The sequence below is a fragment of the Streptomyces sp. NPDC029152 genome, from assembly GCF_055564355.1.
In genome coordinates, this window is record NZ_JBVHWR010000028.1 from 20,945 (window position 1) to 61,687 (window position 40,743).

Sequence of the window (40,743 nt, forward strand, 5' to 3'; positions counted from 1 at the left end):
CAGGTTCCGGACGTCGAGCAGACTCAACGGGACACCCCCAGCCTGGGGTTGAGGACGGACTCGACCGCACGCCCGCACAGCGTGAACGCCAGCGCCAGCGTGGACTTGCCGCAGCCGGACTCGCCCGCGATGCCGAGCTTCTCGCCCGCGGCCAGGCTCAGGTCGACCCCGCGCACGGCGGCCGCGCCGCCCGGGTAGGTCACTTCCAGGTTCCGGACGTCGAGCAGACTCAACGGGACACCCCCAGCCTGGGGTTGAGGACGGACTCGACCGCACGCCCGCACAGCGTGAACGCCAGCGCGACGACCGCGATCGCGACGCCCGGCGGCACCAGGTACCACCAGTCGCCGGAGCTGACCGCACCCGCCTCCCGGGCGTCCTGCAACAGCCCGCCCCACGACACGACCGAGGGGTCCCCGAGCCCCAGGAACGCCAGGGTGGCCTCGGCGAGGATCGCGGAGGAGATGATCAGGGTGGTCTGGGCGAGGATCAGCGGCATCACGTTCGGCAGCACGTGCCGGGACATGATGTGCCCGTGCCCGCCGCCGAGCGCCTTCGCGCGTTCGATGTACGGCCGCGACTCCACGGCCAGCGTCTGGGCCCGCACCAGCCGCGCGGTCGTCGGCCAGGTGGTGACGCCGATGGCCAGGACGATCGTGCCCAGCGAACGGGACATGACGGTCGCCAGCACGATGGCGAGCACCAGCGTCGGCATCACCAGGAACCAGTCCGTGACGCGCATGATCACCGTGGCGTACCAGCCGCGGAAGTGCCCGGCGGTGATGCCGATCAGCGCCCCGATGGCCACCGACAGCACCGCGGCGAGCAGCCCGACCAGCAGCGAGACGCGCGCACCCCAGATCAGCAGTCCCAGCAGGTTGCGCCCGAACTGGTCGGTGCCCAGCGGGAACCGGCCGCTGGGACCCTCCAGCGGCTGCCCGGGAGCGTCGGTCACGCTCTGCACGTCCGACCCGACGGTCAGCGGCGCGGTCAGCGCCAGCAGCCCGAACAGCACCAGCGCGGCGAGCCCGAACAGGCCCGCGCGGTGCCGTCGGTACTCCTTCCAGAAGCGTGCGGCGGAGGCCCGGCGGCGCTGCCACGCGAGCGTGCGCGGGCCGAGCGGCGGAGCGGTCTCGGCGGTCATCGGCCCACCCTCGGGTCGAGCAGCGGATACAGGAGGTCGGCCAGGGTGTTCATCAGGATCACCGCTGAGGCGAAGACGAAGAACAGACCCTGCACCAGCGGCAGGTCGGGCACGCTCAGCGCCTGGTAGAACAGCCCGCCGAGCCCCGGCCAGGAGAAGACCGTCTCGACGAGGATGACACCGGCGACGGTCCGGCCGAGGTTGACGAAGATCAGCGTCACGGTCGGCAGCAGCGCGTTCGGCACGGCGTGCCGGCGCCGCACGAGGTCGTCCCGCAGGCCCTTGGCGCGCGCCGTGGTCAGGTAGTCGCCGCCCATCTCGTCGAGCAGCGCCGAGCGGGTGACCAGCAGCGTCTGCCCGTACTCCACCGCGACCAGCGTCACCACCGGCAGGACGAGGTGGTGGGCGACGTCGACGACGTACGCGAAGCCCTGCTCGCCGCCGGACTCCATGCCCCCGGTCGGGAACATCCCGGGGATCGGGCCCACGCCGACCGACAGCACGATGATGAGCAGCAGTCCCAGCCAGAAGGAGGGGATGGAGTAGAGCGTCAGCGCCAGCCCGGTGTTGACCCGGTCGCCGAGCCGGCCGTGCCGCCACGCGGAGCGGGTGCCGAGGAAGATGCCCAGGGTCGTGTACAGAACGAAGGCCGTGCCGGTGAGCAGCAGCGTGTTCGGCAGCGCCTCGGTGATCTTGTCGACGACGGGGCCGTGGAACTGGTACGAGGTCCCCAGGTCTCCCGTCAGCGCCTTGCCGCAGTACTGCGTGAACTGCTGCCACACCGGCAGGTCGAGACCGAACTCCCGGCGGTAGGAGGCGATCTGCTCCGCGGACACCGGGCGGCCGCCGGTCATGAACTTCACCGGGTCGCCCGGGATCAGCCGGAAGAGGAAGAAGCTGGTGACGAGCACGGCGAACAGCGAGACGGCGGCACCGGCCAGCCTGCCGGCCACGTACCGCAGGTACGCGGCCCTGGCGCCGGCCCGTGACGCGCGCCCCGCCCCGGCCGGCCCGGACGTCACCGGACCGGCCGCGGCCGCTTTCCCGAGCGGGGAGGATGTCGCTTCCGCGGTCATGGGCGGGCCCGCCTACTCACGCTCTTCCGCCGTGGACCGGCGGCGCACCGCGACCAGCACGCCGAGACCGACGAGGACGACGACGCCCGCGACGATCCCGGTCACCACGCCGGTCGACGAGGAACCGTCCGAGGAGTCGCCGGAGCCGGCGGGGACGGCGGACCACCAGCTCCAGTAGCCGTCCTGGCCGTAGATGTTGCCCGCCTCGGACGGCATCGTGGTGATCGACTCGATCTGGTCCGTGCGGTAGGCCTCGACGGCGTTCGGATAGGCCATGACGTTCATGTAGCCCAGGTCGTACAGCCGCGACTGCATCTGCTTGACGATCTCCGCCCGCTCGGCCGGGTCGTACTCGGCGAGCTGCCGGGCGTAGAGGTCGTCGTACGTCTTGTCGCAGATGAAGTTGTCCGTGGCACCGGTGTCCTTGGGGGTCTGCGGACGGGCGGCACAGGTGTGGATGGAGAGCACGAAGTCGGGGTCCGGGTTGACGGACCAGCCGTCGAAGGCCAGGTCGTACTTGCCCGCGAGCCACGGGTCGGTCACGTTGTCCAGGCAGTTGAGGGTGGTCTCGATGCCGAGCTCGCCCCACCACTCCTGGAGGTACTTGCCGACCGCCTTGTCGTTGGGGTCGGTGGCGTGGCACAGGACGCGGTAGTTCAGCGGTTCGCCGTCCTTGCCGACGCGCTTGCCGTCGGCGTTCTTCCTGTAGCCCGCCTCGTCGAGCAGCCGTCCGGCCGCCTCGGGGTCGTACGCCAGCTCCTGCTCGGCCGAGGGCTTCCAGAAGTACGAGGAGAAGCGCGGCGGTATGTAGCCCTCGCCCTGGACCGCGTGACCCTGGAAGACCTTGTCGACGATCGTCTTGCGGTCCACCGCCATGAACAGCGCGTTCCGCACCCGCTGGTCGAGCAGCGACGGGTGGCCGTCACCGAACTTCGTGCCGTCCTTGGACTGCGCGCCCGGGTTGGTGGCGAGGGCGTAGAAGCGACGGCCGGGCGCGTCGTTGACGTGGATGTTCTTGTCGCCCTTGAGCGAGGCGGCCTGGGCGGGGGTCAGCGACGGGGACCCGGCGACGAAGGAGACCTCGCCCTTGCGCAGGGCGGCGACGGCGGCGTCCTGGTCCTTGTAGTACCGGAAGACCAGCTCGTCGAACTTCGGCGCGCCCCGCCAGTAGTCCTTGTTGGCCTTCAGCCGCACGTAGCTGTCCGGCTTGTAGTCGGTCAGGACGAACGGTCCGTCGCCGACGAGCGGGAAGCTCTTGTCGTTGTTGAACTCGGAGAAGTCGTCGACCTTCTCCCACACGTGCTTGGGCACGATCGGCACGTCGAGCGCGGTCATCGTGGCCTGCGGCGTCTTCAGCTCGATCACCAGCTGGGTGGGACCGGTCGCGGTGACCTTCTCGAAGTTGGTGACGAAGCTGCCGTTGGCGGTGGCGGCGCCGTCGTCGGTCATCATCGTGTTGAACGTCCACGCCGCGTCCTCGGCGGTGACCCGCTGCCCGTCCGACCACTTCGCGTCGGAGCGGATCGTGTACGTCCACGTCAGCTTGTCGGGAGAGGACTTCCACGCGGTGGCCAGCCCCGGTATGACGTGGTTGTCCTTGGGGTCGTAGGCGGTCAGGTACTCGTACGTCAGCCGGTGGATGCTCGTGCTGACCAGCCGCACCGCGAGGAACGGGCTGAGCGAGTCGACGCTCTGCGCGACCGCGACGGTGAGGACCCTGCCGCCCTGCTCGCCCTCCCCGGCCCGTACCGGGCCGCTCCGCGGTCCGGCCGAGGCGGACGGGGCGACGGCACCGGACGCGAGGACGAGGGCGGCGGCGCCGGCGGCGGCCAGGAGCCGCGTCCTCCTCGGGCGGGAGCCGATACGTCCTCTGCCGTGCTGATCTTGTGTGTTCATGGTTCGGAGACCTCGCGTCATCACTCGCGCGGGACGCCCGCTCGACGTTCCGCACGGGGCGGGCTTGAACAGGTGCGAACAGACTTGAACGGATGTGAGCAGCCTTGCATGGAGCTTGATCGGTTGGCGCCGACGGAATGAAGTGTGTGTCTATCAGCGGCAGTCTGCGCGCGTCAACGGTGTGTCAAACCCCATGTGGCCTGCGGAAACGGCGAGTTCACCGCCGGGTCGCCCCCATTGGTGGAGACCATTGACGCCTCGCTGGTGAGAGTGTGGCGGTGCGTTCCCGCCGGTTCTGACCGCGAACGCGCGAAGGCCCGCGCCGTCGGGTGACGGCGCGGGCCCGGGAGAGCGCGGGGCTACTGCTGAGGCGGGGGCGGGGTCTGGCCCTGCGGGTGCTGGGGGTGACCGGGCTGCTGCGGATACGGCTGCCCGGGCTGCTGGGGGTACGGCTGTCCCGGCTGCTGCGCGGGCTGCCCGTACGGCTGCGGCTGCCCCGGCTGGGGGTACCCGGGCTGAGGGTGCCCCGGCTGGGGGTACCCGGGCTGAGGGTGCCCCGGCTGGGGCGCGTACTGCCCCGCGCCCGGCTGCCCCGGGTGATGCGGGCCCGGCTGCCCCGGGTAGGGCGGCTGTCCGGGTACGCCCTGCCCCGGTACGGGCCCGCCGGGCATCCCCTGGCCCGTGAAGTCGTGGCCCGGCATGGGCGGCGCGGCGACCGGCGGCGGATTGCCGTCGGACGTCCACAGGCCGTGGGACTGCTGGTGGCGGACGAAGTCCTCGGCGACCATCGCCGCGAGGTTGAAGTACGCCTCCCGCACCTTCGGCCGCATCATGTCGAGGTCGACCTCGGCGCCGGCCGCCAGGTGCTCGTCGAACGGCACCACCACGACGCCCCGGCACCGCGTCTGGAAGTGGCCGACGATGTCCTCCACCTTGATCATCTTGCCGGTCTCGCGGACCCCCGAGATGACGGTGATGGACCGGGAGACCAGATCGGCGTACCCGTGCGCGGACAGCCAGTCCAGCGTCGTGCTGGCGCTGCTCGCACCGTCCACGGACGGCGTCGAGATGATGATGAGCTGGTCGGCGAGGTCGAGCACCCCGCGCATGGCGCTGTAGAGCAGACCGGTGCCGGAGTCGGTCAGGATGACCGGGTACTGCCTGCCCAGGACGTCGATCGCGCGCCGGTAGTCCTCGTCGTTGAAGGTCGTGGACACGGCCGGGTCGACGTCGTTGGCGATGATCTCGAGCCCGGACGGCGCCTGGGACGTGAACCGCCGGATGTCCATGTACGAGTTGAGGTACGGGATCGCCTGGACGAGGTCGCGGATGGTGGCCCCGGTCTCGCGGCGCACCCGGCGGCCGAGCGTACCGGCGTCCGGGTTGGCGTCGATGGCGAGGATCTTGTCCTGTCGCTCGGTGGCGAGCGTGGAGCCCAGTGCGGTGGTCGTGGTCGTCTTGCCGACGCCGCCCTTGAGGCTGATGACGGCGATGCGGTAGCAGGAGAGCACCGGGGTGCGGATCAGCTCCAGCTTCCGCTGCCGCTCGGCCTCCTCCCTCTTCCCGCCCAGCTTGAACCGCGAACCGCCGGACGCGGGGCGGCTGCTCTTCGCCTTCTGCTTCTTGTTGTTGAGCAGCCGGTCCGACGACAGCTCCACGGCCGCCGTGTAACCGAGCGGCGCCGCACCCGGGTTGGTGGGCTGCCGCTGGTCGTGCTGTATGGGCTGCGGCCAGGCGGTGCCGAGCCGGGGGTCGGCCGGCTGCTGGGGATAGGGCTGTGGCTGTGCCTGGGCCTGGTGGGGCGGCTGCTGGTGCTGCGGCATCTGACCGGGGTGCGCCTGCGGGTGCGCCGGCGGCTGGGCCTGGTGCGGCACACCGGGGGCCGGCTGCCCCTGGGGGGCGGGCGGCTGGGGGAAGCCGTAACCGCCCTGCGGGACGGAAGCGCCGGGCTGCGGAGCGACGGCGCCGGGCTGGGGCTGGGGGAAGCCGTAACCGGCGGCGGGAGCACCACCCGGCTGCGGTCCCGGAGCCGGGGGCGCGGCCGGGGGAGTGGCACCCTGCGGCGGGAAGCCGTAACCGGCCTGGGCGGAAGCCTGGTCCGGCGTCACCGGTGAGCCGGCCTGCGCGGCCCACGCGGCGGGAGCCGGCTGAGGAGCCTGGGGCTGGAAGGGCGGCTGGTGCGCCGGAACGCCCGGCTGCCCCGGCACACCGGGTGCCGGCTGCGGCCCGGCGGGCCACTGACTCGCCGGCGCGGGCGCGGCGGGAGGGTACGAGGGAGGCAGCGGCGGCACCGGGCCCTGGGCGGCGGGGGGCGCGTCGGCGGACGGGACGTCCTGAGGCCCGGCGGCGGCCGGACCGGGCTCGGCGGCGGGTGCCGGACCGGGTTCGGCGGGTGCCGGCTCGGAGCTGGGTGCCGGCTCGCCGTCGTCGGCGGCCTCCGGGGCATCGGCGGGAGAGACCTCGCCGACTGCCGTCGGCTCCTCGCCGCCCTCGCCGCTCCCGGGTTCGGCGACGGCACCATCCGCGTCGCCGTCCGCACCGCCGCTCTCCGCCGTGGTGCCGTCCGCGGCGTCGGCGTCGGTAGCTCCGTGGGCCTCGGCCTCGTCGGTGCCGCCCTCCGCCCCGGCGGAGTCCCCGGCCTCGTCGGCAGCGGACTCCGGCCGTTCCTCCGGCGCCTCCCCCTGCCGCGCCCCGGCGGCGGCGAGTTCCGCGAACTCCCGCTTCAGGGCGGCGGCCGAGAAGCGCATGGTGGCGCCGCTCTCGAGGTCACCGTTGCCGCCCTCGGGCTCGACGCGCGGCTCCGGGGGCACCGTCGGCTGCTCGGGCTCCGCCCCGGGCCGGGGCTCTGCCGCCGCCGGAGGACGCTGAGGCTCGAAGCCGCTTCCCACGGGCAGACCGGGCACCCCGGGGCCCGGAGACGTGGACGGGGCGGGAGGAGCGTACGGCGAACTCGTCATCGACGGCGGCGGCGGCGTGTAGGGCGCCGCGGGAGCCGGAGGCCGAGGAGCGGAAGGAGCGTCGCTCGACGGACCGGCGCCCTGCCCGGAATCACCGGACGCGTTCTGCGTGTACCAGGCGGGCGGCGCGTAGTCGATGGTGAACTCGCCCGTCGTCTCGATTGCGGACTCCGCGTCGGGCTGGTCATCGCCGGGCGTCGCCCAGCCCCCGCGGTTCCCGTCCCGATCGCTGCTCACAATTCCTCCTGGTGTGGTCGAGCACCCTCATGCCGTGCTGGGGCGACCGATTCCGTCCGACGTTGTCCGAGAGTGACGAGGGTGGGACGAGGCGTCGATCCCCGCCCTTTCCGAAGGACGCCGACGCCCACTCCACGGGTTCTGGCGTGGCGCCCGGGACCAGCCTAATCACGAGTGACCGGACCTCGTCAGGTCCCGCCCCCCTGTCCGCTCCGGCGTCCGAAGCCGCAAAACACCCAAAGGGGAAGTACTTTCACGGCCGTGCCCGCCACGATCGGGTGATCCGGTCGACGCGGGCCCGCTCAGTCCATCCGGCGCGGCGTCCCCAGGAGGCCGATCTCCGCGTCGGTCGGCTGCGTCATCACGTACTGCCGGTCACGATCGGAACACCAGAGGGTGACACCGTCGGCGAGGGTCGGCAGCGCGTCCACGTCACTCCTCGGCAGCGCCATCGCACGGCCCAGTTCCCCGGCCTCGGCGGGTGAGATCCGCTGCACTCCCACGAGCCGTGCCTGCCGGACGAGCCGGGGCGCGACGGGGCTGAGATAGGGCAGGAGCGTCAGCACCGACCTCCAGGGGCCGGAGACCACACGGCCGCGCGGCGGCCGCATGCCGCAGTCCCGCACCACCAGCACCGGCGTGCCGGCCGAGGCCCCCAACGGAGGCACCCGGCCCACGTCGTAGACCGCGAGTCCGTTCTGGCCGCCGCCCATGGCGTGGACCATCTGCGTCCACGCCTGCGCGCGCCCGGTCTCCACAGCCACCCGCGCGCCGGTCGCGGCGGCCCGCAGCGCGAACACCTGAGCCGTCCACAGACCGCCGATGAGCACCACCTCGTAGGGCGTCGGCCGGTTCAGTCCCAGCACCGCGGACTGCCCCTCGGCGTCCACCCCGATGACCACGCCGTCGTCCCCGATGGGCAACGACAACGTGTCCAGGTCCTCCGGGGACAGGGTGTGGCGCCCGTGGCGCGGGCCGATCAGGCCGAAGCCGGCGTGCAGCAGGTCGCGTGCCCGCCGGCCGGCCGACGGCCGGTCACCTTCCGGCGCGCCCTGCACGTCCGGTCCGTCGGCGGCCCCCGTCGTCGTGGCGGTCACCGGACACCTCCGAGGGGCAGAGTGGCGAGGACACCCGGCAGTTGCTCGCGGTCGAGCCGCATGAGCGCGGCCCCCGCCTCCCGCGCGGAACTCTCCAGCGCGCGCCGCGCCTCGGTCAGTTCCTCGGCGCTGCGCCCGGTGACCCGCAGATGGCCGCGCAGGGACATCTCCTGCCGGTCCGCGCGCGACAGGGTGAGACTGACCGTCGTGGCGAGCGCGGGAACCGCGGTGACCCGCGCGACGAACTGGGGCAGCGACGTCCCGCGGTCGCCGCCCAGCTCGGGCCACTTGCGGATCCAGTACGTGGTGTGCCGGCGGTTGTCGCAGCGCCAGCTCCGGTTGGACTCCTCGGTGCGCCGCTCGTGCCGGGTCGCCCGTCCCGCCTCGGCCGTCACCAGCGGATTGGCGCAGGCCGACGTGGCGATCGCCGACGTCAGCTCCTCCTCGTCGAGGACCGTGGCACGGAACCCGGCCCCGCTCAGCCGGCTGGCGAGATGGTCGGCGACGCGCACGACGCACTTCTGCGCGCCGAGCAGGCCCCCGCCGCGAGCCGCGACGGCCTCGGGACACAGCTCGGGGGCGACCTTCAGGGCGATCCAGGTGATCCGTACCGCCGGAGCGCCGGTCTGCTCCTGCAACGGCGCGTAATTGCTGACGGCCACCGACTGCCGCGGCAGGTGCAGCGCGGGCGCGGGCTGCGTGTGCAGCACGATCTGTGCCGACTCCAGGCGGATCCCGTCCACTTCGAGGGCGTCCCGCACCAGCGCCAGCGGCAGGGGCCGCCGGCTCCGCTCGGCGCGCAGGGCGGTGGCGTCGGCCTCCACCTGCACCACGGCGGTGACGAACGTGCCGTCACCGACGATGCCCACGGGCCGCCGCTCCCGCCCGCCGTAGGCGTACGTGCGCAGGCTCGGATCGCACTCCACGGCCGGGGCCAGCGCCGGCTCGGTGCCCGCCGGGATCACCAGGTCCGCGGCGCGCTTCTGCCGGGCGCGCAGGGCCCGTGCCGTGGCCAGCCACTCCGGCAGGGAGCGGCCCCTGCGGCGCACGAGGGCCAGCAGGACGAGGACGACCGCGAGGACGGCGGCGGGCACCAGGGCCAGGGTGCCGATCGCCCATCCCGTGAGGAGGAGGGCGGCCGCGAGCTCCAGAAGCACGATCCGTTGCAGCCGGAACGAACCCGGCCGGCCCGTACGCACCTTGAGATGGAGGCCGCCTCGCGCGGACGGCTGTCGCGCGCCTCGCGGCCCCGGCTGGACGGAACCGCGTGCCCGGGTCCGGTCACGCCCCGAGGTGCGCGTCCCGGAAGCCATCACTCCATCCCCCCAATTCACTCACAACTCGCTGGAATCCCCGCCACCGTGCCCACTCCCGAAGGGCCCACGCACCCTACCCGCTCCACAGGCCACCCCTCACACCAGGCATAGTAGGGGCGGCGTCCGAGGCCGGCGGGCGGGGGACGACGCTCCCCGGCGCCGGCCGGGCGGAACTCGGGTGAGTACGGCGGGACACGGGGAGAGAAACGCACCAATGGCATCTCGGCGGGATCAGCTCAACGCCTACACCTTCGCGAAGCGCCGCCTGCTCGCGGCCTTCGTCCAGTCGTTCCCGCACGGCTCGGAGGAGGGTGCGCCGCGCCCCCTGCGGGGCGTCGTGCCCGGACTCGTCATCGGTGTGATCGTCATGGCCGTGTTCGGCGCCTGGGGGATGTTCAAGCCCACCGCGCCCAAGGGCTGGGACACCCCGAACGAGAAGGTGATCATCGCCAGCAAGTCGACCACCCGGTACGTCGTCCTGAAGACCGGCGACGAGGTCCAGCTCCACCCGGTGCTCAACATGGCGTCGGCGAAACTCCTCCTCGCCCCCAACAAGGGCGACGTCGTCACCGTCAGCGAGTCGCTCCTCGACAGCGGCAGGATCCGGCACGGTGTCACCGTCGGCATTCCGTACGCCCCCGACCGGCTGCCCTCCGCCGAGGAGGCCGGCGCCGCCAAGCGGTGGGTCGTCTGCGAACGCCCCAGCGCGGGCGGCCGGTCCATCCAGAAGGCCGCGCTGGTCCTCGCCGACCGGGAGAAGAAGCTGACCGAGGGCAAGCAGAAGCTGTCCGGCGGCGAACTCCTCTACGTCGTGGACCCCGACGGCAAGCGCTTCATCGTGGACGCGGGCGGAACCGCGTACCAGGTCGACAAGCAGGACACCGGCTCCGACCTCGAACTGCTGCTGCGCACCGTCGTCGGCTCCGGTCGTCTGCCCCAACGGGTGTCCCGCGAGTGGCTGGCCACCCTCCACCAGGGCGACCCGGTCACCTTCCCGAAGATCAAGGGCACCCCCGGGGCCCCCGCGAACGCCCCCGGCCAGCTCGACGCGTCGGCCGACAAGGTCGGCACCGTGCTCAAGGCCTTCGACAACAACGAGGAGCAGTACTACGTCGTACTGCCCGGCCGGGTCGCGCCGGTATCCGCCTTCGTCGCCCAACTGCTGCTGTACAGCAAGGACCTGGCGCAGGTCGGGCAGGCCGGCCAGGCCCTGGAGGTGAGCCCCGGAGCGATCGTCCCGGGCAAGCCCTTCGGCACCGAGTACAAGTGGCCGAGCGGCACTCCCCGGGCGGTCAACGAGACGTCCGACGCCAAGGGCGGACGCAACACGGTCTGCAACGTGCTGCGCGACGTCGACGGCAAGGGCGCCACCACCCTCGGCACCTGGGCCGGCGCCGACTTCCCGGCCGACCTCCCCACCGGTTCCTCCAGCGCCTACGTCACGCCGGGCTCCGGCCAGCTCTACCGCCAGTTCAAGGGCACGGAGACGAAGGCGGGCCCCGTCTTCCTGGTCACCGACACCGGCCTGCGCTACGTCCTGCAGTCCAACGCGGACAGCGCCACCGACGACGCGGGCATCGGCATGTCGGCGGAGGAGCGGAAGCAGTTGGAGCAGGAGGCCCAGCAGGCCCAGACGCGCCTGGGCTACGCCGACGTGGACCCCGCGCCGATCCCCGCCGCCTGGTCCGCCTTCCTCCCCACAGGCCCTCGCCTGTCCACGGCCGCGGCACGCCAGCCGCAGGGTTCCTAGCGGAGGGACGTCACCACCATGCGACCCCTGTGCCTGCGCCTCCTTCCGACGGCAGCCGCCACGGTCCTGCTGACGGCGGGACCCCTGGCCCTCGCGCCCACCGCCGCCGCGGAGGAGCCCTTCTCCGACCAGTGTGAATACCCCAACGACGTCTATCCGGGCCGCCCTTGGTCCCTCCAGCGCGTCCAGCTCGACGAACTCTGGAGCGAGTCCAAGGGCAAGGGCGTACGGGTGGCCGTCATCGACACCGGCGTCGACGTGAAGAACCCGCAGCTGAAGAACGCGGTGGACGTCAGGAGCGGCCGCAACTTCCTGCCCAGGAACCTCAAGGACGAGAACGGCGACCCCATCGACCGGGGCAACGAGAACGGCACCACCGACACCGTCGGTCACGGGACCAAGGTCGCCGGCATCATCGCCGCCCGGCCCGACGGCAAGACCGGCTTCGTGGGCCTGGCACCCGAGGCGACGATCATCCCGATCCAGCAGAACGACGCGGAGGGCAACGGCGACACCGACACCCTCGCCGCGTCGATCCGCTACGCCGTCACGGCCGGCGCGGACGTCATCAACATCTCCCAGGACACCGCGGGCGCCGCCGAACCCGACCCGGAACTGGAAGCGGCCGTCAACGACGCCTTGGCCAAGGACATCGTCGTCGTCGCCTCCGCGGGCAACGACGGGCTCGGCGGCAACGTCAAGAAGACCTACCCCGCCTCCTACGAGGGCGTCCTCGCCGTCGCGGCGTCCGACCGCAACAACGAACGGGCGTCCTTCTCCCAGTCCGGCGACTTCGTCGACGTCGCGGCACCGGGCGTCGACATGATCTCCACCGTGCCCAGCGGCGGCCACTGCTCCGACAACGGCACGAGCTTCTCCGCCCCGTACGTCGCGGGCATCGCCGCACTCCTCAAGGCCAAGCACGGCGACTGGAGCGGGCGTCAGATCACCGCCCAGATCGAACAGACCGCGGAACGCACCATCGCCGGTCACGACCGCCTCGTCGGCTGGGGAGTGGTGGACCCGGTCCGCGCCCTCACGGAGGACGAGCACCCGGTCGAGTCCCCCCGCCCCCAGGAGGGGCTGTCCAGGGCCGAGGCGCCGGTCGCGGCCGAGCTCCCGCTCGGCGAAACGGCCGACGAGAGGAACGCCCGCCTCGCGACCTACGTCGCGGTCGGTGCGGTGGTCCTGGTGATGGGCCTCGGCGGAGCGGCGGTGGCGGTCCGGGACGCGGGCGGACGGGGCCGGGCCAAGGGACTCCGGTGACGCCGAGGGGCGTCGGCGTCCTGGTGGGAACTGTGTCGAGCGAGTGAAGACGGCGGGAGCGGGCGCCAGTTGCAGCAGGCCTGTTGCACAAGGTGGTTGGGGCTGTCGGTGTCTGTTACTAGAGTGGTCCCGTGGCGTTCGTGATCGCTCCGGCGCCGAGGTCCGTTCGGCACCTCGAGCCGGGCGGGCCGCAGTACGGGGAAACGGGGAGGGATAGCACAGTGGTTGCTGCAGAGATGGGCGGAGCCGCAGACGTCCGTCGCGGCGTGATGGCGCTGTCGGCGTTCAAGAAGCGCGTGGACGATCTGCTCAAGGCCTTCGAGGAGTCGGCGGGCGGTCCGTCCAAGGTCGGGTCCCACAGCCTGCCGGAGTCCGCTTTCGGCAGCGGCGCCTTCCCCGAGGGCAAGCAACTCCACCTCGAGTACGAGCGCGTCCACGAGCGGATCACCGCACTCTCCAAGTCGCTGGGGCTCCAGCTGGAGGCCATGCAGATCGCCGTGCACGGCGTGGACGTCACCTTCGACAACCTCGAGGAAGAGCAGCGCTACCGGTTCCATCAGATCCGGACCGAGGTCAACCAGACGCGCGAAGAGATGCTGGACGAACGTCTCAAGCGGCAGAATCACCCCGACAAGACCGACGCGGGATGGTCATGAGCGACAAGAACAAGCCGGGGCCGCACCTGGAAGAGCAGAAGGACGCCCAGGCGCAGATCGGTGCGCTCGACGCGGTCATGACGGTGACCAAGTTCGTGCCCTTCGGCCCGTCCAGGGGCGTCCATTTCGGCTCCACGAACTTCGAGGGCTACGGCCTCAACCAGATCCTCGACATCGTCGAGTCCGCCAACCCGGAGCTCCTGGAGACCGCGGGCACCGCCCTCGTCGACGCCCGGGACGCCATCAAGAAGGCGGCGGACGAACTCAAGGGCAACCTCGGGAAGATCGATTGGCAGGGCGAGGCGCACAAGACCTTCTCCGACTGGGGCGACGGCCTGATCAAGAGCGCTCAGGGCATCGCCGACTACGCCGACACCATCGGCACCCAGGTGCTGGCCGCCGGCTCGGGCCTCGCCTCGGTCAAGAAGGCCATGCCCCACCGTGACACCCGCACCGACCCCAAACCGCCGAAGGACTTCGACGAGGCGGACAAGGTCGAGACCAACGACGAGTACGTGGCGGCGGTCAAGGCGGAGAAGGACCGCCAGGAGGCCATCAACCAGATGTACCGTCTGGCGTCGTTCTACACGGTGTCGGCGGGGGTGATGGGCAGCACCGACGAACCGGTGCTCCCGAAGATGCCGAATGCGGGGGTGCCGGCGCCGGCGCCTTCTTACGGAGATCCGTTCAAGGCAGGCGGAACCCGGCCGACGCTGGCGCCGATCGGTGAGCCGAGCACGACTGGTGGAAGCCCAGCGCCTCCTCATGGGGAGCGGGGGAACCCGGACAACCAGCTGACGGCTGGACCCAAGAATGTCGATGAGTTTTCCTCGCGGCCGATCGGTACCACAATCGACAGTGTCGGTACGTTGCCGCCGCAGGAGGCGGTGAAACCGGTCAACGGCCCGGCACCATCAACGAACGGCCCCATTGCTCAAACAGGGCCCGCCCCACACATGACTCCGAACACGATTCCGCGTACCGTGCGTGGGCCCGTTCCGCGGACCACGGGACCCGCTGGTGCGCAGGCGGCCAAGGTTCCTTCGTCGACGCGGGGACGTCCAGGAGATGTGACAGGCCCCGGTTCGGCACCACGTGCAGGCACTGGTCCGTTGGGCCAAAGCCCACGTGTCACCTCGCCAGGGCCGGTGGGAAGCCGCGGAACAGGCCCTCTGGGGCAAGCGGCACGCACCGCTATGCCTGGCCAGGCAGGTGGTCGCGGAACAGGTCCCGTGGGACGTGGCGTGGTCGGCGGGATGCCGAAGCCCGGGGGGCCGGTGGCCGGTCAGGCCGGAGGTGTCCCTCGCGGTCCCGTCGGAGGGACGCGGGTCACTCCTGTCGGCCGTGGCGGTACTGGGCGCACCCCCGACGGTGTCGTCGGCGGTCGACCCGTCACTGGTGCTGTGCCTGGTGGCAGTAGTCCCAGGGTGCCTCGGGGCACCGTCATCGGTGGAGAAGGGGCCTCGAGCCCGCGTACGCCTGGGCAGAAGCTCGGGCAGCGTGGAGTCATTGGAGCACCGCCTGCGGCTCCTGGCGCAGGACAGGGGTCTCGCCTACCCGCTGCCAACTCCGACGGCGTCGTCGGAGCGGCGAAGGGGAGGGTGTCCCCCAGCGCGGGGAACAGCGGGCAGGTTCCTGGGCGCCCCGTCGCGCCACGTGGCGGAGCGCAAAAGCAACGGTCCGGCAAGGACCGTCCACGCCGCGATGAGCAGCGTGGCAACCCGGCCACGACCGACTGACCGGACCGAAGCGAGGTTAGATACAAGCATGTTGTCAAGTTTCAGCCGACGAACTGGGCGGGCTGCACCTCTTGTGGGACGAAACAGGAGGCGGATTGCAGGCGTCTGTTCAGTACTTGGCACCGTGCTCTTCGCATCAACAAGTCTGGTGCCGCAAGCAGTGGCTGCGGACGCCCAGGCGAAGCAGTGGTACCTCTCGGCGATGAAAGCCGATGAGATGTGGAAGGTGAGTACCGGAGAGGGTGTCAAGGTAGCCGTTGTCGATACTGGGGTGAACCCTGAGACACCTTCACTGAAGGGGAAGGTGCTCGTCGACGAAGTCCCGGATTCCCTCGCCTACAAGGCCACCGAAGACTATGAGGGCCATGGCACAACCATGGCCGAGCTACTCGCAGGCAGCGGATCCGGTGGATCCTTGAGGGGGCTGGCGCCTGACGTCAAGCTTGTGCCATATCGGATCGCGCTGACGGGTCTCGACAACAAGACGGACCGAGAAAAAGCACCTGAGCTGGCATCTGTCATACGGGCCATCGCTGACAGTGACGTCAAGATCATCAATATGTCCTTCGGGGGCAGCATCGACTTTCCAGGTGTGCGGGAAGCGGTGAAATATGCTCATGACAAGGGCAAGTTGATATTTGCAGGCACGGGCAACGACGCCGAAACGAAGAACTTCATCGGCTACCCCGCTGCCTATCCGTATGTAGTCGGCATCGCCGCCGCAGACGCCACCGGCAAAGTTGCGAAGTTCTCGCAACACGGAAACTACGTCGATCTGGCGGCTCCGGGATTGAACATCCCTGGCTGGTGTGACGCCAGCTTCCGCTCGTACTGCGATCAGGGGGGAACCAGCGCCGCCACCGCCATCGCCTCCGCCTCCGCCGCCCTGGTCTGGTCCGCTCACCCCGACTGGACGGCCAACCAGGTGCTCGGCAGCCTCATCGACACCGCCGGCCGTGACTGGGCGAGGAACGACCCGAGCACGTATCTCGGCTACGGTCTGATCCGCCCCCGCAGGGTGCTGATGGACAAGGACTTCAAGCCCGGGGCGCCGGCCACCGATCCTCTTGCGAATGAGAACGGCGCTGGGGTCCTGGACGAATCCGGCGATGCCCTGTCCCCCTCCGGGTCACCCTCACCCCAGCCCTCCCGGTCCTCGCAGAGCGCGTCGGACGACAAGACCTCAGCCGCTGCCGCCGAAGCGGACGACTCCGGCGACACCACCCTGTGGGTGGTCCTCGGAGCCGCTGCGGCGGTGCTCGTGATCGGCGGCGGCGCCTTCGCGGTGATCCGCTCACGACGAGGCGCCTAGAGACACCCCCAGCATCAACGACCCCACCAGCACGCGGTGACGGACGCGACGACGGACCACCGCACTCACGAAAGGGACTGCCGACATGGCTGACGGCCGCAAGCTCTACGAGGCCCAGGTACAGAAGCTCCAGACGAACGTCATCGACCGGTACGACTCGATCAGGCAGTCTCTCGCCCGCCTCCAGGGAACGATCGACATGATCGAGAAGCACTGGACGGGTCAGGGCGCCATCGCCTTCGACAAGAAGCAGACGGAGATCAACGGCCACATGGCCTCGATCGGCCGGATGCTGGACGAGTTCCTCGAGGGCATCCAGCTGAACAAGACCGACAAGCAGAAGCTCGAGGACCAGATCGAGGCCGACGTCACCAAGATCTCGGTGGACGACCTCGGTGGAAAGACCTCGGCCCTCAACAGCTACTGACGCGAGCGTCCGAAGACGACCTGCTGGCTTTCAACGAAACGAGGAAGACATGTCCGGAGTCCACTACGACGAACTCGCCGTCACCTACGGCACCATGGACGCGCTCGCCACCGAACTCGGTGACCAGGCCAAGAAGCTCGAGGAGGACCTCGAGGCACTCAAGAAGGCCGTGCTGGACGCGGCCGCGGGCTGGGGCGGTGAGGCGTACGAGGAGTTCACCAAGAAGACCAAGGAGTGGGACCGTCACGCGTCCGGCATCCACCAGGCCCTGGTCAGCATCGGCCAGCGGGTCGGTCTCGCCGGCGGTGACTACCGCGGCGGCGACCTGAAGGGCGCCAGCTACTTCATGTAGGGCGCGCACGGAATACGAACAGGGTGGACACGCGCGGGAGGTGTCCACCCTGTTTCCTTGCATCTCGCCGCCACGTCCAGTGCCCCGGCATTTCCGACCGCGGCGGCGTCCGGCACGCCCACGAGGCCCCGTCTGCCGGATGGCCCGACTGATTCCCCGGACCTACTGCACCTGCTTCGCCAGTGCCTCGGTCAGTTCGCTCAGCCGCTTCGGGGCCAGGAGCGCGGCCTGGGTCTTCGCGGTGCCGACCAGCAGTGCGGCGTCTCCTTCCCCGTCGAGCTTCAGCCGTACGGAGGCGACACTTCCGTCGCCGGTGACGACGACCTTCCCCGTCTCGGCGGCGGCGGCCTTCTTGACGTAGCCGATCGTGTCGTCGGCGGACAGGGAGGCCAGTGAGGAGACGACCGGCGACAAGGTGTAGATCGCGTTCCGCTCGCGGGTCGCGATGGTGTGCACCTGCACGTCCTCCTGGCCGATGTGGAAGGTGCAACTGATCAGTACGCCGGGGTTGACGGCGAGCGGTTCTCCGGCCCTGGCACGCTTGCCGCCCTCCGCGGTGGCGACCGGCTTGCCGTCCTCCTCGACGGACCCCGGCCCGGCCGCTGCCTCCACGCCCGCGTCCTTCGCCGCCTCGTCCAGGTCGTAGGGAAGCGGGCAGGCGTCCGTTCCGTCGTCGGGCACCGCGTCGGCGGTCTCGGTGAGGCCGCTCAGACTCAGCGGATCCGCGCCGCCCCCGTTCTGGCACCCGGTCAGCAGGGCCGCTGCGGCCAGAACCGCCGTCACGGCGAGCCGGTGTCGTGCGTGTGTCACGTGTGGTGTCCTCGGTCGACAGGGAAGGCGGTTCGTGCGGCGATGCTGCTCACGAGTTGCGGAAGTCGCGCAGCGCCGAACGCTGGGCCGAGAAGGCGCTCTTCCGTGCATCGCGCACCAGGGAATTCTCCGTGGTGTCGTTCGTTCCCAGAGCCGTGGCCCAGGCCCGGGTCATTTCGACGCTCTGCGCTCCGAGGGTCTCGATCAGGTCGTCGGGAGCCTGCTGAGGCAACGTCGCCCGCCAGGACCCGGTGATGAAACCGGCCGGATCGTCGTCGAACGAAGGGACGTCCTCGGGACGTTCCGTCAGACGGGTGAAGACGCTCTTGTCCCACTCGGCTGATTTCTGCTGACCCATTTCCTCCCGTGCGGCGACCGCCACAGCGTCCATGCTGCCGATCACCCAGGAGGTTGTGGTGGGGTAAGGGGACAGGGCTTCCTCGGTCTTTTCCTGAGGCGCTCCGGGAAGTTCCCGGGCGACGCGTCCGGTCAGTGAATCGCGTAGGCGCACATAGGATTCCGGGTCGGCGGACAGGGACGTCATGACGCGGAAGAGGGAGCTTGCGGAAATGGCCATGTGCGCGCCTTCGTCGTCTTCCCATGCCTTTTCGGAGGGGAGTTCATGGCGAAGGTGGTCGACGCTGCCGGGAGCCATGATCTCGTAGGTGTCCGAGGAGTAGTCCGCCAGAGCGAGGGAGACCGGTGCGGTGATCTGTCGATCCCACGACGAGTGGCCTTCGTCGGCGATGTCGGCGAGTGCCACCAGTATGTCCTTCATGGCCTGGGCCTGAGCCAGTGAGTGACGCCCCGGTCGCTCGCCGGTCGTGGCGCGCTCGATGGCCTCACCGAGTTCTGCGCAGGTCAGGTCGGGCTGGTAGGCGTGACCGAGAGCCGCAGGCGTGCGCTCGTGCTTCAAGAGCCGCTGACACGTTCCTTCGTCATCCTGCGAGCCGACGGTGTAGAACCAGACGCCAAGCCCTGCCGCGACGACCAGGAGGAGCAGAACGATCAATGAGGTCTTGGCGCCGATACGCCGTTTCTTGGTCACAGTATCTTCCCTGGATCGACCCGGTCGTGCACAGGGCGGCACGCTGCGACAGCGTCTTCGGCTCGCCGAAAGGCTGTTCCGCCCTGGAGGTTGTCAGTTCGTTGTGTCCGTCAGGTACTTGCCCGCGGTTTCGGCTCCTCGGTCACGGCCCTGAAGAACGTTCGTGATGAACTTCCTGCTTTCCGGGCTGTCCGCTTCGATGTCGGACCGCCCCTGCGCCCAGCCTTCGACGATGTAGGCCGCCTGCTGATTGTCGTTGAGGTACTTGTCCGCGATCTCCGAATTGGCCTTGGCGTCCGCCTCCGCCTTCATGGAGTTGCCGAGGTCCCAGGTCAACGTGTCCACGCCACGCTGAAGGGCATCGCCGAAGGCGATGGTGGTGGCACCCACCGTGGTGTACAGCGGAGTGACCGCGCCGCCGACGAAGTGGTACGCGGCCTTCATCTTCCAGTCGACGTCGGCGTACGTGTCCATGCGCTCGTCGTTGAGCACGTCTTCCTTGATGGCGGAGTAGGCGCCCAGACCACTTCCCAGATTCTCCATCTCCTCGTCCAGGTCACCACGAGCGGCACCCTCGGGCAGAGTGCCCAGCTCGTTGCTGACGTGGCGGAGTTCGGCCTTCTGCAGGGTCGAGTACGCCTCGGGGTCCTCCGAAAGGCCGCGCAACGTCTCGACGAGGGACTTGGCGTCGGTGGCCAGGTGGGTGGACCCGTTCTCGTCGAAGTAGCCCTCGCCGCCGCCCGCACGTATGTAGTCGATGTCGACGCCGGCGAGGATCTTGTGCGTGTCCGATCCGTACTCGCCCAGGGCGTTGGCCACCGGCTGACGCAGGTTCGCGGGAATGCCGTCGTCCGTGCCGGCGATCGGTGCCAGTTCCTTCACGATCGAGTGCATCACCCGCGCCTGGGCCTCGCTGTGCTTCATCTCGGGCCACGGGTCCTCGCCGGACTTCAGCGGCACGTGCCCGGTGGCCGCGGCCTCCAGGGCCGCCCCCAGCCCTGCCCGGCTGAGGGGGTCGTCCATGGTGACGACGGTCGGGCCGGCGGCCGTGCTGTGCCGGGGCCACTCACGGTCGTCGAGGAGGTACTTCAGATGGTCGTTGCCCACGTGGTCGGACCCCGAACCGTTCCCCGCGGGATCGAAGAAGGCGGTGGCGGCGTCGGGGTTCTTGCTCATGACGCCCAGGAGACCGTCGATCGCGTCCGCACGGACACCGTCGTGGCCGGCCCCCCACTCGGTGAAGATGCCGGGGGACTTCTTCTCGGCCGCTATCAGGTCGTCGCCCAGCTGGTACAGGAACTGGTCGTCGTACTTGGTGCTGCCGTGCTGCATCAGACCGACGAAGGACTGGTAGCCGTAGAGCGGCTGGGTGTTCGATCCGAAGTTCTTGGTGCCCGACTTGTCGAGGCTCTCCATCCACTGCCGGTAGAACCTGCCGTCGTCGCCGGCGAGCCAGTCCTTGAACTTCTGCGATCCCGGAGGCGCGTCCTTGACCGATCCGGGCACCTGGGTGGCTCCGGCGACGGTGTCGGAGAGGCCGCCCTGCAGCTCCAGGTACTGGGCCTTGTGCTTCTTGTCGTCGTCGTAGGCGAGCTGGTTCAGCTCGTTGGTCAGCTTGATGGTGCCGTCCGTGCCGAGCCCCTTCAGCAGGGTCTGACTGAACGCCTTGTCGCCGGAATTGTCCCGGAACGCCCGCTGCAGCTCCGCGAGTTCGGCGTCCGAGACCTTCTTGCCGTCCGCGAGCCGGGTCGCGATGTCCTCGGCGTTCTCGGCCTCGTACTTCTCGATGTCACCCTGCGCCTGGCCGTTGAAGCCGTTGAGGGTGCCGTCGGAGACGTCCGAGTCGACGACGACGGCGTCGAAGGCTATCTGCACGCCCTTGTCGGCGTCCGTGACGTTCTTGACGAGCTGGTCTATTCGGCTCTGCCAGGAGCTCACGGCCTTGCGCACGCTGTCCTGGAAGTCGGGATCGTGGTGGTACGCGTTGCGGGTGCCGGCGTCCATGCCGGCGGTGTCGTAGGAGACCACGCCCTGGTCCGACACCTTCATCCCCGCCTCGACGGCCTCCTGGCGCGCCGACGTGAGCTTTCCCTTCAGGTCGACGAACTGGGTGTGCGCGTCGCGCAGCAGGGAGGCGATGGCCTTCGCCTCGGTCTGGGCGCTCTGGTACTCCTTGAGCGTGATGTCGAACCGGCGGTTGGCCGCGTCCGCGCTCAGGCCCAGCCAGGTCTGGCCCATGGATATGCCGTGCACATCCCGTTTGTAGGCCTTCTCCTGCTTGCTGAACTCCTCGGCCATGTCGTCCCAGCCGTCGGCCGCCGTGGTGAGGGTGGCCAGGTCGGTTGTCATGATCTCGTGATACGTCGGCATGGTTCCCCGTTGTGCGCGTTACCGTGACTGATCGATGGCGTGGCGGCCGGTGGGCTCAGTAGCCGTCGAGGTTCGACGACTGGCGCATGCCCAGTCCGACGCCGAAGTCGGTGTTCTGGAAAAGGATGTTGGTGCTGCGCAAGGCCTCCTTCTCGGAGGACAGGCGCGTCATCAGGTTCTGGACCTGCTCACCCCACGTCTTGTGCGCCTTCTTCAGGGCCCCCGAGGTGACCCACCCGTCACCGTCCTTGGCGGCGAAGGCCTTGACCGCGGCGTTGGTGTCCTCGTCGGCCCAGTCACCCGCCTTGCGGGTATCGGGCTCGATGTGGTCCTCGATGGCCTTGGCGGCGGCCTTCTTCTGCGCCGGACTGGACGCGAGGTCCTTCTGGCCTCCGGGAACGGGCCCGGATCCTCCCCGATCGGCCGGGTACTGGTTCAGCTGCATGCCGACCGGCCCGGGCCCACCGCCGTACTGCTCTCCGACAGACTCCGTCATGACTTCCTTACCCCCGTCCGACGTGCTTGGAATGCGCGCGTCACACTAACAACTCGGGTGCCGTGGAGGGACCGTGGATCCGCGAAGGGCCCGAGGGCGACCCCCGTCAGTACGTCTCCTCCGCCACGAGTCCCGTCTGCACCAGCGGCCGTCCCCGGCGGCGCGAGACGAACACGCCCCGTCCCGTCGGCATCGGCCTCGGCCGCACGCCGCCCAGGACGTCGCCCTCGGTCGGGTCGCCCGCCAGGACGACGCCCTGGGCCCCCAGCTCCTTGATGCGCTGCATGAACGCCTCGTACGAGGCACGGCTGGCGCCGGCGGTGGAGCGCGCGATGATGAAGCGCACGCCCACGTCCCTGGCGAACGGCAACAGCTCTGTCAGGCCGCTGAGCGGATTACCGCTCGACGTGGAGACGAGGTCGAAGTCGTCGATGACCACGAACACCGTCGGCCCCCGCCACCAGCTGCGCTCCCGGAGCTGCTGCGCGGTCACGTCGGCGGTCGGGGTGCGGCGCTTCATCAGGTCCGCCAGGGCCACCATGTGGTGCTCCATGGCGTTGGACATCGGGATGTACTCGGCGAGGTGCGTGTCCGGCGTCACGCCCAGCAGGGAGCGCCGGTTGTCCACGACGAACAGCTTGCACTCGTCGCCGGAGTAACGCGTCGTGAGCTGCTTGATCAACAGCCGGAGCAGGTTCGACTTGCCGGACTCGCTCTCGCCGAAGACCAGGAAGAACGGATCCTGGTCGAAGTCGACGAAGACCGGCTCCAGGTTGTCCTCGTCGAGCGCGAAGGCGACGCCCCGCCGCGGGAAACGGTCGCCCGGGGGCAGCTGCTCCGCCGGGAACTCGCGCGGCAGCAGCCGCACCACGGGCGCGCCCGGCGCCTGCCAGTGCCGGGACACCTCGGCCGACAACGCGGCCGTGGCGTCCGCCAGGTCCGTGTCGGACGCCAGGCCGTCGATGCGCGGCACCGCCGCCATGAAGTGCAGCTTCTGCGGCGCCTGTCCGCGCCCGGGCACCCCGGTGGGGACGTTCGCGGCGACCTTCCGGTCCAGTTCGGAGTCCATCGTGTCGCCCAGCCGCAGCTCCAGCCGGTTCAGCAGGCTGTCCTTGAGCGCGGAGCGCACCTCCATCGAGCGGGAGGCGGAGAGAACCAGGTGGACGCCGTAGCCGAGACCGCGGGCGGCGATGTCGAGGATCACCTGATCGAGTGCCTCGTACTCGGTACGGAAGTTGGCCCAGCCGTCGATGACCAGGAAGACGTCCCCCCACGGCTGGTCGGTGACCGAGATGTCGCCGCGGGCCCGCCGGGTCCGGAACTCGGCGATGGAGGAGATGCCCGAGGACCGGAAGTACTCCTCGCGGCGGTTCAGGACGCCGTAGACCTCCGCGACGGTACGCCGGACCTTCTCCGGGTCCAGACGCGAGGCGATGCCGCCCACGTGCGGCAGCCCGGCCACCGCGGCCATGCCGCCACCGCCGAAGTCCAGCCCGTAGAACTGCACTTCGTGCGGCGTGTGCGTGAGCGCGAAGGAGCAGATCAGCGAACGCAGCAGCGTCGACTTGCCGGACTGCGGGCCGCCCAGGATCTGCATGTGGCCGGCGGCACCCGAGAAGTCCACCCACAGCGGGTCGCGGCGCTGCTCGTAGGGCTTGTCGACGATGCCGACGGGGACCACGAGCCGTCCGGCGCCCTCGTAACCGGGCTGGGTCAGACCCCGGCCCTCCACGGTGGTGAGCCCCGGCAGCAGCGAGTCCAGCGACGGAGGGCTGTCCAGGGGCGGCAGCCACACCTGGTGGGCGGCCGGGCCCTGGGCCTCGAGCCGGCGCACGACGACGTCCAGCACGGTGTCCGCGAGCGCGTCGTCCACCTCGCCGGCGCCGTCCCCCGGGCCCTCGCCCTGCCGCGGCGCCGGCACGTACCGCACCGGCACCTCCGCCGCCGTGAACAGAACCGGCCGGCGGTCCTGCGGGAGCAGGCCGTCGCCGGCACCGGCACGCTGCGAGCCGGAACGGTAGACGCCGGAGACGTACGCGGCCTTGAACCGGACCATCTCGTCGGTGCCGAACTTCAGGAAGCCGGAACCGGGCACGTTCGGCAGCTCGTACGCGTCCGGCACACCGAGCGCCGCCCGTGACTCGGCGGCCGAGAAGGTGCGAAGACCGATGCGGTAGGACAGGTAGGTCTCCAGACCGCGCAGCCGGCCCTCCTCCAGCCGCTGCGAGGCCAGCAGCAGGTGCACGCCCAGCGACCGGCCGATGCGGCCGATCTGCACGAACATGTCGATGAAGTCCGGCTTCGCGGTCAGCAGCTCGCTGAACTCGTCGATGACCAGCAGCAGCGACGGGATGGGCTGGAGCGGAGCACCCGCCGCCCGCGCCTTCTCGTAGTCGTGGATGTTGGCGTAGTTGCCCGCGTCGCGCAGCATCTCCTGGCGGCGGTTGAGCTCACCGCGGATGGAGTCGCCCATGCGGTCGACGAGCGTGAGGTCGTCCGCCAGGTTGGTGATCACGGCCGCCACGTGCGGCATCTGCGCCATGCCCGCGAAGGTGGCGCCGCCCTTGAAGTCCGCGAGGACGAAGTTCAGCGTCTCGGAGGAATGGGTGACCGCCAGACCCAGCACCAGCGTGCGCAGCAGCTCCGACTTGCCGGAACCCGTCGCGCCTACGCACAGACCGTGCGGTCCCATGCCCTCCTGCGCCGCCTCCTTGATGTCGAGCATCACCGGCCGGCCGTCCTCGCCGACACCGATCGGCACCCGCAGCCGCTCCGCCTGGGAGCGCGGCCGCCAGGTGCGCCGGGTGTCGATCGAGGCGGCGTCGCCCAGGTTGAGCAGATCGGTGAACTCCAGGTTCGCCAGCAGCGGTTCGTCGTCGTCGCCGCCCGACGCCATGCGCAGGGGCGCCAACTGCCGGGCCAGCGCCTCCGCGGACTCGTACGACAGGGCGTCGGGCGTGCCCTCGTAGACGACGCCGTGCGCCGACTCCAGACGCAGCGAACGCGGCTGCACCAGGACGGAGAGGTCACCGCGGGCTCCGGACGGTTCGCCCTCGGTCAGCTCGACGACCGTCACCCCCTGCAGGCCCTCCGGGCCGGCCAGCATGGAGTCCGGGGGGAGGGAGACGCCGTCGAGGACGACGACGATGTGCGGGGTGTCCGGAAGGGGCGCCGCGCTCGGGTGGAAGCGCGGGCGTCCGGTCAGCCGCGGGGCCAGGAGGTCCTCGAGCTCACGGGGGTCGCAACCGATCAGGCGGCGGGAGCCGGCGCCGTCCGCGACCCCGGGGAGCTGTACGTGCGGGAGCCACTTGGTCCATTCCCAGTGCCGCACCGCGTCCCGGCTCGCCGCGACCGCCACGATCAGGTCCTCGGGGGAGTGCAGGGAGGCCAGCGCACCGGTCAGCGCCCGGGCCGAGGACCGCACGGAATCCGGTTCGCCGCCGAGCGTGACGTGGTAGAAGGCGCGCAGGGAGACCGCCATCGGCAGGTCGTCCAAGGTGCTGTGGGCCGCCACGAACCGCTGCATCGCGCCCGCCGTGAGCGGCTCCAGCTGGTCGACCGGACCGGTCTCGGGAGCGATCAGCGGGGTGGCCAGGGACTGGGGGCCGAGACCGATGCGGACCTGCGCGAAGTCCTCGTCGGCGGACCGCCGTTCCCACACGCGGCTGCCCTCGGCGACCAGCGCCCACAGCTGCTCGGGGGAGGGGTGGAGATAGTACTGGGCGTCACGCTGCGCCTTCGCCGTCGCCACGGTGGTCCGGCGGGTCTGCGACAGGTAACCCAGGTAGTCCCGGCGCAGATCGGCGAGCTGGCCCTGGGAACCGCGGCGGAAGCGGACCACCATCGCGATCGACATGGCGATCGTCGACGCGATCATCACCATGCCCATGATGCGCATGAACGGCTGCCCGCTGGTGAAGAAGAAGACGACCGAACCGCCCATGCCGAGCGTCGGCAGCAACTGCATCAGGACGCTCTCCTGATGCCCTCGGGGCAGCTCGGGCGGCGGCTGCACGACGACCTCGCCCGTCGGGACCTCCGGCGGCAGCGCCCGCGGCGGACGCTTCACGACGATCTGGCTCACTGCTCACCAATCCCCTTGTCGGCCCGCCGGATTTCCGTCCGCCACCCCGTGTCAGGCGGACGAGGGCCGCCGCGCGATCCTACTGATCTCATCACACACCGGCGGGCGGTAGGGTGCCGGATGTTCGCGTGAGCACATACGAACCCGGGCGGACGTACGGGGCATTCCGTGAGATGTGGTCCGGCCCCCGGGGACCGGGCCAGGACGGACGGACCTCCTTCCGCCCCGCACCGCCCCGTCCTGCGACGGACGCCGGGAAAGAGGCGCAGGACCTTCACACCGCAGACACAGCAGCACCGAGGGGGAGCAGCAGGTGAGCATGACGGCCTCCACAGCGGCCGCCGGCACGGGCGGACCGGGCCAGGCAGCCCCTTCGGGGGCGGTGACGGGCCTCGGCTTCTGCCGGGTCACCATCGTCGCGCCCGACAGCCGGATCGACGTGGCGCTGCCCGACGACGTACCGGTCGCCGACCTCTGCCCGGAGATCCTCCGGCTCTCCCGGCAGACCGCCGCCGAGGGCGCACCCGTCGGTTACCACCTCGTCCGGCGCGACGGCACCGTGCTCGACAGCGCCCGCTCCTTCGCGGCGCAGCGCATCGTCGACGGCGAACTCCTCACCCTGCGCCCCTTCGCCGAATCGCTGCCGCCGGCTGTCTTCGACGACGTCTCCGAAGCGGTCGCGTCCGCGGTCACCCGCGACCGCTCCCTGTGGCACGGCGACCTCACGCGTGCCGCCGGCCTCGTCGGCGGCGGCGTGCTCCCCGCACTGCTCGCGTTCGTCGCCTGGAGCGCCGACCCGCGACACGACATGCACAGCCTGCCCGGCATCCTCGCGGGCATCGCCGGGGTCCTCCTCGTCGTCCTCGGCTGTGTCCGCGCCCGCGTCTACGACGACCGGGCCGCGGCCGTCGCGCTGGGCCTCGGCGCGCTGCCCAACGTGGGCGTGGCGGGCTCCGGTCTGCTCTCGCTCTCCGAAGGGCAGGGCATCGGCAAGCTCCAGTTCCTGCTCGCCGCCGCGGCCGTGCTGGTGGCCTCGGTGATCCTCGCCCTGTGCTCCCCGCGCGGTGACGGCCCGTTCGTCGCCTTCGCGACCGCCTCCGGGGTCACTCTGATCGCCACGTTCGCGGCGCTCCTCAGGAACTGGGAGCCGGCCGAGATCGCTGCTCTGTGCGCGCCCGTCGCCGTCGGGGCCCTGGCCTTCCTGCCCGGCATGTCCATGCGCTTCGCCCGTCTTCCCATCGGGTTCGAGGCGCCGGACACCGCTCCGCGCGGCGGATACGGCACCGACCCCGAACCCCCCGGACCGGTGGACGCCGAACGCATCGAGGCCCAGGCCCGGCGCGGCCACGAACTCCTCGTCGGCCTCGTGGGCGGCTGCGCACTGCTCGCGGTCGGCTCCGCCCTGACGCTCGGCTTCTCCGACGGCCTCTGGGCCCAACTGCTGGCACTGGCCACGGGAATCGCCCTGCTGATGCGCGCGCAGCTGTTCCGCTACACCGCGCAGGTCGCCCCTCTCCTGGCCGCGGGGCTGGGCTCCCTGGTCGCCCTCGGGCTCGGTCTGGCGCTCGACCCGCCGCACGCCCTGTTCCAGGACGCGCTGGCGGGGGACCGGACCGACCTCGACGTCCGTACGATCTGGCTGGTCGCCGCCGTCGCCCTGGCCGCCGCGCTGATCACCACCCTCGGTCTGGTGGCCTCGCGCAGCGGACTCACGCCCTTCTGGGGCCGCTTCCTGGAGATCGCCGAGGGCTTCGTCCTGCTGACGCTGGTGCCGCTGGCACTCGCCGTCTTCGACGTGTACGCGACCGTGCGGTCGATGACGGGCTGACGCCCGGGACCCGGCAGGGGCGCGCACGTCCCGCACCGCCGCCCGCTCCGCCCTCACCGTCATGGCGACGGGACGGAGCGGTCACGGCGTGAGTCCGAGCCCGGCCGGCGCGGCGGGCTCGTCATCCTCCCCAGCGAAAGGCACTCTCGAGTGAGCTTCGGTCCACCCCCCTCCATGCAGCCGCAGACCGTCCCTCAGGCCCCGCCCTCGCCGTCGCGCCGCAACGTCCGCCGCCGGGTGCTGACGGGACTGCTCGCGGTCGTCCTCGCGGCGGCCGTCGGCACGGGTGGCTGGCTGATGTGGGGCGGCGAGGACGGGGCCGGCCGGAACTCCGCCGAACCGGGGTCCGCCCAGGGGCAAGGGAGGCTCGACGTCCGCGAAACCGTCGAGAAGCGCCCCGCGAGCACCACCGGCGAGATGGCCTTCCGGTTCTCCGTGGACGACATGAACCCCGGCGAGCACGTCGAGATGCCGGGCACGTGGGCCACCGACGAGATCTTCGCCAAGGGCATCGCGCGGACGGTCGCCGGCTACCGCATCGGCACCGACGCCGAGCTCGGCGACGAGGCGTGGAAACTCAGGCTCGGCGGCCCGATCTGCGGCTACACCCGCCATGTGAGCGGCGACAACCGCACGGCCGTCCTCTTCCGGGAGGGCGACAGGGAGGACGCCCTCTGCGACCACGTCGCCTTCATCGACCTCGACGACGGCCGCAAGGTCTGGGAGCACGACTTCCCCACCTCGGAAGCGGGACCGTCCCGGGAGACCGCGGACGACGTCGACGTCCAGGACCGGCCGAGCGTGACCCTCGTCCACGGCCTCGTGGCCGTGACCTGGGGCGGTGGCTCCGTCGGGTACGACATGGACCGGGGGACGAAGCGCTGGAGCACCACGGTCGCCGGCCGCTGCCAGGACATGGGCGCCGCCGGCGGGCGCGCGCTTCTCATCCGTGAACAGTGCTGGAGCGCCGACGAGAGCCCGGCCGCCGCGTACTGGCAGGACGTCACCTACCACGTGCGCAGGACCGACCCGGCCACGGGCCGCACCCTCTGGTCGTACTCGGCCCCCGAGGGGATCCGTGACCTCAGCGTGCCGTCCACCGAACCGGCCGTCGTCGCCGTGGCCGGCGGGGAGATCGACATCACCGAACTGATCTCGCTGGACGACAAGGGGAAGTTCCGCTCCACGATCCGGCTGGGCAACGGCACCTACGTCGGCGAGTGCTTCTACGGCGACTACCTCGTCGTGGACTACTGCCCGACCATCACGGTCGGCGCCGGCCAGGCCTTCCTGCGCAGCAAGGACCAGACGGAGAAGCAGACCTCCAACTGGGTCATCGGCTTCGACCTGGCGACCGGCGACACCACGACGAAGTTCGACTCCGGCCCCGGCTCACTGCTCTACCCCGTGCGGATGAGCGGCGACCGGCTCCTCGCCCTGCGCCTCAGCAACGACCACATCGCGCCGAACGCGCTGGTCGAGCTGGATCCCGGCACGGGTGAGGAGACCCCGTACCTCTACTTCGGCGTGCCGCTCGAAGGAGAGCTGCTCACGACGCCGGACACCAACGACATCCTCGTCCAGAACGGGCGGATCTTCTTCGGTGCCAGGGCCGCGAACGGCCCCGGCGGCACCGGGAAACAGTGGATCTACCTCGCCCTGGGCATCGGCGGCGACGCCGTGAGGAAACCCTGAGGCCCCTCCCGTCTCACCCCGCCCCGCCCTCCGGCGCCGGCTCCAGGTCGAACTCCCCGTCCCGCGCACCCAGCACGAAGGCCCGCCACTCCGCCTCCGTGTACCGCAGCACGGTGTCCGGGTCGAGCGACGACCGCATGGCCACGGCGCCGGCGGGCAGGTAGGCGATCTCGACCCGCTCCTCGTGCTCCTCGGTGCCGGGCGCGCTGTGCCATTCGACGCCGGAGATGTCGAGGGCGTACAGCTCGTCCCTCTCCCGCTCCTTGCGCGTCTTCGGTCCGTCGTTCTCGGCGTTCTGGGAGTTCCCGGTGTCGGCCATCGGGGATCGGTCCTTCCTGCGGTGCCAACGGGATGCGCGGCCACCCTACTTCCCGGGGTTCTCCCAGCTCAGCGGTTTGCCGATGTACGTACCGGCAGGAGTGACGGCGCGGCCGCCGAGCCCGCGGCCAGGGGTGTCCGGCCAGGCTGGTACGCTGTGTGACGGCCGTTCGTGTACGCGCCCCCGGAGCCCAGCGCCCTGGAGGCCGCGCCCAGCGGATCCCCGCCTTCCGAGTCACGGAAGATCCCCCGAGACGCAGACCGGGGGCACTCGAAGGCCAGTCACAGACCAAAGAGGAGTACGCGTGTCGCTCGACGCCGCCGTCAAGAAGCAGATCATCTCCGAGTTCGGTACCAAGGAGGGCGACACCGGCTCCCCCGAGGTCCAGGTCGCTCTGCTGTCCCGTCGGATCTCCGACCTGACCGAGCACCTCAAGACGCACAAGCACGACCACCACTCGCGCCGCGGCCTGCTGATCCTGGTCGGTCAGCGCCGCCGGCTGCTGCAGTACCTCGCCAAGAAGGACATCCAGCGCTTCCGTGCGCTGGTCGAGCGCCTCGGCATCCGCCGCGGTGCGGCGGGCGCCAAGTAAGACGCCGTGGAGGGAGCGGTTCCCATCGTTCGGGGGCCGCTCCCTTTGCTGTACGTGCGCGGTGTCACCCCCGCTTTGTAGTGTGGTAGCACGACACAGGACGTACGACACCGTGTGCTGGGTACCAGCCGTATCGGGCGGGGCACAGCACACACACCGAACGAAACGAGGAGAAGCGCGCCTCGCCGCCGCCGGTCCTCGGTAGTGGCCCCCGGGGAAAGAGCCCCGGGTGCTTCGATCGAAGACCGGCCCGCACAGGACGGAGCGCTTCTCCGCCACCGTCCCCCCGCCACACGGGCGAGGAGGGACGAAGACGAGGAGAAAACACTAGTGGAGAACGAGACCCACTACGCCGAAGCCGTGATCGACAACGGCGCGTTCGGCACCCGCACCATCCGCTTCGAGACGGGCCGCCTGGCCAAGCAGGCCGCCGGCTCCGCCGTGGCCTACCTGGACGACGACACCATGGTGCTGTCGGCCACCAGCGCCTCCAAGAACCCCAAGGACCAGCTCGACTTCTTCCCGCTCACGGTGGACGTCGAGGAGCGGATGTACGCCGCCGGCAAGATCCCCGGCAGCTTCTTCCGCCGCGAGGGCCGGCCGTCCGAGGACGCCGTCCTCACCTGCCGCCTCATCGACCGTCCGCTGCGCCCCTCCTTCAAGAAGGGCCTGCGCAACGAGATCCAGGTCGTCGCCACGGTCATGGCGCTCAACCCCGACCACCTGTACGACGTCGTGGCGATCAACGCCGCCTCCGCGTCGACGCAGCTGGCCGGTCTGCCCTTCTCCGGCCCGATCGGCGGCGTCCGCGTCGCGCTGATCCGCGGCCAGTGGGTCGCGTTCCCGACGCACACCGAGCTCGAGGACGCCGTCTTCGACATGGTCGTCGCGGGCCGCGTCCTGGAGGACGGCGACGTCGCGATCATGATGGTCGAGGCCGAGGCCACCGAGAAGACCATCAAGCTGGTCGAGGGCGGCGCCGAGGCGCCCACCGAGGAGGTCGTCGCCGCCGGTCTGGAGGCCGCGAAGCCCTTCATCAAGGTGCTGTGCCGCGCCCAGTCCGACCTCGCCGCCAAGGCCGCCAAGCCGACCGGCGAGTTCCCGATCTTCCTCGACTACCAGGACGACGTCCTGGAGGCGCTGACCGCCGCGGTCAAGCCCGAGCTGGCCCAGGCGCTCACCATCGCCGGCAAGCAGGAGCGCGAGGCCGAGCTGGACCGCGTCAAGGCGCTCGCCGCCGAGAAGCTCCTGCCGGAGTTCGAGGGCCGCGAGAAGGAGATCTCCGCCGCGTACCGCGCGCTGACCAAGTCCCTGGTCCGCGAGCGCGTCATCAAGGAGAAGACCCGCATCGACGGCCGCGGTGTCACCGACATCCGCACCCTCGCCGCCGAGGTCGAGGCCATCCCGCGGGTCCACGGCTCCGCCCTGTTCGAGCGTGGCGAGACCCAGATCCTGGGCGTCACCACCCTGAACATGCTCCGCATGGAGCAGCAGCTGGACACCCTCTCCCCGGTGACCCGCAAGCGCTACATGCACAACTACAACTTCCCGCCGTACTCCGTCGGCGAGACCGGCCGCGTCGGCTCCCCGAAGCGCCGCGAGATCGGCCACGGCGCCCTCGCCGAGCGCGCCATCGTGCCGGTGCTGCCGACGCGCGAGGAGTTCCCCTACGCGATCCGCCAGGTGTCCGAGGCCCTCGGCTCCAACGGCTCGACGTCCATGGGCTCGGTCTGCGCCTCCACCATGTCGCTGCTGAACGCCGGCGTGCCGCTGAAGGCCCCCGTCGCCGGTATCGCCATGGGCCTGATCTCCCAGGAGATCAACGGCGAGACGCACTACGTCGCCCTCACCGACATCCTCGGTGCGGAGGACGCCTTCGGCGACATGGACTTCAAGGTCGCCGGCACGAAGGACTTCGTGACCGCCCTCCAGCTCGACACCAAGCTGGACGGCATCCCGGCCTCCGTCCTGGCCGCCGCCCTCAAGCAGGCCCGTGACGCCCGCCTCCACATCCTCGACGTGATGATGGAAGCGATCGACACGCCGGACGAGATGTCCCCGAACGCGCCGCGGATCATCACCGTGAAGATCCCCGTCGACAAGATCGGTGAGGTCATCGGCCCCAAGGGCAAGATGATCAACCAGATCCAGGAGGACACGGGCGCCGAGATCACGATCGAGGACGACGGCACGATCTACATCGGTGCCGCCGACGGCCCGGCCGCCGAGGCCGCCCGCACCACGATCAACGGCATCGCCAACCCGACGATGCCCGAGGTCGGCGAGCGCTACCTGGGCACCGTCGTGAAGACGACGACCTTCGGCGCGTTCGTCTCCCTGCTGCCCGGCAAGGACGGCCTGCTGCACATCTCGCAGATCCGCAAGCTCGCCGGCGGCAAGCGCGTGGAGAACGTCGAGGACGTGCTCGGCGTGGGCCAGAAGGTCCAGGTCGAGATCGCCGAGATCGACTCCCGCGGCAAGCTCTCCCTGATCCCCGTGATCGAGGGCGAGGAAGGCGACGAGACCAAGAAGGACGACGCCGACCAGTGACGTCCCGTGGCTCCAGGGCGACGGCCCGCACCTCCTCGGAGGCGCGGGCCGTCGCCCGTACCCAAACGCTGATCAAGGGCGCGAACGGCATCGGCACGGTCCGCAAGACCACTCTCCCGGGCGGCCTGCGCATCGTCACCGAGACCCTGCCCTCGGTCCGCTCGGCGACCTTCGGCATCTGGGCGCACGTCGGATCCCGCGACGAGACCCCGGCCCTGAACGGCGCCACCCACTACCTGGAGCACCTGCTCTTCAAGGGCACGTCCCGCAGGTCCGCCCTGGACATCTCCTCCGCCATCGACGCGGTCGGCGGCGAGATGAACGCGTTCACGGCCAAGGAGTACACGTGCTACTACGCGCGGGTGCTCGACACCGACCTGCCGCTCGCCATCGACGTCGTCTGTGACATGCTGACCGGCTCCCTGATCCGCGAGGAGGACGTCGACGTCGAGCGCGGCGCCATCCTCGAAGAGATCGCGATGACCGAGGACGACCCCGGCGACTGCGTGCACGACCTGTTCGCGCACACGATGTTCGGCGACAACGCCCTCGGCCGCCCGGTCCTCGGCACGGTCGACACGGTCAACGCCCTCACCGCCGACCGCATCCGCCGCTTCTACAGGAAGCACTACGACCCGACCCACCTGGTGGTCGCCGCCGCCGGCAACATCGACCACAACAAGGTCGTGCGCCAGGTCCGCGCAGCCTTCGAGAAGGCCGGGGCCTTCAAGGACCCCGTGGCCGTGCCCATCGCCCCGCGCGAGGGCCGGCGCACCCTGCGCACCGCGGGCCGCGTGGAACTGATCGGCCGCAAGACCGAGCAGGCGCACGTCATCCTCGGCATGCCGGGCCTGGCCCGCACCGACGAGCGCCGCTGGGCCCTGGGCGTCCTCAACACCGCCCTCGGCGGCGGCATGTCCTCCCGCCTGTTCCAGGAGGTCCGCGAGAAGCGCGGCCTGGCCTACAGCGTGTACTCGTACACCTCGGGCTTCGCCGACTGCGGCCTCTTCGGCGTGTACGCGGGCTGCAGGCCCTCCCAGGTCCACGACGTGCTGAAGATCTGCCGCGACGAACTCGACCACGTCGCCGAGAACGGGTTGTCCGACGAGGAGATCGGCCGCGCCGTCGGCCAGCTCCAGGGCTCCACCGTCCTCGGCCTGGAGGACACGGGCGCGCTGATGAACCGTATCGGCAAGAGCGAGCTGTGCTGGGGCGAGCAGATGTCCGTCGACGACATGCTGGCCCGGATAGCCTCGGTCACGCCGGACGACGTCCGCGCGGTCGCCCGCGACGTCCTGGGCCGCCGGCCGTCCCTGTCGGTCATCGGCCCGCTGAAGGACAAGCAGGCGTCCCGGCTGCACGACGCCGTCGCCTAACCCCTCCGGTAAGGAAGACAGAAGACATGAGCAAGCTGCGCGTGGCCGTCCTCGGCGCCAGGGGCCGTATCGGCTCCGAGGCGGTGCGGGCGGTCGAGGCCGCCGAGGACATGGAACTGGTCGCCGCCCTGGGCCGCGGCGACTCGCTGGACGCGCTGACCGACAGCGGCGCCCAGGTCGCGGTCGAGCTGACCACCCCGGCGTCGGTCATGGAGAACCTCGAGTTCTGCGTAGGACACGGCATCCACGCCGTCGTCGGCACCACGGGCTGGACCGACGAGCGCCTCGCGCGGCTGAGGGACCGGCTCGACGCCTCCCCGGGGACGGGCGTGCTCATCGCGCCCAACTTCTCCATCGGGGCCGTGCTCACCATGAAGTTCGCGCAGATCGCGGCGCCGTACTTCGAGTCCGTCGAGGTCGTCGAGCTGCACCACCCGAACAAGGTGGACGCCCCCAGCGGCACCGCCACGCGCACCGCGCAGCTCATCGCCGAGGCACGGCAGAAGGCAGGCGTCGCTCCGGCGCCCGACGCCACTGCCACCGCCCTCGACGGTGCCCGCGGCGCGGACGTGGACGGCGTCCCGGTGCACGCGGTCCGCCTGCGCGGCCTGCTCGCGCACCAGGAGGTCCTGCTCGGCGGCGAGGGCGAGACCCTCACCGTCCGGCACGACTCGCTGCACCACAGCAGCTTCATGCCGGGCATCCTGCTCGGCGCCCGGCGCGTGGTGGCCACTCCGGGCCTCACCTTCGGCCTGGAACACTTCCTGGACCTGGGCTGAGCCATGCGCGCGAAGATCTCCTACGCCCTCACGGCCGCCGTCCTGGTCTTCTACTTCGTCCTGGTCGGCAGCCGCGGTGTGATGCTCATCGAGGCTGGCACCCCCCTCACCGTCACCCTCGGCGTGGCGGTGCTGGTGCTGCCGGTGATCGGCCTGTGGTTCCTGTGGAAGAACACCCAGTTCGTCCGCCGTGCCAACCAGCTCGCCGCCGAACTCGACGCCGAGGGCGGGCTGCCCGTCGACGAGCTGAAGCGCACCCCCAGCGGCCGCATCGACCGCGACTCGGCCGACGAGGTCTTCGCCCGCCGCAAGGCCGAGACGGAAGCGGCTCCCGACGACTGGCGCAGCTGGTTCCGGCTCGCCGTCGCCTACCAGGACGCCCGCGACACCCCGCGCGCCCGCAAGGCGATGCAGCGGGCGATCGCCCTGCACGACCACAGACAGGTCGAGGCGGCCTGAGAGGCCCCGAACGCCGGTGGCCCGGTCCGCGGACGCGGACCGGGCCACCGGCGTTCCGTGCTCCGGCTCAGCCCCGCCGGTACTCGTCGGCCCACGCCTCCACGGTGTCGGCGGCCCGGTCGAAGGCCTCCGGCCGGGCGAGGAAGTCCGCGTTGTGGCTGGTCATCAGCGCGGGCACGGCGTCGCCCGCCCGGCCCTGCCGGGCGAGGAGCAGCGCCTGGCCCTGCACCGTGCGCGGCAGACCGAGCCACCGGACCGGCTGCTGCGCCGTCCGCACGCCGGCGACCTGCTGCCAGGCCACCGTGCGGGTGGTGAAGAACCCCACCTGGCGCACGCCGCGCGCGCTCACCCACACGCCCATGCGCAGCAGCCGCAGGGCGCAGACGATCATGACGAGGGCGACGCCGAAGACCGCGGCGGCCGAGGACGGCGCGTCCGTCACCGCGATGACGACCGCCGCGAACAGCACGAACGAGGCGAGCAGCAGCGCCAGCGCCGCCGCTCCCACTCGCCAGGGCCCCGGCCGGTAGGGCCGACGCCACTGGTCGCGATCGTCGTACGGCAGCGGGACGTCCTCGGCCGCGTCGAAGGCGCGGTCGGCCGTCAGGAAGGACAGGGGCACGGCTGGTCCTCACTCGTTCCATGGCGTGTGCTGTGCCCGGTGAGGCTACCGATCTGTGTGCCCGGTCACCACCTTCGGGGCCCCGGACGGAGTCAGGACCGGCCGTATGCCGCCTCAGCGCCCGTCGGACGCCTGTGACTGCTGCTGCTGTGATGAGGGCTGGTCGGCCGACAACGCGGGCATCCCGATCATCAGGGACCCCACGAGCCCGGCGACCACGGTGAGCCCCAGCAGCCAGCGCCCGGCCAGCTGACCGATGGACGCCCGCTCGCGGGGCGGGGGAGTGACATTGCTGCGGAACCTGTCGGCTTCGGCGACGAAGGCGAACGGCACGGGTTCACGCCGGCGGATCATCGGAGGTGCGTCTCCCTTCAGGGATCAAGCGAATCGCTGTTACTCATACAGACGAACGAACGCCCCCGCAGGTGCCCAGTTTCACCGACTTCATCGTGACGCGACGCCGAGCGCCCCGTTCGGCGGGCCGTAGAGTGGCCTCGCCAAGCGACACAATGGGAAGGCCCTCCACCCGTGACCGACACCCCCGCCGACGATTTCAAGATCGAACTCCGCAGCGACATCACCGTCGAGCTGGTCAAGAGCAGTGCGACCGACTCCGACGTGCTGTTCGCCGCCCGCGTCTCGACCGTCGGGGAGCAGTCCCTGGACGAGCTGAAGAAGGACCCGGAGCGTTCGAAGGGCCTGATCAACTACCTGATGCGGGACCGGCACGGCAGCCCGTTCGAGCACAACTCGATGACCTTCTTCATCAGCGCCCCGATCTTCGTCTTCCGCGAGTTCATGCGGCACCGCGTCGGCTGGTCCTACAACGAGGAGTCGGGCCGCTACCGGGAGCTCCAGCCGGTCTTCTACGTGCCGGGCGCCGAGCGCAAGCTGGTCCAGCAGGGCCGCCCGGGCAAGTACGTCTTCGTCGAGGGCACCGCCGAGCAGCACGAGCTGGTGAGCCGGTCGATGGAGGACTCCTACCTCCAGGCCTACCGGACGTACCAGGAGATGCTCGCCGCCGGCATCGCCCGCGAGGTGGCCCGCTCGGTGCTCCCCGTCGGCCTGTACTCCTCGATGTACGCCACCTGCAACGCGCGCTCGCTGATGCACTTCCTCGGCCTGCGCACCCAGCACGAGCTGGCGAAGGTGCCCTCCTTCCCGCAGCGGGAGATCGAGATGGTGGGCGAGAGGATGGAAGAGGAGTGGGCGCGGCTCATGCCGCTCACCTACGCCGCCTTCAACGCGAACGGCCGCGTGGCACCGTGACGCGTCCCGATCGCCCGGCCGGGCACAGATGTGCGCATCAGCCGCCCGAAGTGTCCCGATTGCGGCGTTTGGAGAAGTTCATCTAGCCTGATCAAAGGGACCCGGCACTGCCTGAACCCCCGAGCAGGCAGTGCCGGGCTCCACCTCCGTGTCGATCTGCCGCCTCCCCCGAGGGCAGACCCCGCCCTGAGCAACGAGTAGCGTGTAACCCATGGCTCCGACCTCCACTCCGCAGACCCCCTTCGGGCGGGTCCTCACCGCCATGGTCACGCCCTTCGCGGCGGACGGCGCACTCGACCTCGACGGCGCGCAGCGGCTCGCCGCCCACCTGGTGGACGCAGGCAACGACGGCCTGATCATCAACGGCACCACCGGCGAGTCCCCCACCACCAGCGACGCGGAGAAAGCGGACCTCGTACGAGCCGTCCTGGAGGCCGTCGGCGACCGGGCCCACGTCGTCGCCGGAGTCGGCACGAACAACACCCAGCACAGCATCGAGCTGGCCCGCGCCGCCGAGCGCGTCGGCGCCCACGGCCTGCTGCTCGTCACGCCGTACTACAACAAGCCCCCGCAGGAGGGCCTGTACCGCCACTTCACGGCCATCGCCGATGCCACCGAGCTGCCGGTCATGCTCTATGACATCCCCGGCCGCAGCGGCGTCCCGATCAACACCGAGACGCTCGTCCGCCTCGCGGAGCACCCGCGGATCATCGCCAACAAGGACGCCAAGGGCGACCTGGGCCGCGCGAGCTGGGCCATCGCGCGCTCCGGTCTCGCCTGGTACTCCGGCGACGACATGCTGAACCTCCCGCTGCTCTCGGTCGGCGCGGTCGGCTTCGTCTCGGTCGTCGGCCACGTCGTCACCCCCGAGCTGCGCGCCATGGTGGACGCCTTCGTCGCGGGTGACGTGCAGAAGGCACTGGAGATCCACCAGAAGCTGCTCCCGGTCTTCACCGGCATGTTCCGCACCCAGGGCGTCATGACCACCAAGGCCGCGCTCACCCTCCAGGGACTGCCCGCGGGCCCCCTGCGCGCGCCCATGGTCGAGCTCACGGCGGAGGAGACCGAGCAGCTCAAGATCGATCTTGCTGCCGGCGGGGTACAGCTCTGACAACGGACTTCGCACCACCGCACCGCCAGGTGCCACAACGACTTCACAACTGAATACGCAGGCCACCGGTGCCTGCACCCCACCACGACAACTGCTTCTGCACGAACGTCACGCGCGCCACGTGCCCACCGGTACGTGGCGCGTGTGGTTGAGGAGAGTCTTTTGAGTCATCCGCATCCTGAACTGGGCCGGCCCCCGGCGCTCCCCGCAGGCGGCCTCCGGGTCACCCCGCTGGGAGGCCTCGGCGAGATCGGCCGCAACATGACGGTCTTCGAGTACGGCGGCCGCCTGCTGATCGTCGACTGCGGAGTGCTCTTCCCCGAGGAGGAGCAGCCCGGAATCGATCTGATCCTGCCGGACTTCACGTCCATCCGGGACCGCCTCGACGACATCGAGGGCATCGTCCTGACCCACGGCCACGAGGACCACATCGGCGGCGTCCCCTTCCTCCTCCGCGAGAAGCCGGACATCCCGCTCATCGGCTCCAAGCTGACCCTCGCCCTGATCGAGGCCAAGCTCCAGGAGCACCGCATCCGCCCCTACACCCTCGAGGTGACGGAGGGGAACCGCGAACGCGTCGGCCCGTTCGACTGCGAGTTCGTCGCGGTGAACCACTCCATCCCGGACGCGCTGGCCGTCGCCATCCGCACTCCCGCGGGCATGGTCGTCCACACCGGCGACTTCAAGATGGACCAGCTCCCGCTGGACAACCGCCTCACGGACCTGCACGCCTTCGCGCGCCTGAGCGAGGAGGGCATCGACCTCCTCCTCGCCGACTCGACGAACGCCGAGGTCCCGGGCTTCGTCCCGCCCGAGCGCGACATCTCCAACGTCCTGCGACAGGTCTTCGCCGGCGCGCGCAAGCGCATCATCGTGGCGAGCTTCGCCAGCCACGTGCACCGCATCCAGCAGATCCTGGACGCCGCGTACGAGTACGGACGCCGGGTCGCCTTCGTGGGCCGGTCCATGGTCCGCAACATGGGCATCGCGAGGGACCTCGGCTACCTGAAGATCCCGCCGGGCCTGGTGGTGGACGTCAAGACGCTCGACGACCTGCCGGACAACGAAGTCGTCCTGGTCTGCACGGGCTCGCAGGGCGAACCGATGGCCGCCCTGTCCCGCATGGCCAACCGGGACCACCAGATCCGCATCGTCGAGGGCGACACGGTCATCCTGGCGTCGTCCCTCATCCCGGGCAACGAGAACGCGGTCTACCGCGTGATCAACGGCCTGACCCGCTGGGGCGCCAACGTCGTCCACAAGGGCAACGCCAAGGTCCACGTCTCGGGCCACGCCTCGGCCGGCGAGCTGCTGTACTTCTACAACATCTGCCGTCCGAAGAACCTGATGCCGGTCCACGGCGAATGGCGCCACCTGCGGGCCAATGCCGAACTGGGCGCCCTCACCGGCGTCCCGCACGACCGCATCGTCATCGCCGAGGACGGCGTCGTCGTCGACCTCGTCGAGGGCAAAGCGAAGATCTCCGGCAAGGTCCAGGCGGGGTACGTGTACGTCGACGGCCTCTCCGTCGGCGACGTCGGCGAACCGGCCCTCAAGGACCGCAAGATCCTCGGAGACGAGGGCATCATCTCGGTCTTCGTGGTCATCGACTCGTCCACCGGCAAGATCACCGGCGGACCGCACGTCCAGGCGCGCGGCTCGGGCATCGAGGACTCGGCCTTCGCCGACGTCCTGCCCCGGATCACGGAGGCCTTGGAGCGCTCGGCGCAGGACGGGGTCGTCGAACCCCACCAGCTCCAGCAACTGGTGCGCAGGACCCTCGGCAAGTGGGTCTCGGACAAGTACCGGCGCCGGCCGATGATCCTCCCGGTGGTCGTGGAGGTCTGACGGGCCGTCGGCCCCCGGGCCGAGCGAACCAGGAGCGGGGCGTCGCGATTTGCATCGGGGCGCCCCGCTCCAGTACGTTTACAACTCCGCTCGGGCGGGCACCCCAACCACTTCGTGGCTCGGAGTCGCCCCGGAGGGCGGGAAATCCGGCTCAGAACTTCTGATAAAGTCGGAACCGCCGGAAAGGGAAACGCGGAAGCGGGAACCTGGAAAGCACCGAGGAAATCGGATCGGAAAAGGATCTGATAGAGTCGGAAACGCA

The 40,743-nt window shown here is 70.4% G+C and carries 31 protein-coding genes and 1 pseudogene; 17 read left to right on the plus strand and 15 right to left on the minus strand.

The features are described 5' to 3' along the window. Positions 1-86 precede the first annotated feature (86 nt). The 7 genes and pseudogenes from ACZ4V6_RS33565 to eccE all read right to left on the minus strand — a co-directional run. Positions 87-284, minus strand: a pseudogene (locus tag ACZ4V6_RS33565) (ATP-binding cassette domain-containing protein); the annotation flags it as partial. Beyond that, complete coding sequence (locus ACZ4V6_RS33570) at positions 230-1,144, minus strand: ABC transporter permease (RefSeq protein ID WP_467834658.1); 915 nt, start codon at positions 1,142-1,144, stop codon at positions 230-232. The gene ACZ4V6_RS33570 and the pseudogene ACZ4V6_RS33565, both read right to left, overlap by 55 nt. Continuing rightward, positions 1,141-2,220: an ABC transporter permease gene (locus tag ACZ4V6_RS33575; RefSeq protein WP_467834659.1), complete on the minus strand. Its 1,080-nt coding sequence runs from the start codon at positions 2,218-2,220 to the stop codon at positions 1,141-1,143. The genes ACZ4V6_RS33570 and ACZ4V6_RS33575 overlap by 4 nt, the downstream gene beginning before the upstream one ends. Positions 2,221-2,232: 12 nt before the next feature. Beyond that, positions 2,233-4,116 (minus strand): ABC transporter substrate-binding protein, encoded by a 1,884-nt coding sequence (locus ACZ4V6_RS33580; RefSeq protein WP_467834661.1) that lies wholly within the window; start codon positions 4,114-4,116, stop codon positions 2,233-2,235. 359 nt (positions 4,117-4,475) lie between these two features. Beyond that, complete coding sequence (locus ACZ4V6_RS33585; protein ID WP_467834662.1) at positions 4,476-7,310, minus strand: SCO5717 family growth-regulating ATPase; 2,835 nt, start codon at positions 7,308-7,310, stop codon at positions 4,476-4,478. A gap of 302 nt (positions 7,311-7,612) precedes the next feature. Continuing rightward, complete coding sequence (locus tag ACZ4V6_RS33590; protein WP_467834664.1) at positions 7,613-8,407, minus strand: hypothetical protein; 795 nt, start codon at positions 8,405-8,407, stop codon at positions 7,613-7,615. Beyond that, the gene (eccE, locus tag ACZ4V6_RS33595; RefSeq protein ID WP_467834666.1) at positions 8,404-9,720 is read right to left on the minus strand and encodes a type VII secretion protein EccE; all 1,317 of its coding nucleotides are present in this window, start codon (positions 9,718-9,720) and stop codon (positions 8,404-8,406) included. The genes ACZ4V6_RS33590 and eccE overlap by 4 nt, the downstream gene beginning before the upstream one ends. A gap of 217 nt (positions 9,721-9,937) precedes the next feature. Here eccE and eccB point away from each other — a divergent pair, with 217 nt between their 5' ends. From eccB to ACZ4V6_RS33630, 7 genes are all read left to right on the plus strand, one after another. Then, the gene (eccB, locus tag ACZ4V6_RS33600; RefSeq protein WP_467834668.1) at positions 9,938-11,473 is read left to right on the plus strand and encodes a type VII secretion protein EccB; all 1,536 of its coding nucleotides are present in this window, start codon (positions 9,938-9,940) and stop codon (positions 11,471-11,473) included. An 18-nt stretch (positions 11,474-11,491) separates the two neighbouring features. Beyond that, on the plus strand, positions 11,492-12,739 hold the full coding sequence (mycP, locus tag ACZ4V6_RS33605; RefSeq protein ID WP_467834670.1) for a type VII secretion-associated serine protease mycosin: 1,248 nt from the start codon (positions 11,492-11,494) through the stop codon (positions 12,737-12,739). Between the two features lie 236 nt (positions 12,740-12,975). Next, entirely contained in the window at positions 12,976-13,395 is a 420-nt protein-coding gene (locus ACZ4V6_RS33610; RefSeq protein ID WP_467834672.1) for a hypothetical protein, read from the plus strand. Beyond that, positions 13,392-15,134 (plus strand): WXG100 family type VII secretion target, encoded by a 1,743-nt coding sequence (locus ACZ4V6_RS33615; RefSeq protein ID WP_467834673.1) that lies wholly within the window; start codon positions 13,392-13,394, stop codon positions 15,132-15,134. Before ACZ4V6_RS33610 ends, ACZ4V6_RS33615 begins: the two co-directional genes overlap by 4 nt. 124 nt (positions 15,135-15,258) lie before the next feature. Beyond that, the gene (locus ACZ4V6_RS33620) at positions 15,259-16,446 is read left to right on the plus strand and encodes a S8 family serine peptidase (RefSeq protein ID WP_467834674.1); all 1,188 of its coding nucleotides are present in this window, start codon (positions 15,259-15,261) and stop codon (positions 16,444-16,446) included. A gap of 85 nt (positions 16,447-16,531) precedes the next feature. Further along, complete coding sequence (locus ACZ4V6_RS33625; protein ID WP_467834676.1) at positions 16,532-16,873, plus strand: WXG100 family type VII secretion target; 342 nt, start codon at positions 16,532-16,534, stop codon at positions 16,871-16,873. Between the two features lie 49 nt (positions 16,874-16,922). Beyond that, on the plus strand, positions 16,923-17,225 hold the full coding sequence (locus tag ACZ4V6_RS33630; RefSeq protein WP_365598397.1) for a WXG100 family type VII secretion target: 303 nt from the start codon (positions 16,923-16,925) through the stop codon (positions 17,223-17,225). A gap of 162 nt (positions 17,226-17,387) precedes the next feature. On the opposite strand, the gene ACZ4V6_RS33635 is transcribed toward ACZ4V6_RS33630, so the two are convergent. The 5 genes from ACZ4V6_RS33635 to eccCa all read right to left on the minus strand — a co-directional run bounded on the left by ACZ4V6_RS33635 (position 17,388) and on the right by eccCa (position 26,033). Then, entirely contained in the window at positions 17,388-18,035 is a 648-nt protein-coding gene (locus tag ACZ4V6_RS33635) for a hypothetical protein (RefSeq protein ID WP_467834677.1), read from the minus strand. Positions 18,036-18,084: 49 nt separating this feature from the next. Continuing rightward, positions 18,085-19,083: a hypothetical protein gene (locus ACZ4V6_RS33640; RefSeq protein ID WP_467834679.1), complete on the minus strand. Its 999-nt coding sequence runs from the start codon at positions 19,081-19,083 to the stop codon at positions 18,085-18,087. Between the two features lie 93 nt (positions 19,084-19,176). Beyond that, entirely contained in the window at positions 19,177-21,432 is a 2,256-nt protein-coding gene (locus ACZ4V6_RS33645) for a hypothetical protein (protein WP_467834680.1), read from the minus strand. Positions 21,433-21,508: 76 nt separating this feature from the next. Then, positions 21,509-21,949, minus strand: a complete 441-nt coding sequence (locus ACZ4V6_RS33650; RefSeq protein ID WP_467834682.1) for a hypothetical protein — start codon at positions 21,947-21,949, stop codon at positions 21,509-21,511. Positions 21,950-22,055: 106 nt separating this feature from the next. Continuing rightward, positions 22,056-26,033, minus strand: coding sequence for a type VII secretion protein EccCa (eccCa, locus tag ACZ4V6_RS33655; RefSeq protein WP_467834684.1), 3,978 nt, complete (start codon positions 26,031-26,033; stop codon positions 22,056-22,058). A 319-nt stretch (positions 26,034-26,352) separates the two neighbouring features. On the opposite strand from eccCa, the gene eccD reads away from it, so the two are divergent. Together eccD and ACZ4V6_RS33665 are read left to right on the plus strand one after the other, a co-directional pair. Beyond that, positions 26,353-27,861: a type VII secretion integral membrane protein EccD gene (eccD, locus tag ACZ4V6_RS33660; protein ID WP_467834685.1), complete on the plus strand. Its 1,509-nt coding sequence runs from the start codon at positions 26,353-26,355 to the stop codon at positions 27,859-27,861. Positions 27,862-28,035: 174 nt separating this feature from the next. Next, complete coding sequence (locus tag ACZ4V6_RS33665; protein WP_467834687.1) at positions 28,036-29,556, plus strand: outer membrane protein assembly factor BamB family protein; 1,521 nt, start codon at positions 28,036-28,038, stop codon at positions 29,554-29,556. Between the two features lie 13 nt (positions 29,557-29,569). Here the strand turns inward: ACZ4V6_RS33665 and ACZ4V6_RS33670 are convergent, their stop codons facing one another. Next, entirely contained in the window at positions 29,570-29,875 is a 306-nt protein-coding gene (locus ACZ4V6_RS33670) for a DUF397 domain-containing protein (RefSeq protein WP_467834689.1), read from the minus strand. Between the two features lie 304 nt (positions 29,876-30,179). Here ACZ4V6_RS33670 and rpsO point away from each other — a divergent pair, with 304 nt between their 5' ends. The 5 genes from rpsO to ACZ4V6_RS33695 all read left to right on the plus strand — a co-directional run bounded on the left by rpsO (position 30,180) and on the right by ACZ4V6_RS33695 (position 35,631). Beyond that, positions 30,180-30,467: a 30S ribosomal protein S15 gene (gene rpsO / locus ACZ4V6_RS33675; protein ID WP_006130415.1), complete on the plus strand. Its 288-nt coding sequence runs from the start codon at positions 30,180-30,182 to the stop codon at positions 30,465-30,467. A 330-nt stretch (positions 30,468-30,797) separates the two neighbouring features. Further along, positions 30,798-33,017, plus strand: a complete 2,220-nt coding sequence (locus ACZ4V6_RS33680; RefSeq protein ID WP_467834691.1) for a polyribonucleotide nucleotidyltransferase — start codon at positions 30,798-30,800, stop codon at positions 33,015-33,017. Continuing rightward, complete coding sequence (locus ACZ4V6_RS33685) at positions 33,014-34,393, plus strand: M16 family metallopeptidase (protein ID WP_467834693.1); 1,380 nt, start codon at positions 33,014-33,016, stop codon at positions 34,391-34,393. Before ACZ4V6_RS33680 ends, ACZ4V6_RS33685 begins: the two co-directional genes overlap by 4 nt. Positions 34,394-34,419: 26 nt before the next feature. After that, positions 34,420-35,172 (plus strand): 4-hydroxy-tetrahydrodipicolinate reductase, encoded by a 753-nt coding sequence (dapB, locus tag ACZ4V6_RS33690; RefSeq protein WP_467834695.1) that lies wholly within the window; start codon positions 34,420-34,422, stop codon positions 35,170-35,172. Between the two features lie 3 nt (positions 35,173-35,175). Further along, positions 35,176-35,631 (plus strand): hypothetical protein, encoded by a 456-nt coding sequence (locus tag ACZ4V6_RS33695; RefSeq protein WP_467834697.1) that lies wholly within the window; start codon positions 35,176-35,178, stop codon positions 35,629-35,631. A gap of 67 nt (positions 35,632-35,698) precedes the next feature. On the opposite strand, the gene ACZ4V6_RS33700 is transcribed toward ACZ4V6_RS33695, so the two are convergent. Together ACZ4V6_RS33700 and ACZ4V6_RS33705 are read right to left on the minus strand one after the other, a co-directional pair. Then, the gene (locus tag ACZ4V6_RS33700) at positions 35,699-36,253 is read right to left on the minus strand and encodes a PH domain-containing protein (protein WP_467834698.1); all 555 of its coding nucleotides are present in this window, start codon (positions 36,251-36,253) and stop codon (positions 35,699-35,701) included. A 114-nt stretch (positions 36,254-36,367) separates the two neighbouring features. Continuing rightward, on the minus strand, positions 36,368-36,607 hold the full coding sequence (locus ACZ4V6_RS33705; protein ID WP_467834700.1) for a hypothetical protein: 240 nt from the start codon (positions 36,605-36,607) through the stop codon (positions 36,368-36,370). Positions 36,608-36,781: 174 nt separating this feature from the next. On the opposite strand from ACZ4V6_RS33705, the gene thyX reads away from it, so the two are divergent. The 3 genes from thyX to ACZ4V6_RS33720 all read left to right on the plus strand — a co-directional run bounded on the left by thyX (position 36,782) and on the right by ACZ4V6_RS33720 (position 40,481). After that, the gene (thyX, locus tag ACZ4V6_RS33710; protein ID WP_467834702.1) at positions 36,782-37,522 is read left to right on the plus strand and encodes an FAD-dependent thymidylate synthase; all 741 of its coding nucleotides are present in this window, start codon (positions 36,782-36,784) and stop codon (positions 37,520-37,522) included. A 211-nt stretch (positions 37,523-37,733) separates the two neighbouring features. After that, a complete protein-coding gene (gene dapA / locus ACZ4V6_RS33715; RefSeq protein ID WP_361578827.1) occupies positions 37,734-38,633 on the plus strand; it encodes a 4-hydroxy-tetrahydrodipicolinate synthase in 900 nt (299 codons plus the stop codon). Positions 38,634-38,795: 162 nt separating this feature from the next. After that, positions 38,796-40,481, plus strand: a complete 1,686-nt coding sequence (locus ACZ4V6_RS33720) for a ribonuclease J (RefSeq protein WP_467834704.1) — start codon at positions 38,796-38,798, stop codon at positions 40,479-40,481. The last annotated feature ends 262 nt before the right edge of the window (positions 40,482-40,743 follow it).

What these genes read in the sequence shown, in the direction of transcription:
- ACZ4V6_RS33610 (WP_467834672.1), top strand. Translation starts at nt 12,976, where the DNA reads ATGGGCGGAGCCGCAGACGTCCGTCGCGGCGTGATGGCGCTGTCGGCG.
- ACZ4V6_RS33670 (WP_467834689.1), bottom strand. Translation starts at nt 29,875, where the DNA reads ATGGCCGACACCGGGAACTCCCAGAACGCCGAGAACGACGGACCGAAG.
- dapA (WP_361578827.1), top strand. Translation starts at nt 37,734, where the DNA reads ATGGCTCCGACCTCCACTCCGCAGACCCCCTTCGGGCGGGTCCTCACC.
- eccD (WP_467834685.1), top strand. Translation starts at nt 26,353, where the DNA reads ATGACGGCCTCCACAGCGGCCGCCGGCACGGGCGGACCGGGCCAGGCA.
- ACZ4V6_RS33570 (WP_467834658.1), bottom strand. Translation starts at nt 1,144, where the DNA reads ATGACCGCCGAGACCGCTCCGCCGCTCGGCCCGCGCACGCTCGCGTGG.
- dapB (WP_467834695.1), top strand. Translation starts at nt 34,420, where the DNA reads ATGAGCAAGCTGCGCGTGGCCGTCCTCGGCGCCAGGGGCCGTATCGGC.
- ACZ4V6_RS33645 (WP_467834680.1), bottom strand. Translation starts at nt 21,432, where the DNA reads ATGACAACCGACCTGGCCACCCTCACCACGGCGGCCGACGGCTGGGAC.
- eccE (WP_467834666.1), bottom strand. Translation starts at nt 9,720, where the DNA reads ATGGCTTCCGGGACGCGCACCTCGGGGCGTGACCGGACCCGGGCACGC.
- mycP (WP_467834670.1), top strand. Translation starts at nt 11,492, where the DNA reads ATGCGACCCCTGTGCCTGCGCCTCCTTCCGACGGCAGCCGCCACGGTC.
- ACZ4V6_RS33695 (WP_467834697.1), top strand. Translation starts at nt 35,176, where the DNA reads ATGCGCGCGAAGATCTCCTACGCCCTCACGGCCGCCGTCCTGGTCTTC.
- eccB (WP_467834668.1), top strand. Translation starts at nt 9,938, where the DNA reads ATGGCATCTCGGCGGGATCAGCTCAACGCCTACACCTTCGCGAAGCGC.
- ACZ4V6_RS33575 (WP_467834659.1), bottom strand. Translation starts at nt 2,220, where the DNA reads ATGACCGCGGAAGCGACATCCTCCCCGCTCGGGAAAGCGGCCGCGGCC.
- ACZ4V6_RS33580 (WP_467834661.1), bottom strand. Translation starts at nt 4,116, where the DNA reads ATGAACACACAAGATCAGCACGGCAGAGGACGTATCGGCTCCCGCCCG.
- ACZ4V6_RS33625 (WP_467834676.1), top strand. Translation starts at nt 16,532, where the DNA reads ATGGCTGACGGCCGCAAGCTCTACGAGGCCCAGGTACAGAAGCTCCAG.
- ACZ4V6_RS33650 (WP_467834682.1), bottom strand. Translation starts at nt 21,949, where the DNA reads ATGACGGAGTCTGTCGGAGAGCAGTACGGCGGTGGGCCCGGGCCGGTC.
- ACZ4V6_RS33615 (WP_467834673.1), top strand. Translation starts at nt 13,392, where the DNA reads ATGAGCGACAAGAACAAGCCGGGGCCGCACCTGGAAGAGCAGAAGGAC.
- ACZ4V6_RS33665 (WP_467834687.1), top strand. Translation starts at nt 28,036, where the DNA reads ATGCAGCCGCAGACCGTCCCTCAGGCCCCGCCCTCGCCGTCGCGCCGC.
- ACZ4V6_RS33705 (WP_467834700.1), bottom strand. Translation starts at nt 36,607, where the DNA reads ATGATCCGCCGGCGTGAACCCGTGCCGTTCGCCTTCGTCGCCGAAGCC.
- ACZ4V6_RS33630 (WP_365598397.1), top strand. Translation starts at nt 16,923, where the DNA reads ATGTCCGGAGTCCACTACGACGAACTCGCCGTCACCTACGGCACCATG.